Source organism: Nocardioides sp. 503 (assembly GCF_004522095.1).
GTDB lineage: Bacteria > Actinomycetota > Actinomycetes > Propionibacteriales > Nocardioidaceae > Nocardioides.
On record NZ_SPUI01000003.1, the window covers coordinates 56,618 to 111,917 of the forward strand.

A 55,300-nucleotide genomic window follows, 5' to 3' on the forward strand; every position below is an offset into this window, starting at 1 on the left:
CGTCGTGACGACCACGCGGGCCGGCTGCGTCTCCGCGGCCGGGCTGCCCATGGCGGCGGCGTTGGACGCGGACACGACCGCGCTGATCTGCCCTTCGCCGTCCGCGCCGATCGTCACGATCGGGTCGGCGACGGTCACCGTGTAGTACGTCGTGCCCGCCATGGCGAACGAGCCGGAGACCGAGCCGTCGTAGGCGACGCTGGTGACGTAGGTCTCGGGGTCGTAGGTGCCCTCGCCGCCGGGGAAGGTGATGACACCGTCCTCGGTCTCGGTGGCGCCGCCGCCGAGGACGTGGGTGGAGAGGTGGTCGTCGAACTGCTGCGAGATCTCCCAGGTGAGCACGCCGGAGGCGGGCGCGGCCGGGGCGGCCTGCGCCGTCGGGGCGACCGCGACGGTCGCGAGACCCGCCGCGCTCAGCGACAGGGCGGCGACGGCCGCGAGGCCGCGCTTGGGGTGGTTCATGGGTGGTCCTTTCTCGGGGACGCGGGTGCGCCCGTGGGTGCTGCGGGACGTGCGGGTGCTGCAGGGACGAGGAGGACGAGCGCGGCTGCGAGGAGCAGCCCACCGCCGGTCCACCAGAGCCACGGCCGGTGGGCCGCGGGGTCAGCGACAGGCGCGGCGGTGAGCCGGACCTGGGTCGGGGGGCGGCCGGCGAGGGCCGCGGTGGCTGCCGCGGGGACGGCCGCGGCGGGCGGGGCGGCGACCGGACCGGCGTACGACGGCACGGGGGGCGGCCCCGGGGGCACGGGTGTGGCCGCGGGCGGCGCCGGCGGGGTCTTGACGCTCGGCGGGTCGACGGGGGCCTGCGTGGGCGCCGTCGTCGGCGTCGGGTCGGGCACCGTGCGCGAGGCGTCGTAGCTCACGGACATCGGCAGCGGCACCTTGAACGGGTCGGTCGCGGCGCCGCTGGAGTACCAGAAGGCGGCGGTGCCGAGGCGGTCCATGAAGTCGACGTAGCTCTGCGGGAAGGCGCCGGCGGCGGGTCCGTCGCTCTGCTGCGGGACCCCGGTCACCGTCACGCCGAGGTAGGCGGGGGTGGCCACGAGGCCGCGCTCGCCGCCGAGGTCGACCGAGGGCAGGTCGGCCACCGTCACCTGGGTGGGGGCGACGGCCTCCCACGTGGTCTGGTCCTCCAGCGAGGAGGCGTAGCCGCTGAGCGTGGCCGTCAGGCGACCTCGGCCGTCGGCGACCTCGAGCACCGGGTCGGTGAGGTAGAAGAAGGACATGCCGGAGTAGTAGAGGACCGTGACGTCGCCGTCCCAGGCGATCCGGGCGGTGCCGGCGTCGCGGTCGACGACTCCCGTGCCGCCGGCGAGCTTGACGCGGTGGCCGCTGAAGGTCCCCGACGTCGGCGACCCCAGCGGTCGCCCGGCCGCGTCGGTGCCGAGGCCGGCCCAGGTCGCGGGGCGCCAGCGGGTGCCGTCCCACTTCTCGACGGCGACGTCGCCGCGCCGCTGGGCCCAGTCGGCCGGGCGGAGGGTGCGGCCACCGCGCCCCGGGTTCGGCACGCGTCCCGCGGAGAAGAAGTTGAAGGTGTCGGGCGCGTAGGCCCGGTTGCTCGATTCGTCGTTGACGCCCCAGGCCAGCACCGCGTCGTCGACCTCGACGGCGTCGGTCGGCGTCGGGGTCGGGGTGGTCGTCGGGGTCGGAGTCGTGCTGGGAGTCGTGCTGGGAGTCGTGCTGGGCGTCGTGCTGGGCGTACCGGTCGGGTCACCGGTGGGGGTCCCGGTCGGCGGGTCCGAGGGCTCGGTGGAGGTGGCGGTCGGCTCGGCCGCGGCGACGCCCTCCTGGGCGCCGGCCGGCGCCAGGGCGAGCAGCCCGGCTCCCACCACCGTCGCGGCCAGGGCCGCGGCGGCCAGGCTCGCGGCCAGGCCGGCGCGCACCCGCTCAGGCAGCACGGCGGGCCCCCCGGCGCAGGAGGAGCAGGCGGGCCACGACGACGAGGAGCACGAGCGCGGAGCCGGCGAGCACCAGGACCCCGAGTCGGTCCTCGGTCGCGGACCCGCTGGCGACCGGGGTGGGCTGCTCGTCCGCCGCGACGGCGAAGCGCACGGAGGGCGGCTCCTCGACCCCGAAGAGGCGCAGCTCGTGGGTCCCGACCTCGATGTCCTGCGGGAGCGTCACCACCCCACCGACCGCGCCGTCGACGCCGACGAGGAAGGGCCCGGCCCCGGCGACGCCGTCGTCGAGGACGGCGGAGACCTGCGAGCCGGCCGGCAGGCCGGTGGCGGTGAAGGCGAGGACGTGCCCGGCCTGCGCGGCCGTGCGGTCGACCTCGAGGGCCGGGGGCCCGCGAGGGGCCGTGCCGGTCGTGGTGGGGGCGGGCGCCGGGGCGCCCGGTGCGCTGGCGCCGGGTGCGGACGGGGCGTCCGCCGAGGGCGTCGCGGACGGCGAGTCGCCCGGCTGGTCGGCGTACAGGTCCCCGACGGACACCGGGGTGAACGTCTCGTTGCGGGCGTTGACGACACCGTGGGCACCCACGGTGATGACGCCGCAGGTGACCGTGCGGCAGTCGACGGTGCGCGACCCGCCGGAGCGGTCCTGGGCCTCGAACACCGCCCCGGGGACGACCACGGACGTCGACCACCCACCGCCCGCCGACATCGTGCCGCCGTTGGCGGACGAGGCCGTGTCGGAGCCCGGGAAGGCCACGAACCGCTGGAAGCCCTGGTTGGCGCGGGACTCGCTGTCGGGCACGTAGAAGTAGTCGGCGCCGGTGGCCCCGCCCTGGCTGGGCCGCCAGCCGGGCTTGACGGTGCCGAAGAAGACGTAGATGCCGCCGTGCCCGCCGCGGACCGACTGGAAGCCGCTGCCGCGCACGGTGAGCGTGGTGGCGTAGGTCGGGTCGATGCGCGCGTCGCCGGACTCGTTGGCCACGGTGACCCGGCCGTCGGCCTGCGCGGGGGCCGGCGCGACGAGCAGCACCGCGACGACCGCGCCGAGCACGGAGAGGGCGGGCATCAGGCGGGCACGCACGGCGCCTCCTTGCGGACGGGGACCACGACGAGCGAGCCCTCGTGGTCGATGACCTGCACGGGGTGGTCGTAGACCTCGGTCAGCAGGGGGCCGGTCAGCACCTCGGTGGGCGGGCCGTCGGCGCGGACCCGGCCGTGGGCCAGGACGCAGACGCGGTCGGCGTAGGCGGCGGCGAGCGAGAGGTCGTGGAGCACGACGACGACCGCGACCCCGGCGCGCGCGGCGTCGCGGGCGATCGTGAGCAGGGCCTCCTGGTGCCGGATGTCGAGCGAGGCGGTGGGCTCGTCCAGCAGCAGCACCGGCGTCTCCTGGGCGAGCACCCGGGCGAAGGAGGAGCGGGCCTGCTCGCCCCCGGACAGCGTGGGGAAGAGGCGGTGCGCCAGCTCGGTGACGTCGGCTCGCTCGAGGGAGCGCTCGACCACGAGGTCGTCGTCGTCCTCCCGGTCGGTGCGCCGCCACGGCGAGCGGCCCATGCGCACCACGTCGATGACGTGGAAGCCGAAGGCCAGGCTCTGGTGCTGCAGGAGCACCGCGCGCCGCCTCGCCAGGTCGCGGGCGGCCTGCGCGGCCAGGGGGCGCCCGTCGAGGGTCACGACGCCGTCGTCCGGGACGAGGTCGCCGGCCAGGGCCGCGAGCAGCGTCGACTTGCCGGCGCCGTTGGGCCCCACGAGGGCCACCATCTCCCCCGCCTCGACCGCGAGGTCGACGCCGTCCAGGATCCGCGCCCCGCCGAGCGTCACGCCCACCCCGTGGGCCGCGAGCATCATGCCCAGCCTCCCGCGGTACGGCGCGCCCGGCGCAGCAGCCAGAAGAAGAACGGGCCGCCCACCAGGGACGTGAGCATGCCGATGGGCAGGTCGGCGTGGGAGATGGCGGTGCGCGCCCAGAGGTCGGCCGCGACCAGCAGCACCGCGCCACCGAGGGCGCTGGCCGGCACCAGCATCCGGTGGCCCGGTCCCGACAGCAGCCGGACCAGGTGGGGGACGACGAGCCCGACGAACGCGATGATCCCGCAGAAGGACACCGCCGCGGCGGTCAGCACGGCCACCACGACGATCGTGGTCAGCCGCAGCCGCTCGACGTCGACGCCGACGTGGCGGGCGGCCCGGTCGCCGAGCGCGAGCAGGTCGAGCCGGCGCGAGAGCACCAGCGCCGCCACGAGTCCGGCGCCGACGAGGGGGGCGACGACACCGACGTACTGCCAGCGCGAGCCGTTGAGGCTGCCCAGGGTCCAGAACACGATCTCCTCGCGGGCCTGCTGGTCGGCGAGGAAGAGGAGGAAGGCCAGCCCGGCGCTCGTCATGGCGTTGAGCGCGATGCCGGTGAGGACCAGGGTGACGACCTCGGTGCGCCCGCCGTCACGGGACATGACGTAGACGAGCAGGGTGGTCAGCAGTCCCCCGGCGAACGCCGCGATCGCGATCGTCCAGGTGCCGGCGAAGGTCAGGTCGAACACGATGACCGCCGCCGCCGCCACGGCGGCGCCGGAGGAGACCCCGACGACCCCCGGCTCGGCCAGCGGGTTGCCGAAGACGCCCTGCATCAGGGCGCCCGCGGTGGCCAGGGCGGCGCCCACGAGGGCGGCGAGCACGACGCGAGGGAAGCGCACCGTCCACAGGGTGTCGTCGCCGCGGGGGTGGGTGGGCATCGGACCCAGGTCGAGCCCGACCCGGTGGAAGAACGAGCCCAGGACCTCGGCGGGCGGGATCGAGAGCTGGCCGTGACCCGCGCCGAGCACGAGCACCACGACGAGAGCCACACCGAGCCCGCCGAGCAGCCCGAGGCGACCGCCGAGGCCGCGCAGGACGCCACGGTCGCGACGGTCGCCGGCCGGGGCGGCGGCGGCCGGGCGCGCGAGCAGGGTCACGAGACCGCGTCCGGGGCGTAGAGCGCCACGGCGAGCGCGTTGAGCACGCGCGCCGACTCGGGTCCGAAGCCCAGGACCTCGGAGTCCTCCATGTCCACGAACCGGCGGTGCTCCCCCGCGGGGGTCTGGGCCAGGGCGGGCAGGCGCTCCAGGAGCCCGTCGACCCCGCCGACCGACTCCAGGCCCCCGGTCATCATCAGCACGACGTCGGGCTGCGCCGAGACGATCCCCTCGTCGGTGACCGGCTTCATGCCGTTCCAGCCGATCTCGTCGGCGACGTCGTAGGCGCCCACCGCCTCGATCAGGGAGTCGGCGCCGGAGTCCTCGCCGAACATGTAGTAGACGCCCGACTGGCCGCGGACGTACAGGAAGACCGTGCGCAGCTGGTCCTGGACATCCGTCGGCGCGACGTCGGCGATCCTCGCCCGCACCTCGTCGACCTCGGCCGCCGTGCGCTGCGCCAGGGCCTTGCCGGCGGCCGGCACACCGAGGGCGGCCGCGACCTCGCGGGTGATGTCGTCGATGTTGTCGAGGCTGCGCTCGGAGTCGGTCACGACGACGGGGATCCCGGCCTCGCGCATCTGCAGGACCACGTCCCACGGGCCGAGCGAGGTGTCGGTCAGGATGACGGTGGGGTCCAGGTCCAGGATCGCCTCGGCCGCGAGGTCGTGGCCGTTCTGGGTGACCAGCGGCAGATTCGCGGCCTGGGGGAACTGCGTGGAGATGTCGCGGCCCACCACCGAGTCGCCGAGCCCGAGCTCGAAGACCGTGCGCGAGAGCGTGCCGTAGACGTCGAGGGCGAGGATCCGGCTGGTGTCGGTCACGGTGACCTTCGTGCCCTGGGCGTCGGTCACGGTCGCCGGCAGTGACTGCGTGCCCGTGTCGACCGGGCGCACCTCGCACGCACCGACGACGGCGGTGGCCGGACCGTTCCAGTCGCGGGCGTCGGGCAGCGCGTCCACGTCGGCGAGCGCGGGAGCGGCGTCGTCGCCCGAGCAGCCCTTCGCTGCGGCGCGGTCGGAGCCCGCGTCCGAGGGCGCGGACAGGCCGCAGCCGGCGACGAGGACGAGCAGCACGGCCGCGCCCGTGGTCGCGAGGGCACGCCGGAACGGGCGCGTGGCCCCCCTGGTCTTCATGAAAGTTAGGGTAGCATTACTTAGGCCAGCCTTTCCTCATGTCCAGACGTTTGTTGACAAGTTGTCTATAACGTCCTGACACTGTGTCAGAATCTTTCCCCCTGCTTCCCGCACCAGGAGACCCCCATGACGATCGCCGAACCGCTGGCCCAGAACCTCTCGGCCGCCATGCGCGAGGGCTCCCAGCTGGAGCACCAGGAGGCCGAGCACTCGGTCTTCATGTCCGAGCTCCTCGCCGGCCGCGTCAACGAGACCGGCTACGCCGACTACCTGCTGCGCCTGCGCGTCGTCTACGCCGCCATGGAGGCGACCGTCCGCGACCACCTCGACGACCCGGCCGTGGCCGCGGTCCACGACACGGCCCTGGAGCGGCTGGCCGCGATCGACGCCGACCTCGAGCACTGGGCGCCTCACGGGACGCCCGGCCGCGAGGTGGACTCCCCCGCCGCGGCGACCTACCGCCAGCGCCTCGAGGCGGCCGGCGAGTGGGGCGGGCTCCTGGTCGCCCACCACTACACGCGCTACCTCGGCGACCTGTCGGGCGGCCAGGCGATCGGCCGGATCCTGGACCGCACCTTCGAGCTCGACGGTGCCGGCACGTCGTTCTACGCGTTCCCCGAGATCCCCAAGCCCAAGCCCTACAAGGACGCCTACCGGGCGCGGCTCGACGCGCTCGAGCTCTCCCCGCAGGACGTCGCCCGGGTCGTCGACGAGGTGAAGGTAGCCTTCCGGCTCAACCAGGCCCTCTTCACCGAGTTGGGACAGAACATCGATGGGTACCGCCGCTGACCTGAGGTCACCGACCTCGATCCTCCGCCCGTGAGGGTCCTGCTGACCGGCGCGGCCGGCTCCATCGGGCAGGTGCTGACGCTCGGCCTGGCCGACCGCGGCCACGAGGTCGTCGGCCTGGACCGGGTCCCCCGTCCCGACGCCATCGACGTGCGCTGGCACGTGGCCGACTGCGCCGACCCGGACGCCGTGCACGCGGTCTTCGAGGAGCAGCCGCTCGACGCCGTGGTCCACGCGGCCGGGCTGCCCGACGAGGCCTCGCTGCCCGACTCGCTGACCTCGCACGTGGTCACGACCGCCGCGCTGCTCGACGCCGCCGTCGCCCACGACGTACGCCGCGTGGTCTACGCCGGGTCCAACCACGCCGTGGGCCGGACCCCCCGCCTCGGGGCCGAGGTGCTGGGGGTCGAGGCACGTCCCCGGCCCGACACGTTCTACGGGGTGGCCAAGGTGGCCGCCGAGGCGCTGCTGTCGCTCTACGTCGACCGCTACGACCTGGACGCCGTCTCGTGCCGCATCGGCTCGTTCGGCCCCCGCCCCGAGTCGGTGCGCGAGCTGGCCACCTGGCTCTCGCCGGACGACTGCGTCCGGATGGTCGACGCCTGTCTCACCGCGCCGGCGCCCGGCTTCGCCGTGGTCCACGGCATCTCCGCCAACACCCGCGCCTGGTGGGACCTCCAGCCCGGGCGCGACCTCGGCTACGAGCCGCTCGACGACGCGGAGGAGTTCGCCGCCGCCGTGGCGGCCGGGCCGGACGACGCCGCGGAGGTCGCGGTCGTCGGTGGGCCGTTCGCCGGCGAGGGCTTCCACCGGCCGGCGCTCGACCGCCTCGACCCGTGACCCCTTGACCTGGAGCGCACTCCAAGGTCCATGCTGAGAGCATGCCGCCCATGCCTGGCCTGACCATCGCGCAGGCCGCCGTCCACACCGGGCTGACCGCCGACACGCTGCGCTACTACGAGCGCGACGGCCTGATGCTCCAGCCGGTCGGCCGCTCCGCGACCGGTCACCGTCGCTACGTCGACCGCGACCTGCGCTGGATCGAGATGGTGACCCGGCTGCGCGCGACCGGCATGCCGATCCGCGACGTACGCCGCTACGCCGACCTGGTGCGCCGCGGCGAGGGCAACGAGGCCGAGCGCCTCGAGCTGCTCCGCGGCCACCGCCAGACCGTGCTCCAGCAGCTGGCCGAGGTGCAGGAGCACCTCGGCGCGATCGACCGCAAGATCGGCATCTACACCGACGCGGTCGAGCAGCGACTTGACCTGGAGCGCACTCCAGGGCGTTGAGTGGGGCCATGAGCATCCGACGACGCACCCTCGGGACCACCTCCGCCCTCGACGTCTCCACCCTCGGCCTCGGCTGCATGGGGATGTCGGAGTTCTACGGCACGGGTCAGGAGTCCGACGGCATCGCGACCATCCACCGGGCCCTCGACCTGGGCGTGACCTTCCTGGACACCGCCGACATGTACGGCCCCTTCGTCAACGAGCAGCTCGTGGGGAAGGCGATCGCCGACCGGCGCGACGAGGTCCAGCTGGCCACCAAGTTCGGCAACGTGCGCGGCGAGGACGGCGCCCGCCTCGGCATCGACGGCAGCCCGGAGTACGTCCGCAGCGCGTGCGACGCCTCCCTGCAGCGCCTCGGTGTCGACCACATCGACCTCTACTACCAGCACCGCGTCGACCGCACCGTCCCGATCGAGGAGACCGTCGGCGCCATGAAGGAGCTCGTCGAGGCCGGCAAGGTCCGCCACCTGGGCCTCTCGGAGGCCTCGGCCGACACCATCCGACGGGCGCACGCCGTGCACCCGATCACCGCGCTGCAGAGCGAGTACTCCCTGTTCACCCGTGACCTCGAGGACGAGGTGCTGCCGACGGTCCGCGAGCTCGGCATCGGCCTGGTGCCCTACTCCCCGCTCGGCCGCGGGCTGCTGACCGGCGCGATCACCTCGCCCAGCACGCTCGAGGAGGGCGACTCACGCCGCTCCGGCTACTTCCCGCGCTTCCAGGGCGAGGCGCTCGAGACCAACCTGGCCCTGGTCGCCCGGGTCCAGGAGCTCGCCGCAGCCCAGGGCTGCACCCCGGGCCAGCTGGCCCTCGCGTGGGTGCTCGCCCAGGGCGAGGACGTGGTGCCGATCCCCGGGACCAAGCGCGTGCGCTACCTCGAGGAGAACGTCGCCGCCGCGGACGTCGAGCTGAGCCCCGAGGACCTCGCCGCCCTGGAGGCCGCCGTGCCGCGCGGCGCGGTCGCCGGAGATCGCTACGGCGACATGAGCCACATCGACGCCTGAGCCCCGCGCCCGGCGCGCTCAGGAGCGGTCACCCGCGTCGGCAGCTCGAGCCGCGGACGTACCCAGCCACGCTCGACCGGGCCGACAAGGCGACCAGCTGCCGACGCTGAGCCAGGTGGACGCGACGGCTGAGCGCGCGGCACTCCCACCGTGCCCCAGGAGACCTTCAGAGTGCGGGGGTCTCGACGTGCGCTCGTCGCCGGGGCTCCTCGCTGCTCGACCACCGACAGTGGTCCCGCGGCGGGGGCAGGTGACTCACGGGACGGACGCTACGGTGCCGTCATGACGTCCGACCTCTCCCAGCTCCTCGACCGTGCGCGCGCCTGGGCCGCCGAGGACCCCGACGACGTGACCCGCGCCGAGCTCGCGCGGGTGGTCGACGAGGTGGCGGCGGGCGGGGACCCCACCGACCTGGCCGACCGGTTCGACGGGACGCTGGAGTTCGGGACGGCGGGGCTGCGCGGTGCGCTCGGCGCCGGCCCCAACCGGATGAACCGGGTCGTCGTGCTCCGCGCCGCGGCCGGCCTGGCGGCGTACCTCCGCGAGCAGGGGACCGTGGGCCCGGTCGTGATCGGCTACGACGCGCGCCACAACTCCGACGTGTTCGCGCGCGACACCGCCGAGGTGATGAACGGCGCCGGCATGACCGCCTGGCTGCTGCCCCGGCCGCTGCCCACCCCCATCCTGGCCTTTGCGATCCGCGAGCTGGGCTGCGTGGCCGGGGTGATGGTCACCGCGAGCCACAACCCGCCGCAGGACAACGGCTACAAGGTCTACCTCGGCGACGGCTCGCAGATCGTGCCGCCGGCCGACAGCGCGATCGCCGGTCACATCGCCGCCGTCGGCGCGGTCGCGGACATCCCGCGCGGGCGCGCGGGCAAGGTGCTCACCGAGGACGTGGTGGACCGCTACCTCGACACCGTCGCCGGCCTCGCCGCCGACGGGCCGCGCGACCTCGACCTCGTCTACACGCCCCTGCACGGCGTCGGCGGCACCTCGGTCGTGCAGGTGCTGGAGACGGCCGGCTTCGCGCAGCCCAGCATCGTCGCCCAGCAGGAGGAGCCCGACGCGGACTTCCCGACGGTCGCGTTCCCCAACCCGGAGGAGCCGGGTGCGATGGACCTGGCGATGGAGCTGGCCGTCCACACGGGCGCCGACCTGGTCGTGGCCAACGACCCGGACGCCGACCGCTGCGCCGCGGCCGTGCCCGGCCTGCACGGGTGGCGCATGCTGCGCGGCGACGAGGTCGGCGCGCTGCTCGCCCACCACCTGCTGTCCTCGGGCAAGCAGGGCACCTACGCCACCTCGATCGTGTCCTCCTCGCTGCTGGGCAAGATGGCCATCGCCGCGGGCCAGCCCTACGTCGAGACGCTCACCGGCTTCAAGTGGATCGGCCGCGTGGACGGCCTGGCGTTCGGCTACGAGGAGGCGCTGGGCTACTGCGTCGACCCCGAGCACGTCCGCGACAAGGACGGCGTCTCCGCGCTGCTGCTCCTGTGCGAGATCGCGGCCGGCGCCAAGGCCGCCGGGCGGTCGCTGACCGACCTGCTCGACGACCTCGCCCGCGAGCACGGGCTGCACGCCACCGACCAGGTCTCCGCGCGCGTCGAGGACGTGGCCGAGATCGGCGCGGCGATGACCCGGCTGCGCTCCACCCCGCCCGCGACGCTCGGCGGGCTCGCCGTCCTCGGCGTCGACGACCTGTCGCTGGGCTCGCCCGCACTGCCGCCGACCGAGGGGCTGCGCTACACCCTGGCGGAAGGCGCGCGCGTGATCGTCCGCCCGAGCGGGACCGAGCCCAAGATCAAGTGCTACCTCGAGGTCGTCGTGCCGGTGGACCCCGCCGACGGCGTGGAGGCCGCGCGGATCTCCGCCGCCGGACGCCTGGACGCGCTCGGCACCGACATCCGGGCCGCGGCCGGGATCTGAGCCGCTCGGTCAGACGACCAGGGTCACCACGAGGGCCAGAACGAGCACGACCACCCCGGCCACCTCGAGCCAGGCGGGCGTCCGCCGTACCTCGGAGGCGAGGGCTGCCTGCTCCGCCGACCCCGGACGGATGCCGCGCCCCGCGCGCTCGTCCTCCATCCGCTGACGGATCCGGTTCTCCACGAAGTCGGCGTAGTCGACGTCGAGGATCCGGTCCGGCGAGGTGCGCGTGCGTCCGGCACGGGCTCCGCCGCCGCCGGCCGGCCGGCGCAGCGCGCGTCGGGACTTGCCCAGCGCCGGGGAGACGTAGCGCCGCTCCCCCGCGCGTACGGCGAGCAGCTGGCGGACCGCGAGCTCCTCGACGGCCGCCAGCGGGATCCGGACCGTCTCCAGCATGTTGCGCAGCTCGAGCTCGTCGCCCACGAGCGAGACCCGCGGGCGCAGCATGGAGGCCCAGACGAGGAGGGCGAGGAGCGCGCACAGGACGACGACCCAGTCGGCGATCCCGGCGTCGCGGTCGAACAGCCCGATGCCGACGACCCCCAGGAACAGCGCCAGGCCGACGAGGCCCATGACGCGTCCGCTGGTGGGTGCGAACCGCTCCGGCCGCTCCTCGCTCACGTGTCTCCTCGGGTCCTCGTCGGTTGCCCCCCTGCTCGACGCCAACCCTATGCTGGGGGGATGCCTCCCTCCCCCACCACCGCGACCGCCGAGGGTGCCGCCGGGCAGTTCTCGGACGTCACGCGGTCCGACGCGTCGCTGCGGGGCTTCCTCCACGGGCTGCCCGGCGTCGACCAGGTCGGCGCCGATGCCCGTGCCGCCGCGCTGGGCACGCGCTCGATCAAGACGACCGCCAAGGCCTACGCCCTGGACCTCGCGATCCGCATGGTCGACCTGACCACGCTTGAGGGGCAGGACACCCACGGCAAGGTGCGCGCGCTCGCGGCCAAGGCGATGCGGCCCGACCCCTCCGACCCGACGTGCCCGGCGACGGCCGCGGTCTGCGTCTACCCCGACATGGTGGCCACCGCCAAGGAGGTCCTCGGCGACAGCGGGGTCCACGTGGCGGCCGTCGCGACGGCGTTCCCGAGCGGTCGCGCGGCCCTCGACATCAAGCTCGCCGACACCCGCGACGCGGTCGAGGCCGGCGCCGACGAGATCGACATGGTCATCGACCGCGGTGCCTTCCTCTCCGGGCGCTACCTGCAGGTCTTCGAGGAGATCGTCGCCGTGCGCGAGGCCTGCGCGCGCCCCGACGGCAGCAGCGCCCACCTCAAGGTGATCTTCGAGACCGGCGAGCTCCAGACCTACGACAACGTGCGACGCGCCTCCTGGCTGGCGATGATGGCCGGCGGCCACTTCATCAAGACCTCCACCGGCAAGGTGCAGCCGGCCGCGACGCTCCCGGTCACGATGGTCATGCTCCAGGCGGTGCGCGACTTCCGCGAGACCACCGGGCAGATGGTCGGCGTCAAGCCGGCCGGCGGCATCCGGACCGCCAAGGACGCCATCAAGTACCTCGTGCTCGTCAACGAGGTTGCCGGGCCCGACTGGCTGGACCCCGACTGGTTCCGCTTCGGCGCCTCCACGCTCCTCAACGAGCTGCTCATGCAGCGCACCAAGATGACGACCGGGCGCTACTCCGGTCCCGACTACTTCACGTTGGACTGATGACCATGACGAGCAACGTCTTCGAGTACGCCCCCGCCCCCGAGTCCCGCAGCATCGTCGACATCAAGCCGTCCTACGGCCTGTTCGTCGACGGTGAGTTCGTCGACGGCCACGGGACGTCGTTCAAGACGATCAGCCCCGCCACCGAGGAGGTCCTCTCCGAGGTGGCCGAGGCCGACCAGGCCGACGTCGACCTCGCGGTCAAGGCCGCCCGCCGCGCCCACACCCGCGTGTGGTCGAGGATGCCCGGCCGCGAGCGTGCCAAGTACCTCTACCGCATCGCGCGGATCATCCAGGAGCGCGGCCGCGAGCTGGCGGTGCTGGAGTCGATCGACAACGGCAAGCCGATCAAGGAGTCGCGCGACGTCGACGTCCCGGTCGCCGCCGCGCACTTCTTCTACTACGCCGGCTGGGCCGACAAGCTGGAGTACTCCGGCTACGGCGATCGCTCGCTCGGCGTCGCCGCGCAGGTCATCCCGTGGAACTTCCCGCTGCTGATGCTGGCGTGGAAGATCGCGCCGGCGCTCGCGTGCGGCAACACCGTCGTGCTCAAGCCCGCCGAGACCACCCCACTGACGGCGCTGCTGTTCGCGGAGATCTGCCAGCAGGCCGACCTGCCCCCGGGCGTCGTCAACATCATCACCGGCGCCGGCGCCACCGGCCAGGCGCTGGTGGGTCACGCCGACGTCGACAAGGTCGCCTTCACCGGCTCCACCGAGGTCGGCAAGGCGATCGCCCGCGCGGTCGCGGGCACCGACAAGAGGGTGACCCTCGAGCTGGGCGGCAAGGCCGCCAACATCGTCTTCGACGACGCGCCGCTCGACCAGGCCATCGAGGGCATCGTCGACGGGATCTTCTTCAACCAGGGCCACGTGTGCTGCGCCGGCTCGCGCCTGCTCGTGCAGGAGTCGGTCGCCGAGGACGTCCTGGACCGGCTCAAGCGCCGCATGGCGACGCTCCGGCTCGGGGACCCGCTCGACAAGAACACCGACGTCGGCGCGATCAACTCCGCGGAGCAGCTGGCCCGCATCCGCGAGCTGTCCGACATCGGCGAGGCCGAGGGCGCCGGGCGCTGGTCGGCGCCCTGCGAGCTGCCCGCCCACGGCTTCTGGTTCCCGCCGACGATCTTCACCGGCGTCACCCAGGCCCACCGGATCGCGCGCGAGGAGGTCTTCGGACCGGTGCTCTCGGTGCTGACGTTCCGCACGCCCGCCGAGGCGATCGAGAAGGCCAACAACACGCCGTACGGCCTGTCGGCCGGCGTCTGGACCGACAAGGGCTCCCTGATCCTCAAGATGGCCGGCTCGCTGCGTGCGGGCGTGGTCTGGGCCAACACGTTCAACAAGTTCGACCCGACGAGCCCGTTCGGCGGCTACAAGGAGTCCGGCTACGGCCGCGAGGGCGGCCGCCACGGCCTCGCAGGCTACCTGAAGGGGGGCGAGTGACCATGTCGCGCGTCGACGTCCGCAAGACCTACAAGCTGTTCATCGGCGGCGCCTTCCCGCGCTCGGAGTCGGGCTACTCCTACGTCGTGCACGACTCGAAGGGGGCCTTCGTGGCCAACGCCGCGCTCGCCTCGCGCAAGGACGCCCGCGACGCCGTGGTCGCGGCGCGCAAGGCCTTCGGCGGGTGGGCCGGCAAGACCGCCTACAACCGTGCGCAGATCCTCTACCGCATCGCCGAGATCATGGAGGACCGCCGGCCCCAGCTCGTGCAGGCCGTCCGGCAGTCCGAGGGGCTCTCGGGCTCGCGCGCGGAGAAGGTGCTCGACGAGTCGATCGACCGCCTGGTCTGGTACGCCGGCTGGGCCGACAAGCTGACCCAGGTCGTCGGCAACGCCAACCCCGTCGCCGGTCCCTTCTTCAACCTCTCCACCCCCGAGCCGACCGGCGTGGTCGCCGTCCTCGCCCCGCAGGAGTCCTCGCTGCTCGGGCTCATCAGCGCGGTCGCACCGGTCATCGTCACGGGCAACACCGCGGTCGTCGTGTCGTCCTACCAGCGGCCGCTGCCGGCGGTGACGTTCGCGGAGTGCCTGGCGACGTCTGACGTGCCGGGCGGGGTGGTCAACATCCTCACCGGTGACGCCTCGACCATCGCCCCGTGGCTGGCCTCCCACATGGACGTCAACGCCATCGACCTGCTGGGCGTCGCCGGCGACACCGAGCTCACCACCTCGCTCGAGGTCGCTGCGGCCGACAACCTCAAGCGGGTGCGGCGCGCGCCCGCCGCCGAGCCCGACTTCGCTACTGACCCCGGGCTCGACGCGATGACGGCGTTCGTGGAGACCAAGACCGTGTGGCACCCCATCGGCGTCTGAGCGCCGACCCGATGGCCAAGCCCCGCGGCACCACCCACGCACCTCACCTCTCCCCCGTCCAGCACGGCGTGCTGACCGCGGGGACGCCCGACCTCCTCGTCGCGAACGCCGACCTGGAGGGCCTGTCCTTCGTCGACCTGGACCTGCCCTTGCTGTCGATGGGCGGCGCCTCGCTCGACGACTGCGCGGTCACCGGCGTGGTCGCGGCCGAGGCCGACTGGCGCTCCACCCAGCTGCGCGAGACGACGTTCGAGCGGCTCAACGTGCCGGTCATGCGGGCGCCGCGCGGGGTGTGGCGCGACGTCAGCCTGAGCGGCGCCCGGCTCGGCTCGGTCGAGGCCTACGAGACGTCCTGGCAGTCGGTGCACTTCGTCGGCTGCAAGCTCAGCTTCGTCAACCTGCGCGGCGCGGAGCTGCTCGACGTGGCCTTCACCGACTGCGTCATCGAGGAGCTGGACCTGCTGTCCACCTCCGCGCGCCGCATCGCATTCCCCGGCACCCGCATCGGCCGCCTCAACCTCCAGCAGGCCCGACTCGAGCACGTCGACCTCCGCGGCTGCGAGCTCGAGTCCGTCGACGGCCTCGACGGCCTGCGCGGCGTCACCATCAGCCCCGCCCAGCTCGATCTCCTCGCGCCGCTCCTCGCCCGCGAGAAGGGGCTCAAGGTCGAGAACGCCTGAGGCGTCCTGCGGCGGAGATTCACCGGGTACCCGGTGAAACTCACGCTTCCCGTACGAAGCTTCATGCCGGAAGCGTGAGTTCCGTACAGGCACTGGGGCAGGAGTGACGGACGCGCCCGGTCACCCCTGCGACGCCGAGAACCGTTGCCGGTACGACGTCGGCGTGGTCGAGTACGCCGCCACGAAGTTCTGCCGGAAGGTCACCGCGCCGCTGAAGCCGCACGCCTCGGCGATGCGGGCGACGGGCCAGGTCGTCGTCTCGAGGAGCCGACGGGCCTGGTCCAGGCGCCGCGCGAGGACCCACCGAGCGGGCGTGGTGCCGGTCGCCTCCGCGAACCGACGGGTGAAGTTGCGGCGACTCATCCGGGCGTGCTCGGCGAGGTCGTCGACCGAGAGCCGCTCGTCGAGGTGACCCACTGCCCAGTCCAGGGTGGGGCCGAGGTGCCCGACGCCGCCGGGCTCCGGCATGGGACGGTCGATGTACTGCGCCTGGTCGCCGTCGCGGTGCGGCGCCACGACGAGGTGCCGCGCCACGGTCGCCGCAGCCGTGGCGCCGAGGTGGGTGCGGACCAGGTGCAGGCAGGCGTCGATCGCGGACGCCGTACCGGCGGAGGTCAGGACGTCGCCGTGGTCGCGGTAGAGCGCGGCGGGGTCGACCGTGACCGTCGGCCGTCGACGGGCGAGCTCCTCCACCGCACCCCAGTGCGTGACCGCCTCCCGGCCGTCCAGCAGCCCGCTGTCCACCACCGGGAACGCGCCCAGGCAGAGGCCGGCGACCTGCCCGCCGCGGGCCTGCGCCGCCCGGATCCTGGCCAGCAGGGGCTCGCCCGTGGGGCGCAGGTCCGTCGGCCACGACGGCAGCACGAGCAGGTCGGCGTGCTCGGCCGCCTCGGGGCCGGCGACGTCCTCGATCCGGGGACCCTCGGCGGTCCGCACGCCGCGGCCGTCCTCGGTCCAGACGACGGGGTCCCAGCCGGTCGCGAGGCCCTGCCGGCCCACCTCGCCGAAGACCAGCAGCGGGGCGGCGAGGTGGAACATCGTGATGCCGTCGAAGGCGAGGACAGCGATACGCATGTTGGCCCGATCTCATCGAAAGACGTCATTCGTGCCGCTCACGGTAGCGCCCCGGTCGCGGGAGGCTGGTGCCCCACCGACCGTCCATCCCCGGGAGAGACATGTCCGCGCCTCGCAGAGCCCTCGTCGTCGTCGACGTCCAGCAGGAGTACTTCGACGGGATCCTGCAGATCCAGGCCCCGTCGCGCGAGCACACGCTCGCGAACGTCGTCACCGCCCTCGACGTCGCGCGTGAGCACGACCTGCCGGTCGTCGTCGTGCAGCACCAGCTGCCGGAGGGTGCCCCGGTCTTCGCCGTCGGCAGCGACAGCTGGGCGCTGCACCCCGAGGTGGAGCGGCGGCTGCAGCCGACCTGGAAGCGCGCCACGAAGGACAAGGGCAGCGTCTTCGCCGGCACCGACGTCGCGGCGTGGTTGGCCGAGCAGGACGTCGACACCGTCACGATCGTCGGCTACATGACCAACAACTGCGACCTCGCCTCCGCGGTGGGTGCCGAGGAGCTCGGCCTGGCCGCCGAGGTGCTCTCCGACGCCAGCGGCGCGATCCACCTCGCCAACGAGGCCGGCAAGGTCTCGGCCGACCAGCTGCACGAGACGCTCCTGGTCCTGCTGCACTCCAACTTCGCCGCCGTCGCGACGACCGAGTCCTGGGCCACCGCCGTCGCCGCGGGCGAGCCGCTGCCCAAGAGCGACCTGGGCACCTCGGCCACGCAGGGCCGCGCCGCGTTCGGCGGCTGAACGACGAGCTCCGCCGGGGCGGTGAGTTTCACCGGGTACCCGGTGAAACTCACGCTTCCGGCATGAAGCTTCGTACGGGAAGCGTGAGTTCCTCGACGCCACTGTGACGCGTGGGACGACGACCCGCCTCGCCGGTCGACCACCCGCGCGAAGCCCTACGCCAGCAGGCCCCGCACCACGCGCAGGCCGACCGACATGCGGGCCAGGTCGCCGGCGTCGTCGGTGCAGATCTCCTGCAGGGTGGTGGCGGCGCGGGCGACCACGACCGCGTCGGACTCCTCCCACTCGGCGATCCGCACGGGTGCGGGGTCGTCGGCCGAGGTCGCGACCAGCACCTGGTGGGTGAGCTGGGCGTGGACGGCGTGCAGGTCGTCGCGCAGGGCCGCGCGGGCCATGGTCTGCCAGCGGTCCTCGCGCGGCAACCCGAGGATGCGCTGCACCAGCGACGGCAGGCCGAGCCGCTCCCCCAGCGCGAAGTGCACGCGCGCGACGACCGTCGGGTCGTAGGACTCGCGCTGGGCGATCTCGATGATGTTGAGCAGCATGTACGACGGCGGCAGCACCGCCACCCGCGTGGCCAGCTCCTCGGGGACGCCCTTGGCCACGAGCGCGTCGCGCCGCTCCTCGTACGCCGTGAGCTCGCGGCCGGTCATCAGGTCGGGCAGCTGCGCCATCGTCTGGCGCAGCGGGTCGGCGAACAGCTCGACGGTCGCCTGGCTGTCCAGCGGCGGGCGCCGGTTGCTGACGAGCCAGCGCGAGGCCCGCTCGACGAGGGTGCGCATCTCCAGGCGCATGCGGGTCTGCACGGACGCGTCCAGCCGGTTGTCGAGGCCCTTGATCTCCTCGCGCAGCGGCAGCGACCCGAACACCTCGCGCGCCACGAAGTTGGCGCGCACGAGGTCGGCCGCGTCCGCGCCGGTCTCCCCGGCCAGGCGCGGCCAGTAGGTCATGCCCGCGCCGTTGACCAGGTCGTTGACGACCTGGGTCACGATGATCTCGCGGCGCAGCGGGTGCTCGGTGAGCGGACCCTCGAAGCCCTCGCGGATCTGGCGGGGGAAGTAGGCCTTGAGGTCCAGGTCGAGGTAGGGGTCGTCGGGCAGCTCGGAGTCGAGCAGCTCGTCGGCGAGGACGATCTTGGTCCACGCCATGAGCACCGACAGCTCGGGGACGGTGAGGCCCTCCCGGCGCTCCAGGCGGCGGCGTACCTCGCGCCTGGACGGCAGGCCCTCGATCTCGCGGTCGAGCCGGCCGTCGCTCTCCAGCTTCTTCATCCAGAACTCGTGGACGTGCAGCAGCGGGACGGCGTTGGCGGCCGCGTTGGCCAGCGCGAGGTTCTGCTCGTAGTTGTCGCGCAGCACCAGGTCGGCGACCTCGTCGGTCATCTCCACGAGCACCTTGTTGCGCTGCTTCTCGGTGAGGTCGCCGGCGTGCACGACCCGGTCGAGCAGGATCTTGAGGTTGACCTCGTGGTCGGAGGTGTCGACGCCGGCGGAGTTGTCGATGAAGTCGGTGTTCATCCGCCCGCCGCCGCGGGCGTACTCGATGCGCCCGGCCTGCGTGAAGCCGAGGTTGCCGCCTTCGCCGACGCACCGCACGCGCAGGTCTCCGCCGTCGACGCGGATCGCGTCGTTGGCCTTGTCGCCGGCCGCGGCGTGGGGCTCGTCCGCGCCCTTCACGTAGGTGCCGATGCCGCCGTTCCAGAGCAGGTCGGCGGGCGCGAGCAGGATCGCCCGCATCAGCTCGGCCGGCGTCATCGCCTCGACGCCGTCCTCGATGCCCAGCGCGGAGCGGATCGGGTCGTTGAGCCTGATCGACTTGGCCGAGCGCGGGAAGACGCCGCCACCCTCGGAGATCAGGGCCCGGTCGTAGTCGCGCCACGACGAGCGCGGCAGCTCGAAGAGCCGCCGCCGCTCGGCGTACGACGTCGCCGCGTCGGGCGACGGGTCGAGGAAGATGTCGCGGTGGTCGAACGCCGCCAGCAGGCGGGTGTGCTCGGAGCACAGCAGTCCGTTGCCGAACACGTCGCCGGACATGTCGCCGACGCCCACGCAGGTGTGGTCCTCGGTCTGGCAGTCGACGCCCATCTCGCGGAAGTGCCGGCGCACCGAGACCCAGGCGCCGCGCGCGGTGATGCCCATCGCCTTGTGGTCGTAGCCGACCGACCCTCCGCTCGCGAAGGCGTCGCCGAGCCAGAAGCCGTAGTCCTTCGCGACGCCGTTGGCGATGTCGGAGAACGTGGCAGTCCCCTTGTCGGCGGCCACCACGAGGTAGGAGTCGTCGCCGTCGTGGCGCACGACCTGGCGCGGCGGGACGGTCTCGCCCTCGACGAGGTTGTCGGTGATGTCGAGCAGCCCGGAGATGAAGGTCTGGTAGCAGGCGATGCCCTCGGCCAGCCACGCGTCGCGGTCCGAGGAGTCGGGCAGCTGCTTGCAGAAGAAGCCGCCCTTGGCACCCACCGGCACGATCACGGTGTTCTTGACCATCTGCGCCTTGACCAGCCCGAGCACCTCGGTGCGGAAGTCGTCGCGCCGGTCGGACCAGCGCAGGCCCCCGCGCGCGACGGACCCGAAGCGCAGGTGGACGCCCTCGACGCGCGGGGAGTAGACGAAGATCTCGAAGCGCGGCCGCGGCTCCGGCAGGTCCGGGATGCTCGACGGCTCGAGCTTGAAGGACATGTAGGGGTGCGGGCCGCCGTCGACGGTCTGGAAGTAGTTGGTGCGCAGCGTCGCCAGCACGTGGGTGAGGTAGGAGCGCAGGATCCGGTCGTGGTCGAGGCTCGCCACGTCGTCCAGGGCGCGCGCGATGCGCTGCCGGACGTCCTCGACGCGCGCGGTCCGCTCGTCGGCGTCGGCGGCGGTGTCGTCGGTCCCGGGGTCGAAGCGCACCTCGAAGAGGCGCACCAGCAGCCGCGTGATGTCGACGTTGCTGCCGAGCGCGTCCTCGATGTAGTCGAGGGCGAACGGCGAGCCGCCCTGGCGCATGTACTTCGCGTAGGCGCGCAGCACCGTGGCCTGGCGCCAGGTCAGCCCGGCGCCCAGCACCAGCGCGTTGAACCCGTCGATCTCGTTGAAGCCGTCCCAGACCGCACGCAGCGCGTCCTGGAAGGGCTCGCGCGACCCCGCGGGCAGGGATCGCCCGTAGCGCAGCCCGAACTCGTAGACGTACGACGGACGCTCCAGGCCGGCGAGGGCGTAGGGCCGCTCGTCGACGACCTCCACGCCCATGGAGGAGAGCATCGGCAGGATCTCCGAGAGCGACAGCGGCTCCCCGATGCGGAAGACCTTGAGCCGCGCCTCACCGCGCCCGGCGTCGAGCTCCTCGTAGAGCGACAGGTCGATGCCCTCGTCGCCCTGGATCGCCTCGAGGCGACCGAGGTCGACGGCGGCGGTGCGGGCGAGGAAGTCCTCCTTGTAGGCCTCCGGGAACGAGTCGGCGTAGCGGCGCCCGAGGATCGAGCCGCTCTCCTCGCCGTACTGCGCGATCACCGCGGAGGTGAAGTCGTCGCGCCACGACCGTGAGGCCTCCCCCAGCCGGCGCTCCAGCTCCTGGGTGTCCACGTCGGGGATCGACTCGCCCTTGGGCAGGCGGACGACGAAGTGGACGCGCGCGGTCGTGGACTCGTTGATGCGCACGGTGAACTCCACGGACTCGCCGCCGAAGCGGTCCTGGAGGATCTTGGCGAACCGCTCGCGGACGGTGGTGTTGTAGCGGTCGCGCGGCAGGTAGACGAGCACGGAGACGTAGCGACCGTAGGTGTCGCGACGCACGAACAGCCTGAGCGCACGGCGCTCCCGCGCGACCATCGCGGCCTCGACCATGGGGGCCAGCTCGTCGACGGGGGTGTGGAACAGCTCGTCGCGGGGGTAGGTCTCCAGCGTGTCCATCAGGGCCTTGCCCGCGTGGCTGCGCGCGTCGAAGCCGCTGCGGCGCAGCACGGCCTCGGCCTTCTCGCGGATCAGCGGGATCCGCAGCAGCGACTCGGTGTAGGCGGCGCTGGAGAACAGCCCGAGGAAGCGGCGCTCGCCCGTGACCTCGCCGTCGGCGCCGAACGTCTTGACCCCGACGTAGTCGAGGTACGCCGGCCGGTGCACGGTGGCGCGCGAGTTGGCCTTCGCCAGCACCAGCAGGGTCTTCTCCCGGGCCTTGGCCTTGACCAGCTCGGGCAGCCGGCCGAACGAGTCGGACATCGCCTGGTCGGCGCGCAGGATGCCGAGACCGGTGCCGGGCACGGCCCGCAGGAAGTCGTCGTCGTCCTCGCGCTCCAAGGCGTACTCGCGGTAGCCGAGGAACGTGAAGTGCTCGTCGGAGAGCCACGACAGCAGCTCGGCGGCCTGCCGGACCTCGTCGGGCGCCAGCGGCGGCGGGTCGGCGCGGAGGCCGTCGACGATGTCCTTGACCTGGGCGTGCATCCTCTCCCAGTCCTCGACCGACTCGCGAACATCGCGCAGCACCCGCTGCACGGCGTCGACGATCTCCGCGGGGTCGTCCTCCTCACGGAGGCGGTCGATCTCCACGTGCATCCACGACTCGCGCACGGCGTCGTCGTCGGGGGCGCTCGACCCGTCGTCGACCGGGCGGACCTCCTGGAGGGCGCCGGTGATGTCGCGCACCACGTCGTAGTTGGGGTGGATGACCAGGTGCACGTCGCGCAGCTGGCGCGAGAGCTCCATCGTCAGCGAGTCCACGAGGAACGGCATGTCGTCGACGACGACCTCGACCACCGAGTGGCCGCCGGCCGACCAGCCGTGGTCGCTCAGGGTGGGGGTGAGCACCCGGACCCGTGCGGTGCCCTGGGGGCGCTCCTGGGCCAACCGGTAGTGCGAGACCAGGGCGCCGTAGACGTCGACGTCGCTGCGCTCCAGCAGGTCCTCGGGGGCGACGTGGCGGTAGTAGGCCCGCAGCAGCGCATCCACCCGGTCCTGGGGTGGGCCGCCCGTGCCCTTCTTGCTGAGGGCCAGGCCGATCGCCTGGTCGAGGAGCTCGGCCTTGTCCACATCCTGCGTCGTCGTTGACACGCTCCGACACTAGGTCGTCGGGTGCGCCATGTCACAACGCGGGGCCGGGGCGGGCCTACAGCTCGCTGCGCAGGTCCCAGAGCAGCGGGTAGTACTGCAGCGGGAGCCGGCTGCGCAGGTACGTCGAGCCGCTCGAGCCGCCCGTGCCGGACTTGGACCCGATCATCCGCTCGACCATCACGACGTGGCGCGCGCGCCAGCTCGCGGCGAGCTCGTCGTGCTGCAGCAGGGCCTCCGCGAGCGCCCACACGGCGGCGTACCGGGAGCGGTCGTGGGCCACGGTGCGCATCGACGCGGAGACCTCCGCATCCGACCCTGCCGCCAGGCCCTGGGCGCGCAGCACCTCCAGGAACGCGTCCCACAGCGTCGGCTCCTCGAGGCGCTGCCCGAGGCGCCGCAGCTCCTCGGCCGTCAGCCCGCGGAAGCGCTCGACGTAGGCCGCGTCCTTGGCGCCCGAGACGAACTCCAGCTCGCGGAACTGCACCGACTGGAAGCCGCTCGCCGGCGCCAGCTGCTGGCGGAACTGCAGGAAGTCCTGCGGTGTCATCGTCTCCAGCACGTCGACCTGCTGGACGAGGACCCGCTCGATGACGTGCACCCGCTGCAGGAGGTGCTGGGCCCACCACAGGTCGCCGGACGTCATCGCCTCGCGCGCGGCGACCACCTCGTGCAGCAGCTGCTTGAACCACAGCTCGTAGACCTGGTGGATGGTGATGAACAGCAGCTCGTCGTGCGCCGGAGGGTCGGACTCCAGGTGCTGGGCGTCCAGCAGCTGGGGCAGGCGCAGGTAGCTCCCGTAGGTCAGCTGCGCCCCCTGCTCCCCGAAGGACACGAAGCTCTCGTCGGGGCTCTTCTCGGGGCTCCTCTCGGGGCTCTGCTGCGGGCTCTCGTCGGGCTGCTGCGCGCGGGTCGTCACAAAAGCCCACCCAACCACGTCTGCCGCCGGTAGCGTCCCCGCCCATGCGCAGACACCTGGTGGCCGGCGGCGTCCTGGTCCTGTCGTCCGTCCTCGCGTCCTGCGCGTCGACGGACGACGAGACGCCGGAGGCGGACGCCTCCGCACCCAGCGGTCCCCGGTCGGCGGACTCCGCGGAGCCCACGGACCCGCCCACCCCCGACGAGCCGGACACGAGCCGGGCCGCGCTCCGCAAGGCCGACCGCGTCCTGCGCAGCCTCGTCGACGCGGGGACCGGCCACTTCCAGACCGCCACGGACCTGCCGGGACCGTCGCTGCTGACGGACGGCGACTACGACATCCCGGGACAGGCTCAGGCCGTCACCGTCACCCTCGCCGACGAGGAGCAGACGCGCTTCGTGAGGATCATCTACCGCGGGGACCGCATGTGGCTGTCGACCTCCGAGGAGCGCACCCCACGCCGTACGACCTGCTGGGGGACGGTCCGCTACTCCGACTTCCTGGCCGAGTCCGGGTCGGCCGAGCTGGCCGCTCTCGCATCGGGGGCAGACGGGCCGGTCATCCCCGCGTCCGTCTACGTCGTCCAGCTCGCCAAGAGCAAGGCGGTGATCGGGGGCGAGGACGGCGAGGTCTCCGTCATGACCGACCTGTACTCCGCGGCGGCGGCCCTCAGCGGGAAGTTCGCGACGGCGCTGGGCATCCCACCCGACTCCACCGACCGGGTCCCGGCCACCATCGACATCCACAGCGGCCGCGTGACGGGGCTCAACGTGTCTCTCGGCGACGTCCACAGTGCCGCGCTGAAGGCCGGCTACGAGCCGACCGTCGACGGCCTGGGGAAGCCCGGCGTGTTCGGCTACGCGTCGGTCGACGTGACCTTCACCCGGCAGGGGCAGACCGTCCCGACCGCCGCGCCGCCCCGGCGCCGCGTCTTCCCCATGTCACCCGACCAGCCCGAGATGGACGCGGCCATGGCGGCCTGCGAGAAGAAGTAGGGCTCCACGGCGCCCGGCCCCCGCACCGGGCGTGCATGATGTCGGCCATGAAGCTGCACACCGAGCTGTCCTACGACGCTCCGCCCGCCGACGTCTTCGCGATGCTCTCCGACCCGGCCTTCCGGGAGAAGGTCGCCGAGGCGCAGCACGCCGTGACGTACGCCGTGACGACCGACGTCGCCGGCGCCGGGCTGACCGTCCGGGTGGAGACCGAGCAGAACACCTCGGGCCTGCCGTCGATCGCGAAGAAGTTCGTGGGCGAGACGACGACCGCGATCCTCACCGAGACCTGGAAGGACGGCTCGGGCGGCGACGTCGACATCAGCGCCCCGGGCAAGCCGACCAAGATCACCGGGACCGTGACCCTGCGCGAGGCCGGGAGCGGGACCGTGCAGAGCGTCGACCTGGACGCCAAGGTGAAGGTGCCGCTGATCGGCGGCAAGCTCGAGCAGCTCCTCGTCGACAGCCTCGAGCAGGGCTACGCCAAGGAGCACGAGGTCGGCACCTCCTGGCTGGCGGGCCGGCGGTGAGCCGGCAGGTCACGCACCGGCTGACCTACGACGCGCCGCCGGAGCGCGTGGCCGCGATGCTGCGCGACGCCGACTTCCGCCGGGCGGTGTGCGCCGCGATCGGCATGACCCGCGCCGAGGTCTCGGTCTCCGAGGACGGCGACAACGCCGAGATCGTGCTGGACCAGTGGCAGCCGACGGCCGGGCTGCCGTCGTTCGCCAAGAAGTTCGTGGGCGAGGAGACCAACATCATCCAGGCCGAGTCGTGGGCCGGGGCCACCCAGGGCGACATCGTGGTCACGATCCCCGGGAAGCCCGGCGACATGAGCGGCACGGCCGTCCTGACCGAGGACGCCGGGGTGACCACCGAGACGGTCACCATGACCATCAAGGTCGGCATCCCGCTGGTGGGCGGCAAGATCGAGAGCATGATCGGCGAGATGCTGCTCGCGGCGCTGGAGACCGAGAACCGTCTCGGTCGCGACTACCTCTCGCGCTGAGCCTGCCCGCTCTGCCCGTTCTCCTCCGTCTGCTCGACCCGAGCCGCCTCGGCGGCGTCCTCCGCGGCCTCGCGGCGCCGCCGTAAGGCGATCACGACGCCCAGCACCGCGAACGGCCCGAACGCGAGCACGATCGTCAGCGCCTGTTCCACCGGGTGGAGCGCGCCGAGGTGCATCGGCGTGAGGTGCGGGAGGGTGATGTTCATCGCGGTCGATTCTCCACCTGAGGTGGAATGGACGGCACCTCCACCCCGGTTGGGACAGACATGCCTGATCTCTTCGACGACCTGACCATGCAGTCCCGGACGCTCCCGAACCGTCTCGTGATGGCACCCCTCACCCGCAACCGCGCCGAGCCCGGCGGCGTCCCCGGGGACCTGGCCGTGGAGTACTACTCCCAGCGCGCCAGCGCCGGCCTGATCATCACCGAGGGCAGCCAGCCCAGCGCCCGTGGCCAGGGTTACCTGAACACCCCCGGCTTCCACTCGCCCGAGCAGCTCGCCGGCTGGCGCCGCGTCGCCGACGCCGTGCACGCCCAGGGCGGACGCATCGTCGCCCAGCTGATGCACGCCGGGCGCATCTCGCACCCCGACAACACCGGCGGCCAGGAGATCATCGCCCCCAGCGCGATCGCCGCGCCGGACGGCATCGTGACGCCCAGCGGCCAGCAGCCCTACCCCGTGCCGCGCGCGCTCGAGACCGACGAGGTCGCCGGAGCCGTGCAGGAGTACGTCACCGCCGCCCGCAACGCCGTCGAGGCCGGCCTCGACGGGGTCGAGGTCCACGCGGCCAACGGCTACCTGATCCACCAGTTCCTCGCCCCGGGCGCCAACCAGCGCACCGACGAGTACGGCGGGTCGCCGGTCAACCGCGCCCGTTTCGCCATCGAGGTCACCCGCGCGGTCGCGGAGGCCATCGGCGCGGAGCGCGTCGGCATCCGGATCTCGCCGGCCCACAACATCCAGGGCTGCACCGAGGAGGACCCGGCCGACGTCGCGGCGACGTACTCGGCGCTGGTCGAGGCCATCGCGCCGCTCGGCCTGGCCTACCTCAGCGTCCTCGCCGAGCCCCGCCAGGAGCTCGTGCAGGACCTGCGCCGTGCCTTCGGCGGCGTGCTCGTCGCCAACGACGGCTTCGGCGAGGTCACGACCCGCGAGTCGGCGCAGGAGATCCTGGACAAGGACCTCGCGGACGCCGTCGCGGTCGGCCGCCTCTTCCTCGCCAACCCCGACCTCCCCCGCCGCTGGCAGACCGGCGCGGAGCTCAACGAGCCCAACCCCGACACCTTCTACGGCGGCGGCGCCGAGGGCTACACCGACTACCCCTTCCTCGACGACTGACCGCTCGGTGGTCGAGCAGCGAGCGCAGCGAGCGCCCGTCGAGACCCCGTGACACCCGCAGGGCGGTGACCGGACACGGTCACCGCCCTGCGTGCGTCTCACCGGGTCCCGCCCCGTGGGTTGAGGAGGGACGAAGTCCCGTCTCGAAACCACGCCTGGGGCACCGAGGCCGGCGCTCGGGTGCGCGGGTTTCGACGCGCCGCGGCGACCTCGTCCCTCGGTCGCCACGCTTGCTCAACCGGGAAGGCCTACGCCGCGCCCTCGTCCCTCGGGCCCGGCGTGCCCTACCCCATGTACGGGTAGCGGTAGTCCTTGGGCGGGACGAAGGTCTCCTTGATGGAGCGGGGGCTGGTCCAGCGCTGGAGGTTGACCGCCGCACCGGCCTTGTCATTGGTGCCGGAGGCGCGGCCGCCGCCGAAGGGCTGCTGGCCGACGACGGCGCCGGTCGGCTTGTCGTTGATGTAGAAGTTGCCGGCGGCGAAGCGCAGCTCCTCGCTGGCCCACGCGATGGCCGCGCGGTCGCGGGCGATGACCGCTCCCGTCAGCGCGAACGGCGCGATGCCCTCCAGCTGCCGCGCGACCTTCTCGAAGTCGCCGTCCTCGTAGACGTGCACGACCAGGATGGGGCCGAAGTACTCGGTCGAGAACATCTCGTCGGTGGGGTCGCCGCCCTCGATCACGGTGGGCCGCACGAAGTAGCCGACGGAGTCGTCGGTCTGGCCACCGGCGAGCACGGTCAGGCCGCGCTGCCCGCGCGCACGGGCGATCGCCTTCTCGTGCTTGGCGAAGGCCCGGTCGTCGATCACGGCGCCCATGAAGTGCGACAGGTCGGTGACGTCGCCCATGGAGATCGCGTCGACCTCGGCGATGAGATCGTCCTTGATCCGCTTCCAGACCGAGCGGGCGACGTAGGCCCGCGACGCGGCGGAGCACTTCTGGCCCTGGAACTCGAAGGCGCCTCGGACCATCGCGACCCGCACGACGTCCGGGTCGGCGGAGGGGTGGGCGAGGATGAAGTCCTTGCCGCCGGTCTCGCCGACGATGCGCGGGTAGGCGCGATAGCCGGTGATGTTCTCCCCCACGGTGCGCCACAGGTGCTGGAAGGTCGGGGTCGAGCCGGTGAAGTGGATGCCGGCGAGGTCCGGGTGCGCCAGGGCGACCTGCGAGACCTCGAGCCCGTCACCGGGCAGCATGTTGATGACGCCCGGCGGCATGCCGGCCTCCTCCAGCAGCTCCATCGTGAGCGACGCGGCGACCTGCTGGGTCGGCGAGGGCTTCCAGATCACCGTGTTGCCCATGAGGGCGGGCGCGGTGGGCAGGTTGCCGGCGATGGCGGTGAAGTTGAACGGCGTGATCGCGTAGACGAAGCCCTCGAGGGGGCGGTGGTCGGTGCGGTTCCACACGCCGGGGCTGTTGGCGATGGGCTGGTCGGTGAGGATCTGCTTGGCGTAGTGGACGTTGTAGCGCCAGAAGTCGATCAGCTCGCACGCCGCGTCGATCTCGGCCTGGAACGCCGTCTTGGACTGCCCGAGCATCGTGGCGGCGTTGAGGCGCTGGCGCCACGGGCCGGCGAGGAGGTCGGCGGCCTTGAGCAGGATCGCGCCGCGGTCGTCCATCGACATCGCCCGCCACTCGGGCGCGGCCTTGGCCGCCGCCTTCACCGCCGCCTGGGCGTCGGCCTGCGTGGAGTTCTTCATGACTCCCAGCACGTGCTGGTGGTCGTGCGGCTGCACGACCGGGATCTCCTCGCCACCACCGGAGCGCTTGCGGCCGCCGATGTGGGCCCGGAGGGTGACCTGCTTGCGCTCCTGGCGCTCGAGCTCGGCGACCAGCTCCGCGCGCTCGGCGCTGCCGGGCGCGTAGGTCAGGTTCGGCTCGTTGGTGGGAGCCGGAGGGAAGGTGATGGCGTCCATGCTCAGGATGTTGTCACCCGGCGGTCGGGCTTGTCGAAGCGGCCGTCAGGCGCCGGGGAGCAGGTCCGGGATCTCCTGCGTGGCGAACCACGCGAGGTCGTCGTCGACGTCGGTGAAGTCGTCCACGTCGGCGTGCGCCGCGACCACGCGACGCAGCGGGATCGGGTGACCCTCGGAGGCCACCTCCGCCACCAGGACCACCCGTCGGCCCGAGCCGCCGATCAGCTCGACCGAGGCGTCGGCCGCCGTCATCAGCGCGGCGTACTCCGACTCCTCGTCCTCCGCGTCCGGCGAGATGGGCTCGGCCGGCCAGGGCACGGTGCCGGCGGCGACCCACTCGGCGAGCAGGTCCAGCGAGCCGGGGACGTAGACGCGCGCCATCAGGAGCCCTTCCTCGGGCGGGCGGGCCGCTTGCGTCCGCGCGGCGCGCGCGACCCCGAGCCGCTCGACGCCTCGAGCAGCTCGTCGAGGGCCTCCACGATGCAGGTGCCGAGCAGGTCGGCGTCGGGGATCTGCACGCGGTCGGCGGTGATGCCGAAGAACACCCGGCCGTCGTACGACGTCACGCCGATCGCGAGCGGGTGACCCGTGAGCAACGGGGGGACGGGATAGCTGCTCACCATGCGCGCGCCCGCGGCGTAGAGCGGCGACTGCGGCCCCGGCACGTTGGTGACGTTGAGCTGGTAGCCGCGGCGCTCGGCGGCGGCGACCCGCGAGCCGATGGCGTGGAAGGTCGTGGGCGCGAAGCCGGCGATCCCGGCGAGCCGGTTGGCGGCGACCCCGCGGCCGGTCTCCTTGTGGGCCTGGAAGGAGTAGCTCACCTGGTGCAGGCGCACCAGCGGGCTGGCCTCCCCGACCGGCAGGTCGACGAAGTGCGGGGCGATCTGGCTGCCCAGCGAGGTCGCCTCCAGCTCGGAGTCGATGACCGAGACCGGGACGACGGCGCGGATCTGGCGCAGGCCCTTGAGCGACTCGGCGCGCGTCATCAGCCAGGCGCGCAGCCCGCCCGCCACGGTGGCCAGGATGACGTCGTTGACGGTGCCGCCGTGGACGGAGCGGACCGTGCGGTAGTCGGCCAGCGGGGTGTCGAGGGTGACGATGCGCCGCTGCTGGGAGACCTGGCCCGCGATCGGCGACTCGCCGGCAGGCGGGCGGCCGCTCAGCGCGTGGGCCACCTCCCGCGAGCGCGAGGCGGCGCCCACGGCGGCCCGCAGCGCGGAGCCGGAGCGGCTGCGCACGGTGTCGACCAGCGTCTCGGGGGCGGTGAGCGAGTCCCGGACGGCGCCGGTGAGCAGTCCGAGCGGCGACGGCGCCCGACGGGCGTGCCAGTCGTCGGACTCGAGCTCCTTGGGCGTGGGGCTCGCGTCGAGGAGCACCTGCCCGAGGTCGACGGTGTGGACCCCGTCGACGAGCACCTGGTGGGTCTTCGAGAGCAGCGCCACCCGGCCTCCCTCGAGGCCCTCGACGAAGTAGACCTCCCAGAGCGGGCGGGCCCGGTCGAGGGGGCGCGAGACGATGCGCGCGACGAGGTCGCGCAGCTGGTCCATCGAGCCTGGGCGCGGCAGGGCGGAGCGGCGTACGTGGTAGGTCAGGTCGAAGTGGTCGTCGTCGACCCAGACCGGGTTGGCCAGCCGTCCGGGCACCGACTGCACCCGCTGGCGGTAGCGCGGCACGAACGACACCCGGTCCGAGATCAGCTGAAGGAGCCGGTCGTGGTCGAAGCCCGACTCGGCCGGGTCGAAGATCTCGATCGTGGCGTTGTGCATCGGTGCCTGCGGGGTCTCCTCGGCCAGGAACGCGAGGTCGCGCGGACGCAGCCGCTCGCTCATGTGGCGCTCCTCTCCCCGTCGGTCGGCCCGTGTGGACCCCGACGATCCGCGCTTGCCCCCCGTGGGATTCTGGCAGAGGTGTGCCATCGTCGTGGCACCTGTACCCCCGAACGTGAGGATCCACCATGCGCCGGAGCCTGGCGGCCGCAGCCGTGCTCGTGTCCACCCTGGGCGGACTGACCGCGTGCGGCGACGACGAGCCCTCCGGCGGCTCGGACCCCAAGACCATCCAGATCACCTTCGACGGCGACGGGGTCACGCCCAACGGCGAGCGGGTCGAGGTGGGCGTCGACCAGCCGATCGACCTGGTGGTGCAGGCCGACGCGCCGGGGCAGATCCACGTGCACTCCGAGCCCGAGCAGGAGTTCTCCTACAAGAAGGGGGAGACCACGATCGAGATGCAGATCGACAAGCCGGGCGTGGTGGAGGTCGAGTCGCACGACCTGGACGTCGTGATCGTCCAGCTCGAGGTGCGCTGACGGCGTGACCGACGTACGCGACACCCCGCTGGCCCACGGCATCGGCGGCTCCGCCGACCTGCCCATCTCGCCGTCCCTCGCCATCGCCGGCGCCGTCGCGGCGCTGGTCGTGTCCTTCACCGTCCTGGCGCTCGCGTGGCGCAGCCCCCGCTACGACGAGGCGACCAGCGGCCGCCCGGCGTGGCGCTTCCTCGACGCGCTCGTCCACTCCACCGCCTGGTACGTCGTCCTCCGGGTCCTCGGCTTCGTCGTGTTCGCCTACTCCGTCATGGTCGCGGTCCTCGGCGAGGACCAGCTGACCAACCCGTTCTTCGGCATCGTCTTCGTGTGGTGGTGGGTCGGGCTGGTCCCGCTGTCGTTCCTGCTGGGCCCGGTGTGGAAGCACATCAGCCCCGTCCGGACGATCAACCTGGCCTTCGCCAAGCTCTCCGGCAGCGATCCCGACGTGGGGGTCTTCGAGTACCCCCGGTGGCTCGGCCACTGGCCGGCCGCGCTCGGGCTCTTCGCGTTCGCCTGGATGGAGCTGGTCTACCCGTTCATGACCGAGCTCGGCCCGGTGCGGCTGTGGTGCGCGGTCTACGTCGCGGCGATGCTGCTGGGAGGCGCGCTCTTCGGCAACACCTTCTACGAGAACGCCGACCCGTTCGAGGTCTACTCCACCCTCGTCGGCAAGCTGTCGGTGTGGGGCATGCGCGACGGCCACCTCGTCGTCCGCAGCCCGCTGGCCAACCTGGACACGGTCGTGGTGCGCCCGGGGCTGGTCGGGGTCCTGGCGGTGCTGTTCGGGAGCACGGCCTTCGACTCCTTCCGCGACTCCTCGGTCTGGGTGCGCTACATCCAGTCGACCGACACCTCCTCCTACCTGCTCAACAACCTGGCCATCGTCGCCTTCTGCGTCGGCGTGGGACTGATCTTCGCGCTCGGCACCATGCTGACCGGCGTGGACCCGGGCACCCGGCGACGCGCGCTGCCCGACCTGTTCGCCCACTCGATCGTGCCGATCGTCGTCGGCTACATCGTGGCCCACTACCTGACCTACCTGGTGGAGTTCGGGCAGAAGACGCTGATCCAGGCCAGCGACCCGTTCAGCAACGGCTCCGACATCCTCGGCACCGGCGACTGGTCGGTGAACTACTGGCTCTCCTACCACCCGACGCTGCTGGCCAACGTCAAGGTGATCGCGGTCGTGGTCGGGCACGTGCTCGGTGTCATCGCCGCCCACGACCGAGCCATCAAGCTCCTCCCCCGCCGCCACCAGCTCACCGGGCAGCTGTCGCTGCTCTTCGCCATGGTCGCGTTCACCGTCGGCGGTCTCTACCTCCTCTTCGCCGCCTGAGCGAGCGGTCAGCGCGGGCCGAGGAACGAGGCCGGCGCGTGGGGCCGCGAAGGTCGAGCGAGCGGCCAGCGCGGGCCGAGGAACGAGGCCGGTGCGTGGGGCTGCGAAGGTCGAGCGAGCGCACGCCCGAGCCCGCGAGGGCGTGACCGCGGGTCGAGACCCAGTCACAGGCGAAGATCATCACCCCGGGGCCGGCGCTGTCACCGCGTCGGCGAGCGCGCCGAGGGCGCGCAGCAGCGGGGAGTCACCCGACTCGACGAGCGTGCGGCCGGCGACCAGCGCTCGGTCGACGGCCGGGCGGTCGTCGGGCAGGAAGTGCAGGCCGGCGAGGCGGGTGAAGCCGCCGACCATGCCGGCGATGTCCTTCTCGGACCAGCCGAGGCTGGGTCGCATCCGGTTGACGACGACCCGCACGGGGGCACCGGCGGTCTGCTCGCGGACGTCGACGAGCGCGCGCGCCAGCCTCGACAGGCCCACCGGGTCCGCCGACCCGACCACCAGGACCTCGTCGGCGGCGTCCAGCGCGGCCAGCGTGAGCTGGTTGCGGGCCGGCCGGGAGCCGAAGTCCTGACCCGGGTCCTCCTCCAGGCTGAAGCCGGTGTCGACGACGACCTCGGCCTGCTCGCGGGCGACGTCCAGCAGGTGCTCCAGGGCGCCTGGGCGCACCTCGACCCAACGGTCGGCGCGCGGCAGCCCGGTCACCACCGACAGGTGCGGGCCGACGGCGCGCTGGACCGAGGGGAACCGCTCCTCGAGCAGCCCGGCGGTGGCCAGCCGGGCCGCCGAGAGCAGGCCGGACACCTCGTCGAGGATCCCGAGCTGCTGGGCCACACAGCCGCCGTAGGGGTCGGCGTCGACGAGGACCGTGCGGAGCCGGCGGCGGGCCAGCTCCGCGGCGAGCCCGGCGGCGACCGTCGTACGACCTGGGGCGCCGGCCGGGCCCCACACTGCGAGCACCCGCCCGCCCACGGCCGGCGACGAGGGCTCGCCGACGAGCAGCGGCTCCGACGGCTCAACCCCCGGCGGCGGCTCGCTGCTGAGGACCGCGTCGGGCAGGGCGTCCAGGTCGTCGTCGGCGACCAGGGCCGCGATGCCGATGCGCGCTGCCCGCAGGCGACCGGGCTCGAGGGCCTGGGCGGGGACGACGGCCACCGGGCGGACGGCGTAGCGGCGCAGGTGCTCGACGACGGCGACGTCCAGGCCCGGCGTGTCCAGCCCGAGGACGGCGACGTCGGCCTGCCCCGCCGACGCCGAGGCGACCAGGTCGTCGACGTCGACGCAGCGCTTGAGCACGACGATGTCGCGGTGCTCGGTCAGCAGCCCGAGCGCCGCCGACTCCCAGGCGGCGCCCGAGGCGACGACCAGGACGACGATCATCAGCCCCGCCGCACCACGGTCAGCACGGGGCTGTCGAAGGAGTTGAGCAGCTCGAAGAACTCCTGGGCGTCGTCCTCCGGCACCGCGAGGTCGAGCTGGCGCTCCCCCGCGGCCCCGAACGAGTCGTCGCCTGCGGGCGCCGCCACGACGGTCACCGCCCGCAGCGCCGGCTCGCCCGGACCGCCCGGGGAGGTCGCCCGCGGGCCGCTCGGGCGCGCGACGATGAAGACGTCGACCACCGAGCCGGCGGCCACCGAGGCCGGCACCCGCTCGACGGCGACCGCGATCGGGACCTGCAGGGTGTCGGTGTCCTCGGCGGAGCCCACCGCGGCCCGCGGGAGCAGCTCGCCCTCCCCCACCCCGCGCAGGAGCTCGAGGTCGCCGGGCAGGGTGTCGTCGCTGGCGAAGTAGCGGTCCAGCTCCGCGTCGTCGGCGAAGCGGACTCGGTGGGCCACCAGGTCGTCCGCGGTGACCTGGTCGCCGGCGCCCATGTCGGCGGCGACGCCCCAGACCGAGACGGTGTCGTCGGCGGAGGCGAGCAGCCGGGCGCCGGCCACGACCGAGGCGGCGACGATCGCGACCCCGACCCACAGCCGGGGGTCGCGCCAGCCCGGGGTCGCCGTGCGCACCGCAGGCGGTGGCGCCGGTGGCCCGGGACTCCCGAGGTTCCTGGACACGAGGACATCATGCATCCCACGCGGCCGCCGGTCACCTGCTCCTCCACAGGAGTACGGCGATCCGGTGTCACGCGTGTGGCGGGAGGTGCGACGATGGGCGCATGTCAGCTACGCCCCGCTTCCTGACGCTGGCCGACGTGGCCGAGGTGCTCAACACCTCCAGCGCGCAGGTCTACGCGCTGGTGCGCCGTGGTGACCTGCCCGCGATCAAGATCGGCGGGCGCGGGCAGTGGCGGGTGGAGTCGAGCATGCTCGAGGACTACATCGCCCGGATGTACAAGCAGGCCGAGGACTTCGTGGCGCAGCACCCGTTCGTCGAGGCCGACACCCCGGAGTGAGCGCGCTCAGCCCTTCTCGGCGCCGAGCTCGACCTGCGCCGTGCGATCCTCGCCGTCTCGCTGGTAGGTGAACTCGATCGTCTCGCCCGGCTGGTGCGTGCGGATGGCGACGATGAGGCCGATGCCGTCGGTGACCCGGTCGCCCTCGACCTCGACGATGACGTCACCCTTCTTCAGCCCGGCGTCGTCGGCCGGGCTGCCGTCGTTGACCTTGTCGATGCGGGCCCCGGAGCCGTCCCGGACCCCGGTCTGCACCTGGGCGCCGATGACGGGGTAGCTGGACTCGCCGGTCTTGAGGATCTGGTCGGCGGTGATGACGACCTGCTCGACCGGGATCGCGAAGCCGACCCCGATGTTGCCGGCCTGGCCGCTGAACGTCCCGCCGCCGTTGGTCGCGATGGCGGAGTTGACGCCCACGACCTGGCCGCGCAGGTCGACCAGCGGCCCGCCGGAGTTGCCCGGGTTGATGGCCGCGTCGGTCTGGACCGCGTTGATGTAGGAGGAGTCGTCGGAGGACTCGCCGGTCGTGACCGGACGGTTGAGCGAGCTGACGATGCCGGCCGTGACCGTGGAGCTCAGGCCGAGCGGGGAGCCGATCGCCACGACGCCCTCGCCCACGCGCAGGCGCTGCGAGCGGCCGAGGGAGGCGGGCGGCAGATCGTCGGCGTCCTCGGCGAAGAGGACCGCCAGGTCGTAGACCGGACTGCGGCCGACCACGGTGGCGTCGTAGCGGTTGCCCTCCTGGTCGACGATCTCGATCTTGCCGTCGTCCTTGGCCGCGGACTCGACGACGTGGTTGTTGGTGATGATGTGGCCCTGCTTGTCGAGCACGAAGCCGGAGCCCGTGGCGCCGCCCTCCTGCCCGTCGAGGGAGGCGATGATCTGGACGGTGCTGGGCAGCACCTGCTGGGCGACGGCCGCGACCGACCCCTCCTCCTCCGCCGACAGCGGCGGGAGCGAGACGGTGTCGACGTCGTCGAGGCCACCGCTGACCGTGCCGGGCGCGTCGGAGTCGCTCAGCTCGTCGTAGGCCACGCTGCCGGCGACCCCGCCGAGGACACCGACCACCAGGGCGACGGCCGCGAGGACCGGCCACACCCAGCCGCTGACCCGGGCCCGCGGACCCCCTGCGTCGCGGCGGGCGGGCTCGGTCGGGAACGGCTGCGTGCCCGGGGGCGGATAGCCGCCCCAGGGGTCGGGAGGTCCGCTCGGGGGCGAGGAGGGCGGGAGCCACGAGGCTCCGGGCGCGGGAGCGTCCGGCCGGGGCGCCTCAGGACGGTCCGCGTCCACCGGCGGGGCGTCGGCGGGCTCGTGGGGACTCTGGTCGGCGGGACGCAGGGGACCGACGGACAACGGCTGCGTGAGCTCGTCGTCCCGGGACCCCTCGTCCGCGCTCGAGGGCTGCTCCGGCTCGTTCACCCGTTCATCATCCCCCGGGGCCTGAAACGCGGGTCAGGGGAGGGTCGCGCGACGCGGCTGTCCACCGACCGGCGACGGCGTGGGGTTGGTGACCTGCATCGTCGGAGCACGACGGTCGAGGGGCGGCGCGTCCGCGGGCGCGGCGCCCAGCGCGAGCACCCCCATCACCGCCGCGCCGACCGCTCCGCCGCCGAGCGCGGCCAGGCCGATGGTGCGTCGGCTGCGGTGCGGGTCCTCCTGCGCGATCGCGAGGTAGAGCTCGCTGGGGGTGACCCCGAGCAGCGAGCCCTTGAGCCGCTCGGGTGCCGAGCCGCAGTCGAAGGAGAGCCCGGCGAGCCGGGTCTTGACCCAGCCCTCGCGCTCCACGAGGTCCCGGCAGGCGTGGCAGGTGTGCACGTGCGACCAGGCGCGCTCGGTCTCCTCCGGGGACAGCTGACCGTCGAGCAGGGCGCTGACCCGGGTGCCCAGGTGGCCGATCACGACGCGCTCCACGCGGCTGCCTGGTCCGCGGCGGGACCGGAGTAGCGCTCGCGACCGGCACCCGGCGCGCGGTGGGCGAGCGCCGTACGGAGCATGGCGCGGCCGCGGTGGATCCGGGAGCGCACGGTGCCGAGCTTGGCGCCCAGGATCTCCGCGATCTCCTCGTAGGTGAGCCCCTCGACGTCGCAGAGCACGACCGCGGCCCGGAAGTCCGGCGGCAGGGTCGCCAGCGCGCGCTCGATGTCGTCGTCGAAGGTCTGGTCGGCGTAGGCCGTGTCGGGCGCCGGCGAGGCGCTCGTCAACCGGTCGGCCCGCTCGTCGGAGAGCGCGTCGAAGCGGATCCGCTGCTTGCGGCGGGCGCCGTCCAGGAAGAGGTTGGTGGTGATGCGGTGCAGCCAGCCCTCGAAGGTGCCGGGGGTGTAGGTCGACAGGGAGCGGAAGACCCGCACGAAGACCTCCTGCGTGAGGTCCTCGGCGTCGTGCCGGTTGCCCGTCAGCCGGTAGGCCAGGCGGTAGACGCGATCGGAGTGACGCTCGACGATCTCGTCCCAGGTGGGGACTCCCTCGATCTGCTCCATCGTCGCTCCTCGCGTCGGCCCTGCTGAGGTGGGCACCACGCTAGGTGCCTTGCCTGAACGTTCCCTGTGAAGAGCCATCACCTCCACCAACGATCCGTACCGGTCCGGTGTTCCCACCGCGCGTCCGGTCGTGCGGAGGCCCGGTGGCGATACGGTGGACGCCTCCGAGAGACCGCCCACCAGGAGGACGTCATTCCCACCCCGATCAAGCCCGCGAGCTGGACCTACGCCGAGTCCTTCGTCCCCGAGGACGAGGTGCTCGCCGCCGCTCGGGCGCGCGCCGAGGAGGTCGGCGTGACGCCGATCGGCTCCGGCGGCGGAGCCGCCCTGCGCTTCCTCGCCTCGGCCATCGACGCCCGTGCCGTCGTCGAGATCGGCACCGGCACCGGGGTCTCCGGCGTGTGGCTCCTGCGCGGGATGCGCTCCGACGGGGTGCTCACCAGCGTCGACATCGAGGCCGAGCACCAGCGCCTGGCCCGCGAGACCTTCACCGAGGCCGGCATCGCCAGCCAGCGCGTCCGCACGATCGCCGGCGCCGCCCTCGACGTGCTCCCCCGACTCACCGACGGCCACTACGACCTGGTGTTCTGCGACGGCGACAAGGCCGAGTACGCCGCCTACCTCACCGAGGCGCTGCGGCTGCTGCGCCCCGGCGGCGTCGTCGTGTTCGACAACGCCCTGTGGCACGACAAGGTGGCCGACCCGGCCCAGCGCGACGAGGAGACGGTCACGATCCGCGACCTCGGCCGCGCCGTCATCGAGCACGAGGGCCTGGTCTCGGTCCTGCTCCCCGTCGGCGACGGCCTGCTCGTCGCCAAGAAGGAATGGCTCGCAGAGACCGACTGACCGAGGAACGAGGTCGGTCGGTCTGATGGTGGTCGAGCGGCGACCGCGACCGAGGGACGAGGTCGCGACGGAGCCTGTCGAGACCTGAGTCCGGGCGCGGAGCGAGTTCCGGCGCCTAGCGCGGGGTGGCCTCGAACCCGTCCCAGCCCTCGGCGACGGCGACGACGTCGCACTCCTCGACGAGCACCGGGAGGCTGCCGATGATCTGGGTGCCGGGAGCATCGGCGACGCCGGCGACGAACTCGTCCTGGAAGGCGGCGCGGGCCTCGTCGGTGGCGAAGACGTAGGACCCCTCGAACCACTCGCCCTCGCGCACGCGCCAGGTCTTGAAGCGCAGGCCGGACATGCCGGTGAAGCGGGCGTGGGAGGTCTCGGCGACGAAGTCGCGCAGCCGGTCGACGACGCCGTCGGGGGCGCCGACGAGCGACCAGCGGATCGTCAGCCCCCTCATCGCACGCCTGCCAGCGGGTCCTCCCGGCCGAGCCAGGCGAGCAGCGCACGGGCACCGAAGCCGGTCGGCCCCTTGGTCCACTCGTGGCGGTCCTCCGGGGCGTCGCCCACGGACGCGATGTCCAGGTGCGCCCAGGGGACGCCGCCGACGAAGTGCTGCAGGAAGAGCGCGGCGGTGATCGCACCCGCCCCGCCCGGCGCGTTGTCGGCGTCGGCGACCTTGGAGGCCAGCTTGTCCTCGTAGCCCGCGTAGAGCGGGAATCGCCACAGCGGCTCCCCCGCCTGCTCGCCGGACTCGGCGAGAGCGGTGGCGAGCGCGTCGTCGTTGGCGAAGTAGCCGCCGACGGTCTGGCCGAGCGCGACCTTCATGGCGCCGGTGAGCGTGGCGACGTCGACGATCGCGGCCGGCGAGAGCTGCTCGACGGCGTAGGCCAGGGCGTCGGCCAGGACGAGGCGGCCCTCGGCGTCGGTGTTGGTGACCTCGCTGGTGCGTCCGCCGTAGTGGCGCACGACGTCGCCGGGGCGCATCGCGTTGCCCGAGACGGCGTTCTCCGCGGCGGCGACGAGGCCGACGACGCGGACCGGGCAGCCGACCTCGGCGAGCGCAGCCATGGTGGCGAGCACGACGGCGCCGCCGGTCATGTCGCGCTTCATGTTGACCATGGCCTCGCCGGGCTTGATCGAGAGGCCGCCGGTGTCGAAGGTGATGCCCTTGCCGACGAGGACGACGGTCGGGGTGCGGCGGTTGGCCTTGCGGGGGGCGTAGTCGAGGCGGATCAGTCGCGGCGGGGTGGCCGAGGCCTGACCGACGCCCACGATGCCGCCGAAGCCTCCGGCCTGCAGCTCGCGCTCGTCCCAGACGCGGATGTCGAGCCCGGCCGCGCCGGCGATCTCGCGGGCCTGGTCGGCGAGCCACTCGGGGTTCTTCAGGTTGGAGGGCACCGTGGCGAGGGTGCGGGCGCGCCAGCCGGCGCCACCGGCGGCGAGGGCGCGCGCCAGGGTGGCGCGCTGGGCGGCGCTCTCGTCGAGGTCGGCCAGCACCACGCGGGGCACGGGCACGGACTCCGGCGGGGTCGAGCGCCAGTGGAAGGCGAACGAGCCGAGCATGGCGCCCACGACGAACGCCTCGAGGCCGGCCTCGGGGTCGAGCGCGGCGATCGTGGTGGCCACGGCGTTGCGGTCGTGGGCGGCCCGGGCCAGCGCCGCCCCGGCGCGCCGGAGGTCGACGGGCCGCTGCGCGCCGACGCCGACGAGCAGGACGAGCCGCAGGCTGGTGTTGTCGGGGGCGCCGGCAGGCACGGGGAGCTCCACGACCTCGCCTGCGGCACCGGTCGCGCGGCCGGCCTCCAGCACGCCGACCAGGTCCAGGCCCAGCGCCTCGCCGAGCTCCGCGCCGCCGGGTCCGAGGAGCACCGCCCCGCCGGCGTCGTCGGCCGGCAGGACCGGCAGCGCGACGACGTCGACACCCAGGATCACGTGAGGCCGGAGCCCGCTGATCGCGAACTCCGGCGGTGAGACCTGGCTGGGGAAGGACAGCACGGTGGACGTGTCGGTCACCCGACGACGTTCTTGAGTGCCTCGCCCAGGGCTCCTGCCTCCTCGGCGTTGAGCTCGACCACGAGTCGGCCACCGCCTTCGAGGGGGACGCGCATCACGATGCCGCGCCCTTCCTTGGTCACCTCGAGCGGACCGTCACCCGTCCGCGGCTTCATTGCCGCCATGCGGCACCTCGTTCCTGTTCCCGATCCAAGAGCAGTCAGGGGACCCCCGTGCTCGCTACGCGTGAACCATTATCCCCTATCCCCCGGGTGACCGGGACCACAGGCCCGCATGACCGGCGCCCGCGTGCCTCGCCGTGGCCCGCGCGACCGCCCGGCGGCGCGCTCGTCGACACCACGGACGACCCGGGTCGCCGCCCTCGTGCGCCCGGCACCCGGCTGACAGACTGCGGCCATGACGACCTCCCCTGACTCCGCGGTCCGGCTCGAGCTGAGCGACGGCGTCGCGACGATCACCCTGAACCGTCCCGACGCGATGAACAGCCTCGACGTGGCCACCAAGGTGCTGCTCCTCGAGACGGTGCGGCACGTGGCGGAGGACCCGGCCGCACGCTGCGTCGTCCTCACGGGCACCGGCCGCGCCTTCTGCACCGGCCAGGACCTCAAGGAGCACATCCAGCTGCTCCGCAACGGCGGCAGCGACCAGCTCTTCAGCACCGTCGACGACCACTACAACCCGATCGTCACCGCGCTCGCCGGGATGGAGAAGCCCGTCGTCGCCGCGGTCAACGGCGTCGCCGCAGGGGCCGGCGCCAGCCTGGCCTTCGCCTGCGACCTGCGCATCGTGGCCGACACGGCCGGCTTCAACCTCGCCTTCGCCAACGTCGCGCTCTCGTGCGACACCGGCGCCAGCTACCACCTGCCCCAGCTCGTGGGCCGCGCCAAGGCCATCGAGCTGCTCTACTTCCCGCGCACCATCAAGGCCGACGAGGCGCTCGAGCTGGGCCTGGCCACCACGGTGGTGCCGGCCGACGAGCTCGCCGCCGAGGTCGCCGCCCTGGCGGCCCGCCTGGCCGCCGGCCCCACGGTCGCGCTCGGCGCCATGCGGCAGTCGGTCGCCTACGCCTCGGGCCACACCTTCGAGGAGTCCGTCGCCTTCGAGAGCGCGATGATGCAGCGCACCGGCGCCACCAGTGACCACGCGGCCGCCGTGGCGGCGTTCGTGGCCAAGGAGAAGCCGGTCTTCGAGGGTCGCTAGCGCGAGGGCGGGGCCGGGTCGACCGCGATCGGGACGCGGCGCCGCGCCCCGAAGACCGACAGCACCTGCCGGGGCGCGACGCGCGACATCGTGCGTAGCGACGGGTGGGCGCCGTACTCCACCGTGAGCGCGGCGCCGGCGAACCGTCGGTTGAACCAGCCGGTCATCGTGCCGTGGCAGACGCCGCCGCAGGTCAGGGCGCGACGCGGGAGGTCGAGCTTGCGCGCGACCCGGCGCGCGAACGCCGGCTTCTTGGTATCGGTGTCGACGGCGTAGAGGGGCTGGTGGAAGCTCAGGACGCGGTCGGGGCGGACCGTGCGCAGGAACCTCATCACCGCGCGGGTCTCCGGCTCGGAGCGGGGCTTGGGCCCCGACTCGTAGTTGCCGTCCAGGTCGGCCCACCGGTAGGGGAAGTTGCGGTTGAGGTCGACACCGTGGGCGTTCTTGCGGGTGCCGCGTGCGAGCCCGTCGGGGTTGTAGGTCGGGATCACCCACAGGTCGACGCCGATGATCGGGGCGCCGTCGCGCAGCGACTCCAGGATCCGGCGGGTGGCGGGCTCGTTGCCGTGCATCGTGGCGATGAGCACGACCTTCTTCACGCGGGGCGCGCCGGGCTCGCCGAGGTGCCAGGCCATGATCCGGCGCCCTCGGACGGACTTCCCGATGACCCGCTTGCCGACCACGGCGGGGCGGGCGGCCGGCGGGGCGGCCTCGGCGGAGACGGTCCTCACCGCCTGAGCCGGGACCGCGCCCCCGGAGCCGGGCGTGCCGGCCAGCAGGGCGGCCACGAGGCCGGCACCGCCCAGCAGGGCTGCCGCGCGGCGCACTCAGACCACGCTCGCGAGGTAGGCGTGGGTGAAGACCGCGACCCCGGCGGCCATGCCGACGTGGGCGAGCACCGACAGCCCCGGCCCCTCGGACCAGGAGTCCTCCGTGCCGCCGGCCGCGTGCCGGCCACGGGTGGGCAGCCACCGCACCAGGATGAGCAGGCCGGCGAGCGCGACCAGCCACCACAGCGCCAGGGCGGCGATGCCGACGAGGTTCTCGGTGTCCTCGCTGAACGAGCCACCGCCGAGGAGGAAGACCAGCCAGACCACGAGGGCCAGCACGCCCGAGACCGTGTGCAGGCCCAGCAGCGCACGACCGACGTGGACCCGGCCCGCGCCCCCCTCGTCGCGCCCCAGCCGCAGGCGCGTCAGCACGACGACCAGGGCCGCCAGGGCGGTCAGGACGTAGACGATGATCTCCTCGGTCGACACCCTCGGCAGTGTGCCCTAACGCGCCTGGTCGTCGCCACGAGCCTCGCGGTCGGGCTCGTGCGCCGCGGACGCCTCCCGCTCAACGGCGAGCCGGTCCAGCAGCGCGTCGACCTCCGACATGCGGTAGCCGCGGAAGGCGAGGGAGAAGCGCACGCTGCGCAGGTCGCGCGCCTCGATCGGGCGGTCGGCGGGGACCAGCGCGTCGGGGCGGTCGTCGTAGACCTCCGACATCGGGGTGCCGCGACCCGCGGCCAGCATGGCCACGCCGCCCATCGCCAGGACGATGAGCACCGCGAAGAGCCACATCATCGCGCCGCCCTCGCCGCCGTCATCAGCGCGACCGCCTCGTCGACGTCGTCGGTGAGGACGAGCCGGTCGAGGTCGGCCTGGGCGATCTTGCCGTCCTCCAGGACGGTGTCGCGCAACCACGCGATCAGCCCGGACCAGTACGCCGTACCGATGAGGACCACCGGGAAGGCGGAGACCTTCTGGGTCTGCACCAGCGTCAGCGCCTCGAACAGCTCGTCGAGGGTGCCGAGCCCGCCGGGAAGCACGACGAAGCCCTGGGTGTACTTGACGAACATGGTCTTGCGGACGAAGAAGTAGCGGAAGTTGATGCCGACGTCGACCCACTCGTTGAGGCCGGACTCGAAGGGCAGCTCGATGCCGAGGCCGACGCTGAGCCCGCCGGCCTCGCTCGCCCCCTTGTTGGCCGCCTCCATGGCGCCGGGACCGCCGCCGGTCATCACCGCGAAGCCCTCCTCGACCAGGCGGCGACCCACCTGCTCGCCCACGGCGTACGACGGGTGGTCGACCGGGGTGCGCGCGGAGCCGAACACGCAGATCGCGGGTCCGAGCTCGGCCAGGGTCCCGAAGCCCTCGACGAACTCGGCCTGGATGCGCAGCACCCGCCACGGGTCGGCGTGCACCCAGTCGGCGGCGCCGCGCGAGTCGAGCAGGCGCTGGTCGGTGGTGGTGCCGTCGACCTGGTCGCGGCGCTGCATCACCGGGCCCTTCATCTTGAACCTCACGACGCTCCCCCCAGCCAGGCGGTGAGCACGCGGGCGCAGCTGCGGATCTGCTCGACGGGCACGTACTCCTCCTGCTTGTGAGCCAGCATCGGGTCACCGGGCCCGAAGTTGACGGCGGGCACGCCGAGGGCGGTGAAGCGGGCCACGTCGGTCCAGCCGAACTTGGGGTTGACCTCGCCGCCGACCGCCTCGATGAACGCCTTGGCCGCCGGCCGGTCGAGGCCGGGCAGGGCACCGGGAGCCGTGTCGGTCAGCGTCACCTCGAAGCCGTCGAAGAACTCGCGGACGAAGGCCTCGGCCTCCGCCTCCGAACGGTCGGGGGCGAAGCGGAAGTTGACCTCGACGACGCACTCGTCGGGCAGCACGTTGCCCGCGACGCCGCCGCGCACGAAGACCGCGTTGAGCCCCTCGTGGTACTCCAGCCCGTCGATGACGGGCCGGCGCGCCTCGTAGGCGTTGAGCCGGGCCAGCACCTCGGCCGCCTTGTGGATGGCGTTGACGCCCTTCCAGCTGCGTGCGGAGTGCGCGCGCTCGCCCGTCGTACGGACCTCGACGCGCAGCGTGCCCTGACAGCCGGCCTCGACCACGGCGTCGGAGGGCTCCATCAGGATCGCGAAGTCGGCGGCCAGGAGCTCCGGGGCGCTCTGGCCGAGCAGGTGGAGGCCGTTGAACTCCGAGTCGATCTCCTCGCACTCGTAGAGCACGAAGGTGAGGTCGCGGTTGGGCTGCGTGACGGTCGCGGCCAGCTGCAGGATGACCGCGTCGCCGCCCTTCATGTCGCAGGTCCCCAGCCCGTGCAGCAGCCCGGTGGTCTCGTCCAGACGGCTGGGCAGGTTGGCGTTGAGCGGCACGGTGTCGAGGTGGCCGGCGATCACCACCCGCTCGTCGAGCCCCAGGTCGGTGCGTGCGACGACGGTGTTGCCGTGCCGGGTGACGCTCAGGTGCGCCAGCGGCGACAGCGCCGCCTCCACCACGTCGGCGATGGCCCGTTCGTCCTTGCTCACCGACTCGATGTCCACGAGCTGCTGGGTGAGGGTCACGACGTCGCCGGTCAGGTCGAGCTGCATGGCGTCAGTCAACCAGCCGGCGCTGCAGGGATCCTCGGCCGACCTGCGCGACTTCCCTGAAACTGGAACACGTTCTAATGTTCGGGCATGCGCAACGGCCTCGTCCTCTTCACCTCCGACCGCGGCATCCGTCCGGCCACCCTCGGCGCCGCCGCGGAGGAGCGGGGGTTCGACACCTTCTACGTGCCCGAGCACACCCACATCCCCGTCAAGCGGCAGGCCGCGCACCCGGGCACCGGCGACGAGACGCTGCCCGACGACCGCTACCTGCGCACCCTGGACCCCTGGGTGTCGCTCGCGACGGTGGCCCAGGCGACCTCGCGGATCCGACTGTCCACGGCGGTCGCCCTGCCGGTCGAGTCCGACCCGATCACGCTGGCCAAGCAGATCGCCACGCTGGACCACCTCTCCGGCGGCCGCGTCGACATCGGCGCCGGCTTCGGGTGGAACACCGACGAGCTCGCCGACCACCACGTCCCCGCCGCCAAGCGACGCACCGTCCTGCGGGAGTACGTCGAGGCGATGCGCGCGCTGTGGACGCAGGAGGAGGCGTCGTACGACGGCGAGTACGTGTCGTTCGGACCCTCCTGGGCCTATCCCAAGCCGGCCGCCCACATCCCGCTGATCATCGGCGCCGGCGGCGGACCCAAGACCTTCGCCTGGATCGCCGCGAACGCCGACGGCTGGATGACGACCCCCACCCAGCAGGACATCTCCGGCCAGATCGAAGCGCTGAAGACCGCCTGGGCCGAGGCCGGCCGCGAGGGCTCGCCCGAGATCCGGATCCTGATCGCCTTCCGGCCCGGCCCCGCGGACCTGGCGGCCTGGGCCGAGCAGGGCGCCACCGAGCTCATCTGGGGCGTGCCCGACAAGGCGGAGGCCGAGGTGCTGGGCTCGCTCGACCGCCTCGCCGGGCGGCTCGGGCTGGGCTGACCCCCAGACCCCCGGCGCCGGGAGGTTGAGGGATCACCCCTCATGCCACCGGGCGCGGGGACGAGGAGTCTTTCGGCACCGGCCGCGACGGAGCGGCCCCAGCCAAAGGACAGATCCCATGCTCCGCAACATCCGGGCCCTCCCCGCCGCGCTCCTCGTCGCCGTCGTCCTGCTGGTCGCCGTCGCCGGCGGCGCCACCGCCGCCAAGATGATCACCGGCAAGCAGATCAAGAACGGCACCGTCACCAGCGCCGACCTCAAGAACAACAACGTCTCCGGCAGCGACCTCAAGAACGGCAGCGTGTCCAGCGCCGACCTCGCCAACGGCGGGGTCGCCCTCGCCGACCTGTCACCCCAGGCCCGCACCTCGCTGAAGTCCGACTCCCAGGACGGTCTGCTCCTCGCGGTCCCCACCTGCAACGACAACACCCTGGTGACCTGCGAGAACCTCCTGACCGTCCCGGTGGTGCCGGGCACGCAGCTGGTCACCGCGAGCGGCGACCTCGACAACCTGGACGCCGACAACGCCATCAACAACACCTGCGGCCTGGTCCAGGGTGGCGTGCTGCTGAACGTGACGCGGTTCGTGCTGACGCCCAACTTCCAGCCCGGGGAGGTCGAGAACTTCACCCTCCAGCAGGTGATCACGGTCCCCGACGCCTCGCAGCCGGTGCACCTGCGCTGCAGCGAGGGCGACGACGACTCCCTGCGCCTGGTCCGCCCCCGCCTGACCTCGATCAAGGTCAGCTGACCGCAGCACGACGCCCCTCGGCCCGCCCCTCCTCGGGGCGGGCCGTGGGCGTCTCCGAGGGTCCCCACCCGCGCCCACCGATCGCCACCCCCACCGCACCCCCAGGTGCCCCCAGACCCGAACTTGGGGGTCCGACCCTCATGCCCCGGGGGTGCCGGACCGAGCAGTCTTCTCGACAACGGCCGCAACGGAGCGGCCACCCATTCCACCCGAAGGAAAGACCATGCTGCGCAACATCCGGGCCCTCCCCGCCGCCCTCCTCGTCGCCGTCGTCCTGCTCGTCGCCGTCGCCGGCGGCGCCACCGCCGCCAAGATGATCACCGGCAAGCAGATCAAGAACGGCACCGTCACCACCAAGGACGTCAAGAACAACAACCTCACCGGCAAGGACGTCCGCGACGGCACCCTGGCCGGCGGTGACGTCAAGGACAACAGCCTCACCGGCGCCGACGTCGCCAACGGCAGCGTCAGCGCCGCCGACCTGGCCGCCGACGCCAAGAACGAGGTGCGCTTCGTCGACGGCGCCGACGTGAGCCTCCCGACCTGCACGGACACCGGCCTGGGCGACTGCTTCCCGATCGCCGCCGTGAGCCTCACCAAGGGCACCTGGCTGGTGACGGCCACGGCCACCCTCAACAACACCCTCGGGGTCAAGCCCTCGGAGCTGAACCGTTGCGGCCTCGCGGGTGTCACCACCCTGTTCGCCGAGGCGCAGACCCCGCTGGCCGCCGAGGGCACGCCGGGCGAGTCGGAGACGATCGCCTTCACCCACGTGGTCAACTCGGCCACCTCGACCGGCGTCGCCCTGAAGTGCACGGAGATGGCCGGCGAGAACCTGCAGGTCAACAGCCCCACGCTGACCGCGGTGAAGATCAGCTGATCGTGCTCACGCGCTGACGTTTCACCAAGGTATGTCCCTGAAGCGTCACTTCCCTCGGGTTGTACACCGAGGGAAGTGACGCTTTTCCTGCATACCTTGGGGAAACGCCGCGGCTAGGCCTTGGCCACCGTCACGACCGGCTCGCCGTCGGGCCCGCCCTCGACGACGTACGACGTCGCGAGGGTCTCGCTGGTGATCAGCTGCTCGTGGGTGCGGGCCGCGGCCTGCACCTCGGCGGAGCCGGCCACGGTCAGCGCGATCCGGTCCGAGACGTCGAGGCCGGCGTCGCGGCGGGCCTGCTGGACCGCGCGGACCAGGTCGCGGGCCAGGCCCTCGGCGGCGAGCTCCGGCGTGACGCCGGTGTCGAGGACGACGAAGCCGCCGCCGGGGAGCACCCCGGTCGCGGTGTCCGCGTCCGCCGAGCCGGCCACGGTGTCGAGGGTGAACTCCCCCGCCACCAGCTCCAGGCCGCCCGACGTGATGGTGCCGTCCTCGGCCACCGACCAGTCGCCGGACTTGGAGCCCTTGATCGCACGCTGGACGTCCTTGCCGAGGCGCGGGCCGGCGGCCCGCGCGTTGACGGTCAGCCGCCGCTCCACGCCGTACGACGCCGCCTCGGACGAGTCGGCCGCCAGCAGGCGCACCTGCTTGACGTTGACCTCGTCGGCGACGATGCCCTCGAAGCCGGCGAGGGCGGCGGGGTCGTCGACGACGACGGTCAGCGTGGCCAGCGGCAGCCGGTTGCGCAGGCTGCCGGCCTTGCGCAGCGCGGAGGTCGCCGAGCAGACCTCGCGCACCTGGTCCATGGCGGCCACGAGCGCGTCGTCGGCGGGAAGCGCGGAGGCGTCGGGCCAGTCGGCGAGGTGCACCGAGCGCTCGCCGGTGAGGCCGCGCCAGACCTCCTCGGTGGTCAGCGGCAGCAGCGGGGCGGTGACCCGGCAGACGACCTCGAGCACGGTGTAGAGCGTGTCGAAGGCCTCGGTGCTGTCACCCCAGAAGCGGTCGCGGGAGCGCCGGATGTACCAGTTGGTGAGCACGTCGAGGAAGGACCGCGTCGAGTCGCAGGCGTCCGCCACGGCGTAGTCGTCCATCTGCTGGGTCATCTGCTCGACGTACTGGCGGCACTTGGCCAGCAGGTAGCGGTCGAGCGGGTCCGTGGACGACGTCGACCACTGGGCGTCGTGACCCTGCCCGCCCCCCGCGGCGTTGGCGTACATCTGGAAGAAGTACCAGCTGTTCCACAGGGGGATCATCACCTGGCGCACCGAGTCGCGGATGCCCTGCTCGGTGACGATGAGGTTGCCCCCGCGCAGGATCGGCGAGGACATGAGGAACCACCGCATCGCGTCGGCGCCGTCGCGGTCGAAGACCTCGCTGACGTCGGGGTAGTTGCGCAGCGACTTCGACATCTTGTTGCCGTCGGAGCCCAGGACGATGCCGTGGCTGATGCAGGAGCTGAACGCCGGCCGGTCGAAGATCGCCGTCGCCAGCACGTGCAGCGTGTAGAACCAGCCGCGCGTCTGGCCGATGTACTCCACGATGAAGTCGCCGGGGAAGTGGTGCTCGAACCACTCGGCGTTCTCGAACGGGTAGTGCACCTGCGCGAAGCTCATCGACCCCGAGTCGAACCACACGTCGAGGACGTCCGCCACGCGGCGCATCATCGACTTGCCCGTGGGGTCGTCGGGGTTGGGGCGCACGAGCTCGTCGACGTAGGGCCGGTGCAGGTCGGGCACCCCGTCGCCCTTGCCGGGCAGCCGTCCGAAGTCGCGCTCGATCTCCTCGAACGACCCGTAGACGTCCAGGCGCGGGTACGCCGGGTCGTCGCTCTTCCACACGGGGACAGGCGATCCCCAGAAGCGGTTGCGCGTGATCGACCAGTCGCGGGCGTTCTCCAGCCACTTGCCGAACTGCCCGTCCTGGATGTGGTCGGGCACCCAGCGGATCTCCTGGTTGAGCTCGAGCATCCGCTGCTTGACCGCGGTCACCTCGACGAACCACGACGAGACGCCCTTGTAGATCAGGGGCTCGCGGCAGCGCCAGCAGTGCGGGTAGGAGTGGTCGTAGGTCTCGCGGCGCAGCAGCACCGTGCCGGGGCTGACCGCGCCGGTCGCTCCCTCGCCACCGGTCGCGGCCTTGAGGTGGTCGATGATCTGCAGGTTGGCGTCGAAGACCAGCAGGCCCTCGTAGTCGACGACGGGGAAGGTGAACTTCCCGTCCTTGCCGACCGGCATGACGGCCTCGATGCCCTCACGGTCGGTGACCACCTTGTCGTCCTCACCGAAGGCGCCCGCGGTGTGCACGAGCCCGGTGCCGTCGGTGGTCGTGACGAACTCCGCCGGCACCACGCGGAAGGCGTTGTCGTGCCCGGCGTAGTAGCTGAACGGCGGCGTGTAGGTGAGGCCGACGAGGTCCTCGCCCTTGCCCCGCCAGGTGACCTCGGGGTGCTCGCCCAGCTCGCGCGCGTACGACGCCACGCGGGCCTCGGCCAGCAGGTAGCGCGTGCCCTCCACCTCGACGACGACGTAGTCGATGTCGGCGCCGACCATGACCGCGAGGTTGGACGGCAGCGTCCACGGCGTCGTCGTCCAGATGAGCAGCTTGACGCCCTGGAAGCTGTACCCGTTGACAGGGCTCGGGGTGGTGACGTCGTAGCCGACGGTGACGGCCGGGTCCTGGCGGTTCTGGTAGACGTCGTCGTCCATGCGCAGCTCGTGGTTGGACAGCGGTGTCTCGTCGTTCCAGCAGTAGGGCAGCACCCGGAAGCCCTCGTAGATGAGGCCCTTCTCGTGCAGCTGCTTGAACGCCCACATGACCGACTCCATGTAGTCGGGGTTCATGGTGCGGTAGTCGTGGTCGAAGTCGACCCAGCGCGCCTGACGGGTGACGTACTCGCGCCACTCGCCGGTGTACTTCATCACCGACTCGCGGCACGCCTCGTTGAACTTGTCGATGCCCATCGCGACGATCTCGTCGGTCGTCTTGATGCCGTTGAGGCGCATCGCCTCGAGCTCGGCCGGAAGCCCGTGGGTGTCCCACCCGAAGCGGCGCTCGACCTTGCGCCCGCGCATCGTCTGGTAGCGCGGGATCAGGTCCTTGACGTAGCCGGTCAGCAGGTGGCCGTAGTGCGGCAGCCCGTTGGCGAACGGCGGCCCGTCGTAGAAGACGAACTCGTTGGCGCCGTCCTGGCCGGCGTCACGCTGGTCGATGCTGGCCTGGAAGGTGCCGTCGGCGTCCCAGTAGGAGAGGACCCGCTCCTCGATCGCGGGGAACCTCGGGCTCGACGGCACGCCGGTGCCGTCGGTCGAGCTGGAGACCTTGGGGTACGTCATGGGTGCGCTCCTGCGGTACGTCGTCAACTCCGGACGAGGACGACATGTGCCGCGGTACCACCTCGATTGCCCCTGACGGGACCACTCTTGTCGAAGGCTCTGACGGGCCCACCCGTCCGGTTCTACTGGGCAGACCCCGAACCCGCTGGTCAAGAGTCTGCTGTTCTTCCGGAGGCTCGCCGCTGATGACGGCTCGAACGCCTGTGCCCCCACGGTATCCCCCGGTGCCGGGCGCCGACCAATCGGTTACGGCTGCTGCTTGACCAGGTGGAGCAGCCAGTCGCCACCGGTGTGGATCAACGCGTAGCGGCGTACCCCCGCGGTGCCGTGCAGGTCGAAGACGAACCGCCGCTCGTTGCGGTCGACCAGCTCCCACCAGCCGTGGTCGGCGATCGACTTGTGCTCGTCGGTGTACGTCGCGTGCTCGAGGTCGTGGTCGGGCACCGCCACCGCGAGCCGGTCGTGCCGGCTGTCGGTCGGCAGGCCCTTGGGCACCGCCCAGGAGCGCAGCGTCCCCTCCTCCTCCAGCCGGAGGTCGAAGTGGTGGCGCGGCTGCTGGTGCTCGTGGAGCACCCACACCGGTCGCGACATGGCGTCATCCTCCCGCAGCCGCCCGGCTCGGCCTTTGCCTGCCCTTGACGTCCGGTTGGCGCGCCCTTAGCGGCGCCTGGCCGAGGTTGGTCACGTACTCGGCACCACCGTGCCACCCGCCGACCCAGGAGGTCCCATGTCGACCCGCCGCACCCGCCTCACCGCAGCACTCCTCGCCGCCCCTCTCGCCCTCGCGCTGGTCGCCTGCGGCGACGACGACGCGGACACCGAGACCCGCTCCGACGACGCGCCCGCCTCCAGCTCCAGCTCCTCCGTCCCCGCGGACCAGACCCCGCAGGACGACCAGGCGAGCGCCCCGGCCCAGGGTGCCGGCGGCACCGACGGCCTGCTGGCCGCCGCCACGACCGCCCTCGCTGAGGTGCCGGGCGCCACGGTCTTCTCCGTCGACGCCGAGCCGACCGGCTGGGAGGTCACCCTCGTGGCGGCCGACGGCACCGAGAGCGAGGTGGCCGTCGGCGCCGACGGGGCCGTGGCGCGCGGGCCCGTCACCGACTCAGACGACACCGGCGCGGACGAGGCCGACGACGTCGCCGAGCGCCGCCGGCTGCTCGCCGACGCCACCGTCGACTACCGGGCCGCCGTGGCCGCCGCCGAGAAGTCCAGCCCCGGGACCCCGGTCAGCGGTGCTGACCTGGACCTCGACGCCGGCCGCGCCGCCTGGGACGTCCAGCTCGGTGAGGACACCCCCGACGAGCAGACCGTCACCGTCGACGCCGCCACCGGCGAGGTGCTCGGCACCCAGCGCGACGACTGAGGCGCCTACGGTGTGCCCGTGAGGTCTCGCGGTCCCCGGCTCCTGCGCTGGCTGCTGTGGCTCACCTGCCTGCTCGTGGCCTGCTACGGGCTGTGGCTGCTGGCGCGGACCGGGTCCCAGGACTCCTACGACCGACCGATCTGGACGCTGCTGGCCGCCGACGCCGCGATGGGGCTCGTGCTCTTCGTGTCGCCGGACTGCCTGGACCCTCGCCGGTTCCCGTCGCGGCTGTCGGCCGCCGTCGTCCCGGCCGGCAGCGCGCTGCTCATCCAGCTGCTGGTGGGGTTCCTGCTGTTCCCGGCGACCCTCGTCGAGGGGCAGGACCCCGACCGCTCCTGGTACGGCGTCGTCGCCCTGCTCGTCCTGGCCCTCGGACTCGGCGCGTTCCTGCTCGCCGTCCTGGTGTTCGCCCTGGTGATCGGCCCGATCGGCACCATCGCCGTGCGCTCGCGGGCGGCGGTCCGCGGCCAGCCGGACGCACGGTACGCCGTCCTTCTCAGCGCGATGCTCCTGCTGATCGTGACCCTGGCGGTCTGCCTCGTGACCATCGACCCGGTCGGCGGTCGCAGCGGCCTCGTCACCCGCGGCGTGCTGCTGCTGCTCGGCGTCAGCGAGCCCGCCGAGGGTCGCTATGCCGTGGCCTGGGTCGGGCGCGCCGCGCTCGCGGCACTGGTGGCGGTCGGGGTCCTGAACGTGCGGGCCCGGCGCCGGCTCAAGGCCACCGGCGTCGACCCGGACGCGCCGCCGACGTAGAGGCCCTGGCGCTCCTCAGCTCCTCAGCGACCCACTCGCCTCGCGGTGAACGCGTCGACCGCGACGCAGCCGTGGGGCCCGTAGTGGGCGAAGCGCGCACTCACGACCCGGCCGCGCACGGCGCGCAGCCGCAGGTGGCTGGTGTGACGGGCGGTCCGCCTCTCGCTGTCCACGATGCCGTTGCCCGGGATATCGGTGCGGGGGAAGCCGTAGCGGGTCGTCGAGTGGCTGAGGTCGTAGGGGGACGTGCCGCACGTGGTCCTCGTGAGGGCGCGGAACCCGGCGATCCTGGGAGTGGCGCCGTCGGTGATGCGGAAGTCGATGCGTCCGTCGGCGGTCGTGTAGCGACCCGGGGCCGGAGGCGCAGGCGGCCCCACCGCGCGCGTCGCGAGCGAGCGTCTCAGTGGCGCGGTGTGGGGCCCCGTGGCCACCAGCCTGAGAGGTCCGGACCGCTCCCCCAGGCGCTTGACCTTGATCCGGGCGGTGGCGTCGCCGGTCGGCCCGGCTCGGGTGATGCTCACCGGTCTCACCCGGAGGCCACGCCCCGAGCCGGTGACCCGCAGCCCGTCGGCATCGGCCGTGGCGCCGTTGACGACGGGCACGGTGACCATGGTCCAGACCCCGCGGACCAGGGGCAGCCGCGTGACCGGGCGGCCCAGCTGCTGCGGCCTCCCGATCCGCGGCGCCGCGTCATGGACGTCGGCGAGGTCACCGGACAGCACGGAGTGGACGGGACCCTCCTTCGTCCGGAGGCTGACGACGGCGCAGCTGAAGTACTCGAGGTAGTACTGGCTCCCGGAGGCGTCCATGCTGATCGTCCGACCGAACCGGGTGAATCCCTCCCGCATCCTCCCCGCCGTGGGGCTCAGGAGGGTCAGACCGTCGCTGCCCCCCAGGCACCTCTCGCCGTCCCTGAACCCGAAGGTCACCAGCAGCTCGATGACCGGGCTCTCGCTCGGCACCGCGTCGAGCACGATGGTGGCGCTGACGCGCTTTCGCCGGACGTCCACGCGCACGCTCGCCGCCGTGAGGCGTCGGTCGTCCGTGCCGGTGTACTCGGGCGGGCGGGTGGTCAGCTCACCCACCTTCGCGTCGGGGAACTCCGGGGCCGCCGCGGCACCGGAGTCCCCTGCCGCGACCAGGAGGCCGGCGACGAGGGCGAGGCCGGGGAGCAGGACGGTGGCACGCATGGGGGGCTCCTCGTGGACGACGTCTTCCGAACCTAGACCCGAACGGCGCGGATGGGCACCCCCTCGAGGTCGCCCCTAGGCTGGGCGCGTGAGTGACGCGACGACTGCCCACGGCCACGGCCTCGCCACCCTCGACGCGGACGGCGCCGTCCTCGACGTGTGGTTCCCCTCCCCGGCGCTCGGCGACGCCGACGGTGCTGGGGCGCCGGCCTCGCTGACGGCGCTCGAGGGCGCCGACGACGCCCGCGGCGTACGGCGCGAGGTGCGCCTGGTCGAGATCGCCGACCTGGCCGCCGCGCCGGTGTCCACCGAGGACGTCTGGCTCCGCCTCCACCTGCTGTCGACGCGCCTGGTGGCACCGCACTCGGTCTCGCTGGACGGCATCTTCGGCCTGCTCACCAACGTGGTGTGGACCTCCGCCGGCCCGTGCGCCGTGGCGGGCTTCGAGGAGACCCGGGCGCGACTGCGCGCGACGGGCCAGCACGTCACCGTCTTCGGCATCGACAAGTTCCCGCGTCTGGTCGACTACGTGATCCCCTCGGGCGTCCGCATCGCCGACGCCGACCGGGTCCGCCTCGGCGCTCACCTGGCGGAGGGCACCACCGTGATGCACGAGGGGTTCGTCAACTACAACGCCGGCACGCTCGGCGCGTCCATGGTCGAGGGCCGCATCTCGGCCGGCGTCGTCGTGGGCGACGGGTCCGACGTCGGCGGCGGCGCCTCGATCATGGGCACCCTGTCGGGGGGCGGCAAGCAGGTCATCTCGATCGGCGAGCGCTGCCTGCTGGGCGCCAACGCCGGGCTGGGCATCTCGCTCGGCGACGACTGCGTCGTGGAGGCCGGCTGCTACGTCACGGCCGGCACCAAGGTCACCATGAAGGACATCGACGGCAAGCCGAAGGTCGTCAAGGCGCTCGAGCTCTCCGGCGCCAGCAACGTGCTCTTCCGCCGCAACTCGGTCACCGGCGCCATCGAGGCCGTCCCGTGGCACGGCGACGGCATCGTCCTCAACGCCGACCTGCACGCCAACTGACGGCGCGCAGTCCCGTGAGTTTCACCGGGTACCCGGTGAAACTCACGCTTCCGGTAGGAAACTTCATGCCGGAAGCGTGAGTTTCTCGACGGGAGTGCGGTCGACGTCGGCGCCGCCTCACCCCGAGGGGTTGGTGGACCCCGGACAATGGGGCCCATGGGACGAGGTGCGGCGGTCGTGGGGCTCGCGGCGGTGGGCGTAGTCGCCGCCGTCGGCTACGGCGTGCTGCACGACAGCGACCCGCTCGGGATCGGCGGGTCGGCCGACACCTGCACCGCGACCGTCGACGGGCACACGGTCGAGCTCGAGGTCGAGCAGGCCGAGAACGCCGCGCTGATCACCGCCATCTCCGTGCGCCGCGGCCTGCCCGCGCGCGCCGCGTCGATCGCCCTGGCCACGGCCTACCAGGAGTCCGACCTCTACAACCTCGACTACGGCGACCGTGACTCCGTGGGCCTGTTCCAGCAGCGGCCCTCCCAAGG

The 55,300-nt window shown here is 72.8% G+C and carries 56 protein-coding genes (2 of these 56 cut by a window edge); 26 read left to right on the plus strand and 30 right to left on the minus strand.

The window, feature by feature from the left end; all coding sequences use genetic code 11:
* The 6 genes in view from E4622_RS07540 to E4622_RS23045 are tightly spaced (each overlapping or abutting the next) and all read right to left on the minus strand, a layout consistent with a single transcriptional unit that may run on beyond the window.
* Positions 1-462, minus strand: partial view of an HtaA domain-containing protein gene (locus E4622_RS07540; RefSeq protein ID WP_134739529.1) — the beginning only. Its footprint begins 966 nt before the window's first position; the window shows 462 of its 1,428 coding nt (coding positions 1-462); it begins with the start codon at positions 460-462; its stop codon lies beyond the left edge, outside the window.
* Positions 459-1,898, minus strand: a complete 1,440-nt coding sequence (locus E4622_RS07545) for a hypothetical protein (protein WP_134739531.1) — start codon at positions 1,896-1,898, stop codon at positions 459-461. The genes E4622_RS07540 and E4622_RS07545 overlap by 4 nt, the downstream gene beginning before the upstream one ends.
* A complete protein-coding gene (locus E4622_RS07550; protein ID WP_134739533.1) occupies positions 1,888-2,976 on the minus strand; it encodes a hypothetical protein in 1,089 nt (362 codons plus the stop codon). Before E4622_RS07550 ends, E4622_RS07545 begins: the two co-directional genes overlap by 11 nt.
* Entirely contained in the window at positions 2,961-3,740 is a 780-nt protein-coding gene (locus tag E4622_RS07555; RefSeq protein WP_245156010.1) for a heme ABC transporter ATP-binding protein, read from the minus strand. Before E4622_RS07555 ends, E4622_RS07550 begins: the two co-directional genes overlap by 16 nt.
* A complete protein-coding gene (locus E4622_RS07560; RefSeq protein ID WP_134739537.1) occupies positions 3,740-4,843 on the minus strand; it encodes an iron ABC transporter permease in 1,104 nt (367 codons plus the stop codon). Before E4622_RS07560 ends, E4622_RS07555 begins: the two co-directional genes overlap by 1 nt.
* A complete protein-coding gene (locus E4622_RS23045; protein WP_134739539.1) occupies positions 4,840-5,979 on the minus strand; it encodes an ABC transporter substrate-binding protein in 1,140 nt (379 codons plus the stop codon). The genes E4622_RS07560 and E4622_RS23045 overlap by 4 nt, the downstream gene beginning before the upstream one ends.
* Positions 5,980-6,105: 126 nt before the next feature.
* Between E4622_RS23045 and E4622_RS07570 the strand changes: the two genes are divergently transcribed.
* From E4622_RS07570 to E4622_RS07590, 5 genes are all read left to right on the plus strand, one after another.
* Positions 6,106-6,768, plus strand: coding sequence for a biliverdin-producing heme oxygenase (locus E4622_RS07570; RefSeq protein WP_134739541.1), 663 nt, complete (start codon positions 6,106-6,108; stop codon positions 6,766-6,768).
* A gap of 30 nt (positions 6,769-6,798) precedes the next feature.
* Positions 6,799-7,608 (plus strand): NAD(P)-dependent oxidoreductase, encoded by an 810-nt coding sequence (locus E4622_RS07575; RefSeq protein WP_134739542.1) that lies wholly within the window; start codon positions 6,799-6,801, stop codon positions 7,606-7,608.
* Between the two features lie 50 nt (positions 7,609-7,658).
* On the plus strand, positions 7,659-8,057 hold the full coding sequence (locus tag E4622_RS07580; RefSeq protein ID WP_245155937.1) for a MerR family transcriptional regulator: 399 nt from the start codon (positions 7,659-7,661) through the stop codon (positions 8,055-8,057).
* An 8-nt stretch (positions 8,058-8,065) separates the two neighbouring features.
* A complete protein-coding gene (locus tag E4622_RS07585) occupies positions 8,066-9,061 on the plus strand; it encodes an aldo/keto reductase (protein ID WP_134739546.1) in 996 nt (331 codons plus the stop codon).
* A gap of 282 nt (positions 9,062-9,343) precedes the next feature.
* Positions 9,344-10,990: a phospho-sugar mutase gene (locus E4622_RS07590; RefSeq protein WP_134739548.1), complete on the plus strand. Its 1,647-nt coding sequence runs from the start codon at positions 9,344-9,346 to the stop codon at positions 10,988-10,990.
* 9 nt (positions 10,991-10,999) lie between these two features.
* Here the strand turns inward: E4622_RS07590 and E4622_RS07595 are convergent, their stop codons facing one another.
* A complete protein-coding gene (locus tag E4622_RS07595) occupies positions 11,000-11,611 on the minus strand; it encodes a hypothetical protein (protein ID WP_134739549.1) in 612 nt (203 codons plus the stop codon).
* A gap of 60 nt (positions 11,612-11,671) precedes the next feature.
* On the opposite strand from E4622_RS07595, the gene deoC reads away from it, so the two are divergent.
* The 4 genes from deoC to E4622_RS07615 are packed head-to-tail and all read left to right on the plus strand — an operon-like array spanning position 11,672 to position 15,658.
* The gene (gene deoC, locus E4622_RS07600) at positions 11,672-12,661 is read left to right on the plus strand and encodes a deoxyribose-phosphate aldolase (RefSeq protein ID WP_134739551.1); all 990 of its coding nucleotides are present in this window, start codon (positions 11,672-11,674) and stop codon (positions 12,659-12,661) included.
* Positions 12,661-14,106 (plus strand): aldehyde dehydrogenase family protein, encoded by a 1,446-nt coding sequence (locus E4622_RS07605; protein ID WP_245155938.1) that lies wholly within the window; start codon positions 12,661-12,663, stop codon positions 14,104-14,106. The genes deoC and E4622_RS07605 overlap by 1 nt, the downstream gene beginning before the upstream one ends.
* 2 nt (positions 14,107-14,108) lie before the next feature.
* A complete protein-coding gene (locus tag E4622_RS07610; protein WP_134740721.1) occupies positions 14,109-14,978 on the plus strand; it encodes an aldehyde dehydrogenase family protein in 870 nt (289 codons plus the stop codon).
* Positions 14,979-14,989: 11 nt separating this feature from the next.
* Positions 14,990-15,658, plus strand: coding sequence for a pentapeptide repeat-containing protein (locus E4622_RS07615; protein WP_134739552.1), 669 nt, complete (start codon positions 14,990-14,992; stop codon positions 15,656-15,658).
* 120 nt (positions 15,659-15,778) lie between these two features.
* Here E4622_RS07615 and E4622_RS07620 read toward each other — a convergent pair whose 3' ends face one another.
* Positions 15,779-16,732, minus strand: a complete 954-nt coding sequence (locus E4622_RS07620; protein ID WP_134739553.1) for a helix-turn-helix domain-containing protein — start codon at positions 16,730-16,732, stop codon at positions 15,779-15,781.
* 101 nt (positions 16,733-16,833) lie between these two features.
* Here E4622_RS07620 and E4622_RS07625 point away from each other — a divergent pair, with 101 nt between their 5' ends.
* Positions 16,834-17,469 carry an isochorismatase family protein gene (locus tag E4622_RS07625; protein WP_134739554.1) on the plus strand — a complete coding sequence of 212 codons (636 nt, stop codon included), beginning with the start codon at positions 16,834-16,836 and terminating at the stop codon, positions 17,467-17,469.
* Between the two features lie 155 nt (positions 17,470-17,624).
* On the opposite strand, the gene E4622_RS07630 is transcribed toward E4622_RS07625, so the two are convergent.
* Together E4622_RS07630 and E4622_RS07635 are read right to left on the minus strand one after the other, a co-directional pair.
* Positions 17,625-22,484 carry an NAD-glutamate dehydrogenase gene (locus E4622_RS07630; RefSeq protein ID WP_209021838.1) on the minus strand — a complete coding sequence of 1,620 codons (4,860 nt, stop codon included), beginning with the start codon at positions 22,482-22,484 and terminating at the stop codon, positions 17,625-17,627.
* A gap of 55 nt (positions 22,485-22,539) precedes the next feature.
* Entirely contained in the window at positions 22,540-23,400 is an 861-nt protein-coding gene (locus tag E4622_RS07635) for a tryptophan 2,3-dioxygenase family protein (RefSeq protein ID WP_245155939.1), read from the minus strand.
* A 44-nt stretch (positions 23,401-23,444) separates the two neighbouring features.
* On the opposite strand from E4622_RS07635, the gene E4622_RS07640 reads away from it, so the two are divergent.
* Genes E4622_RS07640 through E4622_RS07650 form a run of 3 tightly spaced genes read left to right on the plus strand, consistent with a single transcriptional unit; the run spans position 23,445 to position 25,404 of the window.
* On the plus strand, positions 23,445-24,395 hold the full coding sequence (locus E4622_RS07640; RefSeq protein ID WP_134739555.1) for a hypothetical protein: 951 nt from the start codon (positions 23,445-23,447) through the stop codon (positions 24,393-24,395).
* 47 nt (positions 24,396-24,442) lie between these two features.
* Complete coding sequence (locus E4622_RS07645; RefSeq protein ID WP_167736011.1) at positions 24,443-24,925, plus strand: DUF2505 domain-containing protein; 483 nt, start codon at positions 24,443-24,445, stop codon at positions 24,923-24,925.
* The gene (locus tag E4622_RS07650) at positions 24,922-25,404 is read left to right on the plus strand and encodes a DUF2505 domain-containing protein (RefSeq protein WP_134739559.1); all 483 of its coding nucleotides are present in this window, start codon (positions 24,922-24,924) and stop codon (positions 25,402-25,404) included. The genes E4622_RS07645 and E4622_RS07650 overlap by 4 nt, the downstream gene beginning before the upstream one ends.
* Here the strand turns inward: E4622_RS07650 and E4622_RS07655 are convergent.
* Positions 25,389-25,610, minus strand: coding sequence for a hypothetical protein (locus tag E4622_RS07655; RefSeq protein ID WP_134739560.1), 222 nt, complete (start codon positions 25,608-25,610; stop codon positions 25,389-25,391). The genes E4622_RS07650 and E4622_RS07655 overlap by 16 nt on opposite strands.
* A 60-nt stretch (positions 25,611-25,670) precedes the next feature.
* Between E4622_RS07655 and E4622_RS07660 the strand changes: the two genes are divergently transcribed.
* Entirely contained in the window at positions 25,671-26,744 is a 1,074-nt protein-coding gene (locus E4622_RS07660; RefSeq protein ID WP_134739563.1) for an alkene reductase, read from the plus strand.
* A gap of 284 nt (positions 26,745-27,028) precedes the next feature.
* Here E4622_RS07660 and pruA read toward each other — a convergent pair whose 3' ends face one another.
* The 3 genes from pruA to E4622_RS07675 are packed head-to-tail and all read right to left on the minus strand — an operon-like array spanning position 27,029 to position 30,486.
* Positions 27,029-28,657 (minus strand): L-glutamate gamma-semialdehyde dehydrogenase, encoded by a 1,629-nt coding sequence (gene pruA, locus E4622_RS07665; RefSeq protein ID WP_134739564.1) that lies wholly within the window; start codon positions 28,655-28,657, stop codon positions 27,029-27,031.
* 45 nt (positions 28,658-28,702) lie between these two features.
* A complete protein-coding gene (locus tag E4622_RS07670; protein WP_134739566.1) occupies positions 28,703-29,038 on the minus strand; it encodes a hypothetical protein in 336 nt (111 codons plus the stop codon).
* Positions 29,038-30,486, minus strand: coding sequence for a wax ester/triacylglycerol synthase family O-acyltransferase (locus E4622_RS07675; protein ID WP_134739567.1), 1,449 nt, complete (start codon positions 30,484-30,486; stop codon positions 29,038-29,040). Before E4622_RS07675 ends, E4622_RS07670 begins: the two co-directional genes overlap by 1 nt.
* 125 nt (positions 30,487-30,611) lie before the next feature.
* Here E4622_RS07675 and E4622_RS07680 point away from each other — a divergent pair, with 125 nt between their 5' ends.
* Both E4622_RS07680 and E4622_RS07685 read left to right on the plus strand, forming a co-directional pair.
* A complete protein-coding gene (locus E4622_RS07680) occupies positions 30,612-30,965 on the plus strand; it encodes a hypothetical protein (RefSeq protein ID WP_134739569.1) in 354 nt (117 codons plus the stop codon).
* A gap of 4 nt (positions 30,966-30,969) precedes the next feature.
* Positions 30,970-32,301, plus strand: coding sequence for a hypothetical protein (locus E4622_RS07685; protein ID WP_134739570.1), 1,332 nt, complete (start codon positions 30,970-30,972; stop codon positions 32,299-32,301).
* A gap of 180 nt (positions 32,302-32,481) precedes the next feature.
* Here the strand turns inward: E4622_RS07685 and E4622_RS07690 are convergent, their stop codons facing one another.
* Both E4622_RS07690 and E4622_RS07695 read right to left on the minus strand, forming a co-directional pair.
* Entirely contained in the window at positions 32,482-33,678 is a 1,197-nt protein-coding gene (locus E4622_RS07690) for a hypothetical protein (protein ID WP_134739572.1), read from the minus strand.
* Entirely contained in the window at positions 33,678-34,355 is a 678-nt protein-coding gene (locus E4622_RS07695) for a hypothetical protein (protein ID WP_134739574.1), read from the minus strand. Before E4622_RS07695 ends, E4622_RS07690 begins: the two co-directional genes overlap by 1 nt.
* A 101-nt stretch (positions 34,356-34,456) precedes the next feature.
* Here E4622_RS07695 and E4622_RS07700 point away from each other — a divergent pair, with 101 nt between their 5' ends.
* Positions 34,457-34,693, plus strand: coding sequence for a helix-turn-helix domain-containing protein (locus E4622_RS07700; protein ID WP_134739575.1), 237 nt, complete (start codon positions 34,457-34,459; stop codon positions 34,691-34,693).
* Positions 34,694-34,699: 6 nt separating this feature from the next.
* On the opposite strand, the gene E4622_RS07705 is transcribed toward E4622_RS07700, so the two are convergent.
* From E4622_RS07705 to sigE, 3 genes are read right to left on the minus strand one after another with little or no spacing between them, the layout of a single operon-like run.
* Positions 34,700-36,112: a trypsin-like peptidase domain-containing protein gene (locus E4622_RS07705; protein ID WP_134739577.1), complete on the minus strand. Its 1,413-nt coding sequence runs from the start codon at positions 36,110-36,112 to the stop codon at positions 34,700-34,702.
* Positions 36,113-36,145: 33 nt separating this feature from the next.
* A complete protein-coding gene (locus tag E4622_RS22695) occupies positions 36,146-36,604 on the minus strand; it encodes a zf-HC2 domain-containing protein (RefSeq protein WP_167736012.1) in 459 nt (152 codons plus the stop codon).
* Positions 36,589-37,170 carry an RNA polymerase sigma factor SigE gene (gene sigE, locus E4622_RS07715; protein WP_134739579.1) on the minus strand — a complete coding sequence of 194 codons (582 nt, stop codon included), beginning with the start codon at positions 37,168-37,170 and terminating at the stop codon, positions 36,589-36,591. The genes E4622_RS22695 and sigE overlap by 16 nt, the downstream gene beginning before the upstream one ends.
* A gap of 192 nt (positions 37,171-37,362) precedes the next feature.
* Here sigE and E4622_RS07720 point away from each other — a divergent pair, with 192 nt between their 5' ends.
* On the plus strand, positions 37,363-38,016 hold the full coding sequence (locus tag E4622_RS07720) for an O-methyltransferase (protein WP_134740724.1): 654 nt from the start codon (positions 37,363-37,365) through the stop codon (positions 38,014-38,016).
* Positions 38,017-38,131: 115 nt separating this feature from the next.
* On the opposite strand, the gene E4622_RS07725 is transcribed toward E4622_RS07720, so the two are convergent.
* The 3 genes from E4622_RS07725 to E4622_RS07735 are packed head-to-tail and all read right to left on the minus strand — an operon-like array spanning position 38,132 to position 40,187.
* Positions 38,132-38,467, minus strand: a complete 336-nt coding sequence (locus E4622_RS07725) for a hypothetical protein (RefSeq protein WP_134739581.1) — start codon at positions 38,465-38,467, stop codon at positions 38,132-38,134.
* Positions 38,464-40,023, minus strand: a complete 1,560-nt coding sequence (locus tag E4622_RS07730; RefSeq protein ID WP_134739583.1) for a leucyl aminopeptidase — start codon at positions 40,021-40,023, stop codon at positions 38,464-38,466. The genes E4622_RS07725 and E4622_RS07730 overlap by 4 nt, the downstream gene beginning before the upstream one ends.
* Positions 40,020-40,187 (minus strand): DUF3117 domain-containing protein, encoded by a 168-nt coding sequence (locus tag E4622_RS07735; protein WP_136594384.1) that lies wholly within the window; start codon positions 40,185-40,187, stop codon positions 40,020-40,022. The genes E4622_RS07730 and E4622_RS07735 overlap by 4 nt, the downstream gene beginning before the upstream one ends.
* Before the next feature lie 232 nt (positions 40,188-40,419).
* On the opposite strand from E4622_RS07735, the gene E4622_RS07740 reads away from it, so the two are divergent.
* Positions 40,420-41,223, plus strand: a complete 804-nt coding sequence (locus tag E4622_RS07740; RefSeq protein ID WP_134739587.1) for an enoyl-CoA hydratase-related protein — start codon at positions 40,420-40,422, stop codon at positions 41,221-41,223.
* Here E4622_RS07740 and E4622_RS07745 read toward each other — a convergent pair.
* From E4622_RS07745 to dapE, 5 genes are read right to left on the minus strand one after another with little or no spacing between them, the layout of a single operon-like run.
* Positions 41,220-42,050, minus strand: a complete 831-nt coding sequence (locus tag E4622_RS07745) for a M14 family zinc carboxypeptidase (RefSeq protein WP_134739588.1) — start codon at positions 42,048-42,050, stop codon at positions 41,220-41,222. The genes E4622_RS07740 and E4622_RS07745 overlap by 4 nt on opposite strands.
* A complete protein-coding gene (locus E4622_RS07750) occupies positions 42,051-42,482 on the minus strand; it encodes a hypothetical protein (protein ID WP_134739590.1) in 432 nt (143 codons plus the stop codon).
* Between the two features lie 15 nt (positions 42,483-42,497).
* Positions 42,498-42,791, minus strand: coding sequence for a DivIVA domain-containing protein (locus tag E4622_RS07755; RefSeq protein ID WP_245155940.1), 294 nt, complete (start codon positions 42,789-42,791; stop codon positions 42,498-42,500).
* On the minus strand, positions 42,788-43,501 hold the full coding sequence (locus tag E4622_RS07760; protein ID WP_134740725.1) for a TIGR00730 family Rossman fold protein: 714 nt from the start codon (positions 43,499-43,501) through the stop codon (positions 42,788-42,790). Before E4622_RS07760 ends, E4622_RS07755 begins: the two co-directional genes overlap by 4 nt.
* 8 nt (positions 43,502-43,509) lie before the next feature.
* Positions 43,510-44,580, minus strand: a complete 1,071-nt coding sequence (dapE, locus tag E4622_RS07765) for a succinyl-diaminopimelate desuccinylase (RefSeq protein ID WP_134739592.1) — start codon at positions 44,578-44,580, stop codon at positions 43,510-43,512.
* 87 nt (positions 44,581-44,667) lie between these two features.
* On the opposite strand from dapE, the gene E4622_RS07770 reads away from it, so the two are divergent.
* From E4622_RS07770 to E4622_RS07780, 3 genes are all read left to right on the plus strand, one after another.
* Positions 44,668-45,513, plus strand: coding sequence for an LLM class F420-dependent oxidoreductase (locus E4622_RS07770; RefSeq protein ID WP_134739594.1), 846 nt, complete (start codon positions 44,668-44,670; stop codon positions 45,511-45,513).
* A 118-nt stretch (positions 45,514-45,631) separates the two neighbouring features.
* A complete protein-coding gene (locus E4622_RS07775; RefSeq protein WP_134739595.1) occupies positions 45,632-46,264 on the plus strand; it encodes a hypothetical protein in 633 nt (210 codons plus the stop codon).
* Between the two features lie 223 nt (positions 46,265-46,487).
* Positions 46,488-47,144, plus strand: coding sequence for a hypothetical protein (locus tag E4622_RS07780; RefSeq protein ID WP_134739597.1), 657 nt, complete (start codon positions 46,488-46,490; stop codon positions 47,142-47,144).
* A 113-nt stretch (positions 47,145-47,257) separates the two neighbouring features.
* Here the strand turns inward: E4622_RS07780 and ileS are convergent, their stop codons facing one another.
* Positions 47,258-50,476, minus strand: a complete 3,219-nt coding sequence (gene ileS / locus E4622_RS07785; protein WP_134739599.1) for an isoleucine--tRNA ligase — start codon at positions 50,474-50,476, stop codon at positions 47,258-47,260.
* A 246-nt stretch (positions 50,477-50,722) separates the two neighbouring features.
* Positions 50,723-51,067, minus strand: a complete 345-nt coding sequence (locus E4622_RS07790; protein ID WP_134739601.1) for a DNA polymerase ligase N-terminal domain-containing protein — start codon at positions 51,065-51,067, stop codon at positions 50,723-50,725.
* A 136-nt stretch (positions 51,068-51,203) separates the two neighbouring features.
* Between E4622_RS07790 and E4622_RS07795 the strand changes: the two genes are divergently transcribed.
* Positions 51,204-51,842 carry a PepSY domain-containing protein gene (locus E4622_RS07795; RefSeq protein ID WP_134739603.1) on the plus strand — a complete coding sequence of 213 codons (639 nt, stop codon included), beginning with the start codon at positions 51,204-51,206 and terminating at the stop codon, positions 51,840-51,842.
* Positions 51,843-51,860: 18 nt separating this feature from the next.
* Positions 51,861-52,595: a hypothetical protein gene (locus E4622_RS07800; protein ID WP_134739605.1), complete on the plus strand. Its 735-nt coding sequence runs from the start codon at positions 51,861-51,863 to the stop codon at positions 52,593-52,595.
* 23 nt (positions 52,596-52,618) lie between these two features.
* Here E4622_RS07800 and E4622_RS07805 read toward each other — a convergent pair whose 3' ends face one another.
* Positions 52,619-53,785 carry a hypothetical protein gene (locus E4622_RS07805; protein ID WP_134739607.1) on the minus strand — a complete coding sequence of 389 codons (1,167 nt, stop codon included), beginning with the start codon at positions 53,783-53,785 and terminating at the stop codon, positions 52,619-52,621.
* Between the two features lie 88 nt (positions 53,786-53,873).
* On the opposite strand from E4622_RS07805, the gene dapD reads away from it, so the two are divergent.
* Positions 53,874-54,818, plus strand: coding sequence for a 2,3,4,5-tetrahydropyridine-2,6-dicarboxylate N-succinyltransferase (gene dapD / locus E4622_RS07810; RefSeq protein ID WP_134739609.1), 945 nt, complete (start codon positions 53,874-53,876; stop codon positions 54,816-54,818).
* Positions 54,819-54,974: 156 nt separating this feature from the next.
* Positions 54,975-55,300, plus strand: the 5' end (the start) of a protein-coding gene (locus E4622_RS07815; RefSeq protein WP_134739611.1) for a hypothetical protein. 634 nt of this gene lie beyond the right edge of the window; the window shows 326 of its 960 coding nt (coding positions 1-326); its start codon is at positions 54,975-54,977; its stop codon lies off the right edge, out of view.

Bases quoted from the DNA above. Each gene is read 5' to 3' on its own strand.
- ileS (WP_134739599.1), bottom strand. From the start codon at position 50,476: ATGACGTACCCCAAGGTCTCCAGCTCGACCGACGGCACCGGCGTGCCG.
- E4622_RS07795 (WP_134739603.1), top strand. From the start codon at position 51,204: ATGTCGACCCGCCGCACCCGCCTCACCGCAGCACTCCTCGCCGCCCCT.
- pruA (WP_134739564.1), bottom strand. From the start codon at position 28,657: ATGGACGCCATCACCTTCCCTCCGGCTCCCACCAACGAGCCGAACCTG.
- E4622_RS07735 (WP_136594384.1), bottom strand. From the start codon at position 40,187: ATGGCGGCAATGAAGCCGCGGACGGGTGACGGTCCGCTCGAGGTGACC.
- E4622_RS07760 (WP_134740725.1), bottom strand. From the start codon at position 43,501: ATGAAGGGCCCGGTGATGCAGCGCCGCGACCAGGTCGACGGCACCACC.
- sigE (WP_134739579.1), bottom strand. From the start codon at position 37,170: ATGGAGCAGATCGAGGGAGTCCCCACCTGGGACGAGATCGTCGAGCGT.
- deoC (WP_134739551.1), top strand. From the start codon at position 11,672: ATGCCTCCCTCCCCCACCACCGCGACCGCCGAGGGTGCCGCCGGGCAG.
- E4622_RS07680 (WP_134739569.1), top strand. From the start codon at position 30,612: ATGCGCCGGAGCCTGGCGGCCGCAGCCGTGCTCGTGTCCACCCTGGGC.
- E4622_RS07775 (WP_134739595.1), top strand. From the start codon at position 45,632: ATGCTCCGCAACATCCGGGCCCTCCCCGCCGCGCTCCTCGTCGCCGTC.
- E4622_RS07640 (WP_134739555.1), top strand. From the start codon at position 23,445: ATGCGCAGACACCTGGTGGCCGGCGGCGTCCTGGTCCTGTCGTCCGTC.
- E4622_RS07670 (WP_134739566.1), bottom strand. From the start codon at position 29,038: ATGGCGCGCGTCTACGTCCCCGGCTCGCTGGACCTGCTCGCCGAGTGG.
- E4622_RS07790 (WP_134739601.1), bottom strand. From the start codon at position 51,067: ATGTCGCGACCGGTGTGGGTGCTCCACGAGCACCAGCAGCCGCGCCAC.
- E4622_RS07570 (WP_134739541.1), top strand. From the start codon at position 6,106: ATGACGATCGCCGAACCGCTGGCCCAGAACCTCTCGGCCGCCATGCGC.
- E4622_RS07655 (WP_134739560.1), bottom strand. From the start codon at position 25,610: ATGAACATCACCCTCCCGCACCTCACGCCGATGCACCTCGGCGCGCTC.
- E4622_RS07700 (WP_134739575.1), top strand. From the start codon at position 34,457: ATGTCAGCTACGCCCCGCTTCCTGACGCTGGCCGACGTGGCCGAGGTG.
- E4622_RS07605 (WP_245155938.1), top strand. From the start codon at position 12,661: ATGACCATGACGAGCAACGTCTTCGAGTACGCCCCCGCCCCCGAGTCC.
- E4622_RS07585 (WP_134739546.1), top strand. From the start codon at position 8,066: ATGAGCATCCGACGACGCACCCTCGGGACCACCTCCGCCCTCGACGTC.
- E4622_RS07610 (WP_134740721.1), top strand. From the start codon at position 14,109: ATGTCGCGCGTCGACGTCCGCAAGACCTACAAGCTGTTCATCGGCGGC.
- E4622_RS07725 (WP_134739581.1), bottom strand. From the start codon at position 38,467: ATGAGGGGGCTGACGATCCGCTGGTCGCTCGTCGGCGCCCCCGACGGC.
- E4622_RS23045 (WP_134739539.1), bottom strand. From the start codon at position 5,979: ATGAAGACCAGGGGGGCCACGCGCCCGTTCCGGCGTGCCCTCGCGACC.
- E4622_RS07740 (WP_134739587.1), top strand. From the start codon at position 40,420: ATGACGACCTCCCCTGACTCCGCGGTCCGGCTCGAGCTGAGCGACGGC.
- E4622_RS07555 (WP_245156010.1), bottom strand. From the start codon at position 3,740: ATGCTCGCGGCCCACGGGGTGGGCGTGACGCTCGGCGGGGCGCGGATC.
- E4622_RS07690 (WP_134739572.1), bottom strand. From the start codon at position 33,678: ATGATCGTCGTCCTGGTCGTCGCCTCGGGCGCCGCCTGGGAGTCGGCG.
- E4622_RS07625 (WP_134739554.1), top strand. From the start codon at position 16,834: ATGTCCGCGCCTCGCAGAGCCCTCGTCGTCGTCGACGTCCAGCAGGAG.
- E4622_RS07675 (WP_134739567.1), bottom strand. From the start codon at position 30,486: ATGAGCGAGCGGCTGCGTCCGCGCGACCTCGCGTTCCTGGCCGAGGAG.
- E4622_RS07770 (WP_134739594.1), top strand. From the start codon at position 44,668: ATGCGCAACGGCCTCGTCCTCTTCACCTCCGACCGCGGCATCCGTCCG.
- E4622_RS07660 (WP_134739563.1), top strand. From the start codon at position 25,671: ATGCCTGATCTCTTCGACGACCTGACCATGCAGTCCCGGACGCTCCCG.
- E4622_RS07645 (WP_167736011.1), top strand. From the start codon at position 24,443: ATGAAGCTGCACACCGAGCTGTCCTACGACGCTCCGCCCGCCGACGTC.
- E4622_RS07755 (WP_245155940.1), bottom strand. From the start codon at position 42,791: ATGATGTGGCTCTTCGCGGTGCTCATCGTCCTGGCGATGGGCGGCGTG.
- E4622_RS07590 (WP_134739548.1), top strand. From the start codon at position 9,344: ATGACGTCCGACCTCTCCCAGCTCCTCGACCGTGCGCGCGCCTGGGCC.
- dapE (WP_134739592.1), bottom strand. From the start codon at position 44,580: ATGCAGCTCGACCTGACCGGCGACGTCGTGACCCTCACCCAGCAGCTC.
- E4622_RS07780 (WP_134739597.1), top strand. From the start codon at position 46,488: ATGCTGCGCAACATCCGGGCCCTCCCCGCCGCCCTCCTCGTCGCCGTC.
- E4622_RS07620 (WP_134739553.1), bottom strand. From the start codon at position 16,732: ATGCGTATCGCTGTCCTCGCCTTCGACGGCATCACGATGTTCCACCTC.
- E4622_RS07805 (WP_134739607.1), bottom strand. From the start codon at position 53,785: ATGCGTGCCACCGTCCTGCTCCCCGGCCTCGCCCTCGTCGCCGGCCTC.
- E4622_RS07580 (WP_245155937.1), top strand. From the start codon at position 7,659: ATGCCTGGCCTGACCATCGCGCAGGCCGCCGTCCACACCGGGCTGACC.
- E4622_RS07615 (WP_134739552.1), top strand. From the start codon at position 14,990: ATGGCCAAGCCCCGCGGCACCACCCACGCACCTCACCTCTCCCCCGTC.